At 36.1% G+C, this 57,671-nt stretch carries 39 protein-coding genes and 1 riboswitch (1 of these 40 running past the window's edge); of the genes, 17 read left to right on the top strand and 22 right to left on the bottom strand.

Going from position 1 to position 57,671, the window contains the following annotated elements:
- Together DWB61_RS06745 and DWB61_RS06740 are read left to right on the top strand one after the other, a co-directional pair.
- Positions 1-405: the 3' portion of a hypothetical protein gene (locus DWB61_RS06745; protein ID WP_125030141.1), read on the top strand. It extends 90 nt beyond the left edge of the window; 405 of the gene's 495 nt are visible here — the last part of the coding sequence; its start codon lies off the left edge, out of view; the stop codon is at positions 403-405.
- 101 nt (positions 406-506) lie between these two features.
- Positions 507-1,460 (top strand): 2-hydroxyacid dehydrogenase, encoded by a 954-nt coding sequence (locus DWB61_RS06740; protein ID WP_125030140.1) that lies wholly within the window; start codon positions 507-509, stop codon positions 1,458-1,460.
- Between the two features lie 246 nt (positions 1,461-1,706).
- On the opposite strand, the gene DWB61_RS06735 is transcribed toward DWB61_RS06740, so the two are convergent.
- The 7 genes from DWB61_RS06735 to DWB61_RS06705 all read right to left on the bottom strand — a co-directional run bounded on the left by DWB61_RS06735 (position 1,707) and on the right by DWB61_RS06705 (position 13,191).
- Positions 1,707-2,462, bottom strand: a complete 756-nt coding sequence (locus tag DWB61_RS06735) for a hypothetical protein (RefSeq protein ID WP_125030139.1) — start codon at positions 2,460-2,462, stop codon at positions 1,707-1,709.
- Positions 2,463-3,418: 956 nt separating this feature from the next.
- Positions 3,419-4,378, bottom strand: a complete 960-nt coding sequence (locus DWB61_RS06730) for a methylenetetrahydrofolate reductase (protein WP_125030138.1) — start codon at positions 4,376-4,378, stop codon at positions 3,419-3,421.
- 81 nt (positions 4,379-4,459) lie between these two features.
- Positions 4,460-8,113 carry a methionine synthase gene (gene metH, locus DWB61_RS06725; protein WP_125030137.1) on the bottom strand — a complete coding sequence of 1,218 codons (3,654 nt, stop codon included), beginning with the start codon at positions 8,111-8,113 and terminating at the stop codon, positions 4,460-4,462.
- A 1-nt stretch (position 8,114) separates the two neighbouring features.
- A complete protein-coding gene (locus DWB61_RS06720; protein WP_125030136.1) occupies positions 8,115-9,422 on the bottom strand; it encodes an aspartate kinase in 1,308 nt (435 codons plus the stop codon).
- Positions 9,423-9,540: 118 nt separating this feature from the next.
- Positions 9,541-10,731 (bottom strand): homoserine dehydrogenase, encoded by a 1,191-nt coding sequence (locus tag DWB61_RS06715; protein WP_125030135.1) that lies wholly within the window; start codon positions 10,729-10,731, stop codon positions 9,541-9,543.
- A 9-nt stretch (positions 10,732-10,740) separates the two neighbouring features.
- Complete coding sequence (locus tag DWB61_RS06710; protein ID WP_125030134.1) at positions 10,741-11,754, bottom strand: homoserine O-acetyltransferase family protein; 1,014 nt, start codon at positions 11,752-11,754, stop codon at positions 10,741-10,743.
- A gap of 120 nt (positions 11,755-11,874) precedes the next feature.
- Complete coding sequence (locus tag DWB61_RS06705; protein ID WP_125030133.1) at positions 11,875-13,191, bottom strand: O-acetylhomoserine aminocarboxypropyltransferase/cysteine synthase family protein; 1,317 nt, start codon at positions 13,189-13,191, stop codon at positions 11,875-11,877.
- A 434-nt stretch (positions 13,192-13,625) separates the two neighbouring features.
- Positions 13,626-13,732: riboswitch (SAM riboswitch) on the bottom strand.
- A gap of 305 nt (positions 13,733-14,037) precedes the next feature.
- On the opposite strand from DWB61_RS06705, the gene DWB61_RS06700 reads away from it, so the two are divergent.
- Entirely contained in the window at positions 14,038-14,556 is a 519-nt protein-coding gene (locus tag DWB61_RS06700; protein ID WP_125030132.1) for a GNAT family N-acetyltransferase, read from the top strand.
- Positions 14,557-14,835: 279 nt separating this feature from the next.
- Positions 14,836-18,105: a S41 family peptidase gene (locus tag DWB61_RS06695; protein ID WP_125030131.1), complete on the top strand. Its 3,270-nt coding sequence runs from the start codon at positions 14,836-14,838 to the stop codon at positions 18,103-18,105.
- Between the two features lie 132 nt (positions 18,106-18,237).
- Here DWB61_RS06695 and DWB61_RS06690 read toward each other — a convergent pair whose 3' ends face one another.
- The 3 genes from DWB61_RS06690 to DWB61_RS06680 all read right to left on the bottom strand — a co-directional run bounded on the left by DWB61_RS06690 (position 18,238) and on the right by DWB61_RS06680 (position 23,296).
- Positions 18,238-18,738 carry a shikimate kinase gene (locus DWB61_RS06690; protein WP_125030130.1) on the bottom strand — a complete coding sequence of 167 codons (501 nt, stop codon included), beginning with the start codon at positions 18,736-18,738 and terminating at the stop codon, positions 18,238-18,240.
- A gap of 31 nt (positions 18,739-18,769) precedes the next feature.
- Positions 18,770-21,370 (bottom strand): DNA gyrase/topoisomerase IV subunit A, encoded by a 2,601-nt coding sequence (locus DWB61_RS06685; RefSeq protein ID WP_125030129.1) that lies wholly within the window; start codon positions 21,368-21,370, stop codon positions 18,770-18,772.
- Positions 21,371-21,457: 87 nt separating this feature from the next.
- Entirely contained in the window at positions 21,458-23,296 is a 1,839-nt protein-coding gene (locus DWB61_RS06680; protein WP_125030128.1) for a DNA topoisomerase IV subunit B, read from the bottom strand.
- A 540-nt stretch (positions 23,297-23,836) separates the two neighbouring features.
- Here DWB61_RS06680 and DWB61_RS06675 point away from each other — a divergent pair.
- Positions 23,837-25,291, top strand: a complete 1,455-nt coding sequence (locus DWB61_RS06675) for a TrkH family potassium uptake protein (RefSeq protein ID WP_125030127.1) — start codon at positions 23,837-23,839, stop codon at positions 25,289-25,291.
- Between the two features lie 74 nt (positions 25,292-25,365).
- Here the strand turns inward: DWB61_RS06675 and DWB61_RS06670 are convergent, their stop codons facing one another.
- The gene (locus tag DWB61_RS06670; protein WP_125030126.1) at positions 25,366-25,572 is read right to left on the bottom strand and encodes a hypothetical protein; all 207 of its coding nucleotides are present in this window, start codon (positions 25,570-25,572) and stop codon (positions 25,366-25,368) included.
- Positions 25,573-25,667: 95 nt separating this feature from the next.
- Here DWB61_RS06670 and DWB61_RS06665 point away from each other — a divergent pair, with 95 nt between their 5' ends.
- Positions 25,668-26,381, top strand: a complete 714-nt coding sequence (locus tag DWB61_RS06665) for a DUF6629 family protein (protein ID WP_125030125.1) — start codon at positions 25,668-25,670, stop codon at positions 26,379-26,381.
- 276 nt (positions 26,382-26,657) lie between these two features.
- Here DWB61_RS06665 and DWB61_RS06660 read toward each other — a convergent pair whose 3' ends face one another.
- From DWB61_RS06660 to hpt, 4 genes are all read right to left on the bottom strand, one after another.
- A complete protein-coding gene (locus DWB61_RS06660) occupies positions 26,658-27,347 on the bottom strand; it encodes a phosphatase PAP2 family protein (RefSeq protein ID WP_125030124.1) in 690 nt (229 codons plus the stop codon).
- A 182-nt stretch (positions 27,348-27,529) separates the two neighbouring features.
- Positions 27,530-28,546 carry a GTPase ObgE gene (gene obgE, locus DWB61_RS06655; protein ID WP_125030123.1) on the bottom strand — a complete coding sequence of 339 codons (1,017 nt, stop codon included), beginning with the start codon at positions 28,544-28,546 and terminating at the stop codon, positions 27,530-27,532.
- Between the two features lie 102 nt (positions 28,547-28,648).
- On the bottom strand, positions 28,649-29,248 hold the full coding sequence (locus DWB61_RS06650; protein ID WP_125030122.1) for an adenylate kinase: 600 nt from the start codon (positions 29,246-29,248) through the stop codon (positions 28,649-28,651).
- A 124-nt stretch (positions 29,249-29,372) separates the two neighbouring features.
- Positions 29,373-29,912, bottom strand: coding sequence for a hypoxanthine phosphoribosyltransferase (gene hpt / locus DWB61_RS06645; RefSeq protein ID WP_125030121.1), 540 nt, complete (start codon positions 29,910-29,912; stop codon positions 29,373-29,375).
- 409 nt (positions 29,913-30,321) lie between these two features.
- Between hpt and purE the strand changes: the two genes are divergently transcribed.
- From purE to DWB61_RS06630, 3 genes are all read left to right on the top strand, one after another.
- Entirely contained in the window at positions 30,322-30,825 is a 504-nt protein-coding gene (gene purE, locus DWB61_RS06640) for a 5-(carboxyamino)imidazole ribonucleotide mutase (protein WP_125030120.1), read from the top strand.
- Between the two features lie 174 nt (positions 30,826-30,999).
- Complete coding sequence (locus DWB61_RS06635) at positions 31,000-31,815, top strand: PorV/PorQ family protein (protein ID WP_125030119.1); 816 nt, start codon at positions 31,000-31,002, stop codon at positions 31,813-31,815.
- Positions 31,816-31,824: 9 nt separating this feature from the next.
- Positions 31,825-33,888 (top strand): ComEA family DNA-binding protein, encoded by a 2,064-nt coding sequence (locus DWB61_RS06630; protein ID WP_125030118.1) that lies wholly within the window; start codon positions 31,825-31,827, stop codon positions 33,886-33,888.
- A gap of 41 nt (positions 33,889-33,929) precedes the next feature.
- Here DWB61_RS06630 and DWB61_RS06625 read toward each other — a convergent pair whose 3' ends face one another.
- The 3 genes from DWB61_RS06625 to DWB61_RS06615 form a co-directional block, all read right to left on the bottom strand.
- On the bottom strand, positions 33,930-39,632 hold the full coding sequence (locus tag DWB61_RS06625; protein WP_125030117.1) for an Ig-like domain-containing protein: 5,703 nt from the start codon (positions 39,630-39,632) through the stop codon (positions 33,930-33,932).
- Between the two features lie 177 nt (positions 39,633-39,809).
- The gene (locus tag DWB61_RS06620; RefSeq protein WP_125030116.1) at positions 39,810-41,996 is read right to left on the bottom strand and encodes an OmpA family protein; all 2,187 of its coding nucleotides are present in this window, start codon (positions 41,994-41,996) and stop codon (positions 39,810-39,812) included.
- 25 nt (positions 41,997-42,021) lie between these two features.
- Positions 42,022-42,942, bottom strand: a complete 921-nt coding sequence (locus DWB61_RS06615; RefSeq protein WP_125030115.1) for a PorP/SprF family type IX secretion system membrane protein — start codon at positions 42,940-42,942, stop codon at positions 42,022-42,024.
- 381 nt (positions 42,943-43,323) lie between these two features.
- Between DWB61_RS06615 and DWB61_RS06610 the strand changes: the two genes are divergently transcribed.
- From DWB61_RS06610 to DWB61_RS06595, 4 genes are all read left to right on the top strand, one after another.
- A complete protein-coding gene (locus tag DWB61_RS06610; RefSeq protein WP_125030114.1) occupies positions 43,324-43,803 on the top strand; it encodes a PaaI family thioesterase in 480 nt (159 codons plus the stop codon).
- A gap of 391 nt (positions 43,804-44,194) precedes the next feature.
- Positions 44,195-44,833 carry an HAD family hydrolase gene (locus DWB61_RS06605; RefSeq protein ID WP_125030113.1) on the top strand — a complete coding sequence of 213 codons (639 nt, stop codon included), beginning with the start codon at positions 44,195-44,197 and terminating at the stop codon, positions 44,831-44,833.
- A 50-nt stretch (positions 44,834-44,883) separates the two neighbouring features.
- Positions 44,884-45,543, top strand: coding sequence for a DUF5020 family protein (locus DWB61_RS06600; protein WP_125030112.1), 660 nt, complete (start codon positions 44,884-44,886; stop codon positions 45,541-45,543).
- Between the two features lie 77 nt (positions 45,544-45,620).
- The gene (locus tag DWB61_RS06595; protein ID WP_125030111.1) at positions 45,621-46,943 is read left to right on the top strand and encodes an NCS2 family permease; all 1,323 of its coding nucleotides are present in this window, start codon (positions 45,621-45,623) and stop codon (positions 46,941-46,943) included.
- 114 nt (positions 46,944-47,057) lie between these two features.
- Here DWB61_RS06595 and DWB61_RS06590 read toward each other — a convergent pair whose 3' ends face one another.
- Complete coding sequence (locus DWB61_RS06590; protein ID WP_125030110.1) at positions 47,058-47,849, bottom strand: alpha/beta fold hydrolase; 792 nt, start codon at positions 47,847-47,849, stop codon at positions 47,058-47,060.
- A 499-nt stretch (positions 47,850-48,348) separates the two neighbouring features.
- On the opposite strand from DWB61_RS06590, the gene DWB61_RS06585 reads away from it, so the two are divergent.
- From DWB61_RS06585 to DWB61_RS06575, 3 genes are read left to right on the top strand one after another with little or no spacing between them, the layout of a single operon-like run.
- Positions 48,349-49,005: a succinate dehydrogenase cytochrome b subunit gene (locus DWB61_RS06585; protein WP_125030109.1), complete on the top strand. Its 657-nt coding sequence runs from the start codon at positions 48,349-48,351 to the stop codon at positions 49,003-49,005.
- Between the two features lie 19 nt (positions 49,006-49,024).
- A complete protein-coding gene (locus DWB61_RS06580; RefSeq protein ID WP_125030108.1) occupies positions 49,025-50,965 on the top strand; it encodes a fumarate reductase/succinate dehydrogenase flavoprotein subunit in 1,941 nt (646 codons plus the stop codon).
- A gap of 3 nt (positions 50,966-50,968) precedes the next feature.
- Positions 50,969-51,730 carry a succinate dehydrogenase/fumarate reductase iron-sulfur subunit gene (locus DWB61_RS06575; protein ID WP_125030107.1) on the top strand — a complete coding sequence of 254 codons (762 nt, stop codon included), beginning with the start codon at positions 50,969-50,971 and terminating at the stop codon, positions 51,728-51,730.
- Here DWB61_RS06575 and DWB61_RS06570 read toward each other — a convergent pair.
- Positions 51,720-52,184 carry a septal ring lytic transglycosylase RlpA family protein gene (locus tag DWB61_RS06570; protein WP_125030106.1) on the bottom strand — a complete coding sequence of 155 codons (465 nt, stop codon included), beginning with the start codon at positions 52,182-52,184 and terminating at the stop codon, positions 51,720-51,722. The two genes, DWB61_RS06575 and DWB61_RS06570, sit on opposite strands and share 11 nt — an antisense overlap.
- A gap of 134 nt (positions 52,185-52,318) precedes the next feature.
- Entirely contained in the window at positions 52,319-53,425 is a 1,107-nt protein-coding gene (locus tag DWB61_RS06565) for a hypothetical protein (protein ID WP_125030105.1), read from the bottom strand.
- A 527-nt stretch (positions 53,426-53,952) separates the two neighbouring features.
- Between DWB61_RS06565 and DWB61_RS18015 the strand changes: the two genes are divergently transcribed.
- Entirely contained in the window at positions 53,953-56,211 is a 2,259-nt protein-coding gene (locus tag DWB61_RS18015) for an NADP-dependent malic enzyme (RefSeq protein ID WP_125030104.1), read from the top strand.
- A gap of 54 nt (positions 56,212-56,265) precedes the next feature.
- Here DWB61_RS18015 and DWB61_RS06555 read toward each other — a convergent pair.
- On the bottom strand, positions 56,266-57,671 hold a 1,406-nt coding region (locus DWB61_RS06555; RefSeq protein ID WP_191984769.1), incomplete at its 5' end, for a lamin tail domain-containing protein.

Genomic DNA, 57,671 nt, shown 5'->3' with positions numbered 1-57,671 from the left:
AACACATCTCCAATTCAAGGTCTAAATATTGCAAATCCTATTACTTACGAGGTTCTCATAAAAAACCCTGATGTTGAAGATGAATGGCAATCGAAATGTCTGGAAAACACAGACATCAAATTAATGTCAAGAGATGTTATCAACGCAGTTATGGGTGGACGACTAAAAGCCTATGATTATTTTGACGATCATCTTCTCTCAAAATCTGAAATAAAAGCGATCCTTAAAAAGAATGGTCAAGAGAACAATATTGGTAACATCCAATTTAAAGAGGAATGGTATTGGGATAAGGATCAATTGCAACTTCAGAAAAAAGTAAAATCCTTGATGTTTGGCTACGAAATATGTGGCGAGAACAAAAAAGTTAGAGGATATAGAGCTAGTTTTGTGGTGAATTTAGATTAAAAATTAAAGGGTGTTTTATTTTGAGGATATAATGATTCATCAAAGTGAACTCCCATTAAAACATCAACAAAAAAAATAACCACAGAAGAATTTAAGCTAAAATGAGCAAAGAACGACTAAGAGTTTTATTTATAGATTCGACACACCCACGATTATTTGAAATGTTGGAAGAGGCAGGTTTCGACTGCCAATATACACCCGAATTGAATAAAGACGAAATGCTTGCAATTTTCGATCAGTTCGATGGTTTTATTATCAGAAGTAAATTCAAATTGACCAAAGCCGAGCTTGACAAAGCGACTCGCCTGAAATTTATAGGTCGTGTGGGAGCTGGCCTTGAGAATATTGATGTACCCTATGCTGAAAGTAAAGGCATTAGCTGCTTTAATGCTCCTGAAGGAAATCGTGATGCCGTAGGAGAACATGCATTGGGTATGCTTCTTTGTTTGTTCAACAATCTTTGCCGATGCAATGCTGAGGTAGGAATAGGTATGTGGCGAAGAGAAGAGAATCGTGGTCTGGAAATTAAAGGCAAAACGGTTGGAATTATTGGTTATGGGAATATGGGGAATGCTTTTGCACAACGTCTTAAAGGTTTTGGTTGCAAAGTAATTGCCTACGACAAATACAAATTCGATTACTCAGACGAATTCTGTGAAGAAAAACAGCTTCAAGTTCTCTTCGATCAATGCGACATTCTAAGTCTACATATTCCTCAGACCGAAGAAACCATGTTTATGGTGAACGATGACTTCTTAAGCAAATTCAAAAGACCATTTTTCTTAATTAACACGGCCAGAGGGAAGATTGTAAAGATATCTGACTTGGTGAAACACCTTAAATCAGGACAGGTTCGTGGTGCATGTCTCGATGTTTTGGAGTATGAAAAAACATCTTTCGAAGATTTACATGCCAACGAATTACCTGATGATTTTAAATACTTAATTGATGCTGACAATGTACTATTAAGCCCACACGTTGGTGGTTGGACTCACGAATCAAACATCAAACTATCTGAAGTCACTGCACAGAAAATTATCGATAAATTCGCTTAATATACATTCTCGCTGATCTCACGGATTTGCACAGATAAAAAAACTCGAATTTATATCCCAGTTCTATTCTCTGGGATATATAGAGTTCACTGTCCTTTTTTTTGTTTAATCATGTCAGCGGAAATCGTTTTGATCTGCGAGAAAAATATTTCATCAGCAAGAAATACAAAACTTAGAAAAAAATAAAGCACCCTTAATTAAAGGGTGCTTAAGTGCTACAACTACACACTAAATATTAATTCCGAATCAAACTTCTTCAGACACAACAACCTGATTTGACTTTTCATTAATAAGCTCTTCTGAATTCGCTATATCTGCATTAGGTTTAGACTTTCGAACCTGCTTTATAATGTGGCTAAACTTATACCCATCACATTTCTGTTTATCTGATTTCATTAAGAGTTTTCCAGTCTCTGAAAGATCTTTTAGGAAACACCAAAGAAGTGTATATTCAGTCATATTATTAACAACCAATTGTTTCTTTGCTCTAATTTTCTCTTCCTGTAACAGGTTAAGCTTATATGCTTTTTGAGTCATGTCAATGAGCTCAGTACCTAAAGCCTCGGTATATCCTCTCTCTTTCAAAGCATCTAGATTATTCGTAATATTTTGCTCCACAACCTTGACTTTGGTGCAAACCCCTTCAATATTCCTTTTACGAATTTCTTTCTTAGCCTGTGCCACACCAAAATCTGTAGCTTTAACTGTAAGAGCAGCATTAGCTCTTTTAGCATAAGCTGCTATCAAGTCCAGAATGGGAATAATCTCATCTACACACTGGTATAAATCTGACGTCTTTCTCTTTATCTCTGCCCTCAATGTTGGCGCTTGGGTCATGTTTAAAACCTTTCGAATCTGGTTCACAACTATCTCCAAAAATTCACCCTTATACTCAGGAGAAAACTTCTCAAAAGCACCCCGGTCACGCTCAAACATTTGCAAGAGTAACTCTCCCACTACAGGAAGCTCTTCTTGTCTAAATTTATAAAATGAAACACCCATTTAAAATAATTGATTTGAATTATACTACTTTAAATAAAATCAATAATACCTGATAACCAACTACTCCCGTCAAACATCATCGTTTCCAAGATATTAAGATACGCTTAAAATCGAATTTTGTATTCACAAACAAGCCAAACACAAACTCCGACAATAGATTTAAATACTCCGATAAGCCTTAATTGGTATCAGATATACACTTTTGATGGTCGGACCTATAACTAAACTAGTCCGACTAATATTTAATTTCATATGGCCAAGACTTAATGGCCTCCGATGATAACTAAACAAGGTCCATCACTCAATCTTCGCCATCCGACCTAACTCTTTTATCCTCCACAAATCAGCTTGATAACTACATTTATCAAATACTATCTTCTCCTCTTGAAAAACAGTCTTACGACAAACATGTTTTCATCTCCGACAAGCAAAATAAAAATTCAGATTAAGACCTTATAATCTCCGCAAACTGATTTCTCAACAAGAATAACTAACATTTCACCTCCCTTAAAAAAGAATCAGGATAGGGTTATTCACATAAATACTTCCAAAACTCTTATTATCATAAGTAGTCGTGGAAGTACAACACAAACATAAGAAATCTATTTTAATAAGTCTAATTATTACTTTAATAAAAGCTTGGAAACACCACAATTACAAAGGATTCCAAATAGATCACAAACAAACACAATCCGAATCAACACAAAAAAAGCATACCACCAAACATCAGGATAATAGAATCCAATTACATATTTACAATAAATGATATGGCACGTGAAAAAAATGTCATATAGAAAATATATAAGGAAGAAATAAACTGTAAAAAAGAATATTTAAAAATAAGATCCATTAATATCAGAGATTGTATTCAATCAAAAAACCGTGAATTCTATTTTCACAATTGAAACAGAATTCACGGCCTTAGTCTTAAAAAAAAAATTTCTTTTATAGACAAATTAGAAGATTACCTTAGCAATATCTCTAACACAATTACTTGCCATAAAAGAATAAAAATGCAGTGACGGTACCCCGTGTTTTATAAGCTCCTTACTCTGATGAATACCCCATTCGGTACCAAGCGCTTTAACCTGTTCATTCGTTTTGCACTTTCTAACTTCGGCAGCTAATACTTCAGGAATATCAACTTTGAAAACCTGAGGTAATAAATTTAATTGACTAAGAGCAGAAATTGGCTTTATTCCAGGAATCAATGGTACGGTTATACCTGCCGCACGAATCTTTTTTTCAAACTCAAAGAACTTTTGATTATCAAAGAACATCTGCGTTACAATATAATCAGCTCCTGCGTCTACCTTTTTCTTTAGAAAATAAATATCTGAATCGAGATTAGGAGCCTCTTCATGCTTTTCTGGATAACCTGCCACTCCATATGAAAATGGAGTATCGAAAGCCTCAGTATGTGTTCCATCCAGGTATTCTCCTCTATTAATCTGATTAACTTGTTCGATAAGATCGATAGCATAATGATGTCCCGATTCCTTAGCCGCAAACTCATGACGTTTTGATGAGTCCCCTTTTAAAAGAAGAAGATCCTGAATATCCAGAAAATTTAAGTCAATTAGAGCATTCTCGGTCTCCTCTGGTGTAAAACCCTGACAGATAACATGAGGCACAACAGTAACTTTATATTTATTCTTTATCGCTGCAGCAACAGCAACCGTCCCAGGTCGTTTGTTGGTCAGTTTTTTTTGGAAAGTACCATTTGCTGATTCAGCAAAAATCACTTCGTCGCAATGTGATGTAATGTTAATATACTTCGGGTCGAATTCCTTAAGCTTATCTATGGTATCGAATACCTTATAAATACTATTCCCTTTGCGTGGAGGCAGCAGCTCGAAAGAAAAATGTGTGGTTCTATTTTCTATAGCTTGGTTGATATGGTCTATTACTTTCATTTCTTTTGTCAAAATATCAAGATGGTAGTTTTAGTTTGCGGTTCTACCATCTTGATGGGTTAATAGTTAATGTTCAAAATTTTATAATGATCTCAGATATTGTTGAGCTTGCTCTTCAGCCATATGACGTCTATTTGCATAATCTTTAATCTGGTCATCTTGAATTTTACCTATACTGAAATAAAGTGCATCGGGATGCGCAAAGTACAGACCACTTACCGTTGCGGTTGGATACATGGCAAAATTCTCAGTAAGAATTGCACCAATATTTTCCTCCACATTCAAGAAGTCCCAAAGCACTTGTTTTTCGGAATGTTCTGGTAAGGAAGGATAACCAAAAGCAGGTCGAATCCCCTGATACTTTTCTCGTAGTTTTTCTTCAATAGTTAGATCTTCATTGGGAGCATACCCCCAATCTTGCCTTCTGACTCTGTCGTGAAGCAATTCCGTATAAGCCTCAGCTAACCTGTCTGCAAGTATCTTAATCATGATACTCTTGTAATCATCCAAATCCGCAGCATATTTTGCCAAACTTTCTTCGATTCCCAATCCTGCAGTGGCAACAAATGCACCTACATAATCAATCCGATTCGATTCAACCGGAGCAACAAAGTCTGATAAACAAAGGTTACTCAATTCTTTAGGGAACTTTTCTTGCTGACGCAGATTGGTAAAGCGAGTCAGTTCCGCACTTCTCTTCTCATCGGAATAGATAATAATATCATCGCCAAGAGCATTGGCTGGGAACATACCGAAAACGGCAGCTGCTTCAATTAGATTCTTTTCTTCAATCTCATCCAACATCAAATTGGCATCGTCGAATAACTTTTTAGCCTCATCCTTATATTGAGGATCCTCCAGGATTTCAGGATACATGCACTTAAGCTCCCAAGCCACAAAAAAGAAAGTCCAATCGATATACTGACGTATTTCGCTTACTGGAAAATTGCGTTCGACCTGCAAGCCAAGTTTATTCGCCCTATAAATTGGAGACGTCTTCCAATCAATTTTCTCCTTATTAGCACGAGCTTGTTCTATCGTAAAGTATTCTGCCGATTTTTCTTTGGCATAAGCCTCACGAATATCTTCGTACTTATTGTGAATTTCTTTCAGATAAGCTTCTCGTTTATCTTTATTGCATAAGCTTTTGAATACGCCAACCGATTTTGAAGCATCGCTAACATATACCACGCCACCCGAATAGTTTTGTTCAATTTTAACAGCCGTATGCAACTCCGATGTAGTTGCACCTCCCACAACCAAAGGAATATTTAGGCCCAAACGTTCCATCTCTTTGGCTACAAAAACCATCTCTTCAAGGGAAGGTGTTATCAAACCACTTAAACCAATGGCATCGACATTTTCTGAAACAGCCACTTCTAATATTTTAGAACAGGTCACCATAACACCAAGGTCAATGACCTCGAAATTGTTGCAACCCAATACAACGCCTACAATATTTTTACCAATATCGTGAACATCACCTTTAACGGTAGCCATCAGAATTTTACCTGTATGACTAGCGGCTAATCCTTTTTTCTCCTCCTCGATAAAAGGTTGAAGGTAAGCCACTGCTTTTTTCATCACTCTGGCAGATTTAACCACTTGCGGCAAAAACATTTTTCCTTCTCCAAAGAGATCACCAACAATATTCATCCCGTCCATCAAAGGACCTTCAATCACTTCGAGAGCTCTCGGATAATTCTGACGAGCTTCTTCTGCATCGGCATCGATATAATCGGTAATTCCTTTTACCAATGAATAAGACAAACGCTCCTTGCAAGATTTCTCTCTCCAAGCATCAATCCTCACCTGGGTTTTGCTTTCCAACTTTACACTTTCGGCAAATTCTATCAACTGCTCAGTTGCTTCGGGATGACGATTGAGAACAACATCTTCGACTCGCTTTAATAGTTCAGGTTCAATCTCATCGTAAATCTGCAACATGCCTGGATTTACAATACCCATATCGAGACCTTCCTTTATGGCATAATAAAGAAAGACAGAATGCATGGCTTCTCGAACCATATTATTTCCTCGGAACGAGAACGATAGGTTACTAATACCACCACTTATTTTCGCATATGGCAAGTTGGCCTTAATCCATGTCACGGTTTTAATAAAGTCGACCGCATAATTATTATGCTCCTCGATTCCTGTTGCAATTGCCAACACATTGGGATCAAAAATGATATCTTCAGGAGGGAAATTGACAACTTCTGTTAATATTTTATAAGCTCTTCCGCAAATTTCAATGCGTCTTTCATAAGTATCAGCCTGTCCTCTTTCGTCGAATGCCATAATAACAGCCGCAGCACCATATTGCTTTATTTTACAAGCCTGTTTGATAAATTCAGCTTCACCCTCTTTCATCGAAATGGAGTTAACCACGCATTTACCTTGTACACATTTTAATCCCGTTTCAAGAACTGACCATTTTGATGAGTCAATCATGATAGGCACACGAGAAATTTCCGGTTCTGACACAAGAAGCTTCAAGAAAATTTCCATTTCGGCCTCAGCATCCAACATGGCATCATCCATGCTCACATCAATAATCTGAGCTCCATTCTCAACCTGATGACGAGCAATAGAGAGGGCTTCCTCATATTTCTTTTCACCAATTAAACGAGCAAATTTTCTTGATCCCGACACATTGGTTCTTTCACCAATGTTCACAAAATTGGACAGTGAATTGATTCTTAACAATTCAAGTCCACTCAAACGGGTTTCTGGTTCTATAACAGGTAACTGACGAGGCTTTTCATTCTTTACTGCTACAGCCAATGCGCGAATATGCTCGGGGCGCGTACCACAACATCCTCCAACGATATTAATCTTCTCACCCTTCAAGAGGACATGAAGATCAGAAGTCATTGTTTCTGCCGTTTCGTCGTACTCGCCTAATTCATTGGGTAAACCTGCATTCGGATACACACTCACATATACTGGAATCAATTTATCCAATTGTTCAATATAAGGCACCAGATCCTTTGCTCCAAAAGCACAATTCAAACCTAAACTTAATAGTCTATCCGATTTCATTGATGTTACAAAAGCCTCGAGTGTTTGACCAGAAAGTGTTCTTCCACTATTATCCGTAATGGTACCCGAAAGCATTATAGGTATATCAAGATCTCTTTCGGTTAGGATTTCATCTGCAGCAAAAACAGCAGCCTTCGCATTCAGCGTATCGAATATGGTTTCAATCAATAAAACATCAACACCACCATCAATCAACCCATTAATTTGCTCTGCATAAATCTGAACCAAATCATCAAAATTCACATCGCGATAACCCGGATCTTCGACCTTTGGCGACATAGATGCTGTTTTATTGGTAGGACCAATTGCACCTGCTATCCAACGAGGAGTCAAAGGATCTTTCTCCAGAATTTCTTTGACAACTTCTCGAGCATTCTTAGCTGCTTCAAAATTTAATTCGTAAGCCAAATCTTCCAATCCGTAATCGATAAGAGAAATCGCATTGGAATTAAATGTATTGGTTTCGACTATATGCGCTCCTGCTTTAAGAAAATCTCGATGAATCGATTTGATGATTTCTGGCTTCGTCAGTGTCAGCAAATCGTTATGCCCTTTCTGATCAAAGCTAGAATTGGCAAAACGCACTCCTCTAAAATCTGATTCAGATAATTCAAAAGCTTGAACCATGGTTCCCATAGCACCATCTAAAACCAATATTTGATCCTTTAGTCTGTCCTTAATCGATGTCATCTTATTGTCTTTTTTCTTGTAAACAGCAACAGTCCTCAAGAGGGATTTCCTGAGTTCCTTGACTTAAAAATATAGCAGTGTTCTTATTTTTTTGCTCAATTAATATCTGATGATTTTCAGTAATCTCAGCAAGCGTATCAGGTGAATAATGTCTAACTGTTATCAACTCCAAACCATCTTCACGCTCTACATCGTATTTCAGTTTCAAATCATCAATAAGTCCTTCTATAAATCGAAAAGAGTGATTGACACAGAAGACAAAACTAACCGCAGTATTCTGCGTAAAGTTCAGCTTCACACCATACTTATTGATTAGAGAAAATACGAAAAATAAATCGTTCTCCCCAATGAAAGAAAAGTTGTGAGATTTAATACTGATCAAAACCTGCTGCTTCTTTACTATAAAGTTAGGCAATAATGGTTGAGGTAAATCACCCTTTGTGATTAAAGTACCTTCTTCTTTAGGCTTGATAAAAGATTTCACCCATAAAGGAATTTCTTTTGCCTGAAGAGGCTTGATTGTTTTAGGATGGATCACACTCGCACCATAATAAGAAAGTTCAATCGCCTCGTGATAAGGAATCAAATCGAGCTTAGTTGTATTGCTAAAATAATCGGGATCAGCATTTAAAACACCCAATACATCTTTCCAAATAATCATCTTTTCAGCATCTAACAAATAAGCTAAAATGGCTGCCGTATAATCAGAGCCTTCACGTCCCAGAGAGCAAGCATTCCCTTTAGAATCAGAAGCAATAAAGCCTTGTGTGATGAACAGATGATTGGCATCTGGTTTAAATATATTCTTCGCCTTTTCCTCAGAGCTATCCCAAATAATGTTAGCATCGCGATATTTATCATCTGCATCCAAACAAGTCCTGATATCAACCCACATATTTTTTTGCCCGATATGGTTGAAATACGCAGACACAATGGTAGTTGACAAAAGTTCACCATAAGCAATCATCTGATCGTATTCATAATTAAAGGATTGACTAAAAGGCTTAACAACTCGAGCTTCCATTTCAGAAAACAGATTCTGAATCTTAGTCAGTAAATTCTTTGGGAATTTATCAAAAAGATCAAGAATCAGAGTCAGATGTTTCTGCTTTAGATCCTCCAATAACAGCTTCACATTTGCCTTCTCCGAATAATGTGCATCAATAATTTCTTCCAACAAATTGGTACTATTATCAATTGCAGAAACCACAACAGTGAGCGGTTCATTAACCTCTCCTATTATTTTACTGATATTTTTTATGGCCTCTGCATCTTTTACCGATACCCCACCAAACTTATATATGATCATGTTAATGTGATAATGTGTGAATATGTAAATGAGTAGAAAAGTAAATGTGCCATCTGAACTTATCAGATGAATTCACATCATAGCTAATTATTCATCTGATAATTATTAACAAAAAAAACTATTCGTCACCCAAATAAGCCAAGAAGATATCCTTATCAATCAATTGATTTTTAATCTTTATCAAATCTGATAGATTAATATTACCAATCACATAATTGAAATCTTTACCTGTTAAAGCCTCAGTAACCTCAGTGAAATTGAACAGAGCTAAATCTTCTTTTTTAGAGTATCTGAGATAAATTTGAACTGGCATATCATTGGTATATTCCAATCCGCCATAATATTTCAACTTCTTGTACTCGTACTTATAGTTATAAGCTAAAGCGGTAATATCTGAAAGAACTGCCGATCCTGTCGGATGCGAACCTGCTCCTTTTCCATACATAAACTGATTGTCGTAGAAATTACCTTGAATTAAAACACCGTTATAGTGATCTTCTACGGTATAAGCGTGCTCTTTTGGTTTCACAAACTTAGGTGCAACCAATAAATTCACATGATTTCCATTCACCTTAGTCACTTTACCAAGCAAGCGAATTTTGTATCCTTTTTGAGAAGCCAATTGAATATCCTTATCCGATAGTCTTGAGATTCCAATATTAAAGACCTGATCAGGGTGAACAAAAAGTCCAAATCCATGAACGGTGAGGATAATCAGCTTATAAAGCGTATCGAATCCTTCAACATCTGAAGTTGGATCACTCTCGGCAAATCCTAAATCCTGCGCTTGCTTTAAGGCAACTTGATAATCAAGATTCTCATTAAAAATCTTAGTCAAAATATAATTTGAAGAACCATTTAGAATACCACTTACCGATTGCAATAAGTCATTGTCGTAATATTCTTCCAGATTACGAATAATAGGAATACTACCACAAGCTGAGGCTTCGTACAGGAATGACACCTTGTTCTCCCATTGTAGTTGAATCAATTCTTCTATATGGTAAGCCAACATTTTTTTGTTAGCTGATACCACATGCTTCCCATTCTGAAGAGCTGTTTTAACAATACGATAGGCTTCATCAGCATCATCAATCAATTCAGCAACAACATTAATTTCAGGATCACTCAAAATATCATCTGGATTCAAAGTCAAAACCTCAGGAGATAACTCGCGTTCCTTAGACGGATCTTTCACACAAACCTTAACTATTGAGGCATCGAGCCCCTTAGAGTTTTTCAAAACATGAGCCAAACCAGAACCCACAACTCCAAAACCAAATACACCAATTTTTAATTTCTTACTCATTACAATGTTCTATTTATAAAATGATTGAATAACCTTTGTTAATTGTTTTTGCTCCAATAAAAATCCGTCGTGTCCATACAAAGAACGAATCTCAGCGTATTGAGCTCCAGGAATATTTTGAGCAATAAACTTTTGTTCTGCTATCGGAAAAAGTAAATCAGACTCTACACCAATAACCAGAGTCTTCACTTCAATCTGACTGAGTGCATTTTTTGATGAAATTCGCCCTCGTCCTATATTATGCCCATCCATTATTTTTGACAACTGCCAATAGGAATAAGCATTAAAACGATTTGCCAATTTTAGTCCTTGATAGTTCTGATAAGAACTGGCTTTAAAATCATCCTGCTTATCCGGTTCTGTTTCGCTTTGCGTATCCTGATAGGTCTGATAATTCCGATAACTCAATAAAGCAATCGATCTTGCCGTTTTCATTCCTTCCAAACCAGCATTTTTATTCGACTCTTTCCAAGTTGAATCAACTGAAATAGCCATTCTTTGCGATTCGTTAAAGGCAATTCCCCAAGCTGAATGTTGTGCATTACTGGCCAGAAAAACCAAATGTTCCAAGTGTTCATTCAAGTTGTAAGCCCATTCTAATGCTTGCATACCACCCAATGAACTCCCAATCAGTGTGTGGATTTTATCAATTCCCAACTCTATTCGTAATAATTCGTGAGCTGCAACCAAATCACGAACCGTCAATTGTGGAAACTCATGGTAAAATAGTTTTCCTGTATTTGGATTTTCACTTAAAGGACCTGTGCTGCCATAGCATGAACCCAAAATATTGGCACAAACAATAAAATGCTCCCTGGGATTAAAGAAATCTTCTTGGCCAAACAAACCTGCCCACCAATCAAAAACATCAGAATTGGCTGTGAGTGCATGGCAAACCCATATCACATTATTCTTCTGAGGATTATACTCCCCATAAGTATGATAAGCAATGGTAATATCTTCTAGTCGGTATCCAGACTCCAAGATTAAACCGTCTTTATATTTGAAATGTTTTGGATTCACGCTTTCTATGTTTGTTGTGTTTGTCTAATAGATTATTGATAATCGCTTAATCAGTAGGGCAAAAGATAATTCAGTTAGTCTGAGCTTAAGGAATACTCAGACGAACTAAAATTATTGTCACTAATCAGCTATCTCTAAAATGGCCTTCTCAACAGATTGCTGGATATCAGCTTTAATATCATCGATATGCTCGATACCTACTGAAATTCTTAATAGGCCTGGTTCAACTCCAGAATCTTTTTGTTCCTCTAAACTCAACTGTTCATGGGTTGTGGAACTTGGATGAATGATTAAGGTTTTGGCATCTCCCAAATTGGCTACATGCGAAAGTAACTCCACACCATCTACCAATTTGTCAGCAATATTTTTTCCTCCTTTTACTTTGAAAGTCAGAACGGATCCAGCTCCTTTTGTGAAGTATTTCTTTGCTCTCTCGTAGTATGGACTCGATGGTAAACCTGGGAAATTCACTTTTTCAACCCAATCTTGTTCCTCTAACCATTTTGCTAAAGCATATGCATTCTCAACATGACGATCAAGACGAAGTGATAATGTTTCTAATCCTTGTAACAGTAAAAAAGAATTGAATGGACTTTGTGAGCAACCATAATCTCTCAAACCTTCAACTCGAGCACGAATTGCAAAAGCTATATTACCGAATGGTCCATCTGATCCAAAAACATCCCAAAATACCAAACCATGATAGCCCTCAGATGGCTCTGAGAATTGGGGGAATTTTCCATTGCCCCAATTATAATTTCCACCATCAACAATCACTCCACCTACAGCGGTTCCATGTCCACAAATCCACTTGGTTGCAGATTGCACAACCACATTGGCTCCGTGATCAATCGGACGAAAAAGGTAACCTGCTGCTCCAAGTGTATTATCCACTATCAGTGGCAAATCATACTCTTTGGCAATAGCTGAAACCTTTTCAAAATCGGGAATTGAGAATTTTGGATTAGGCAAAGCCTCCACATAAATCGCTTTAGTATTCTCATCAATCAAAGGCACAATTGTTTCTGGCGCATCAATATCTACAAAGCGACACTCAATACCTAAACGCTTGAACTGAACTTTGAACTGATTATAAGTTCCTCCATAGATTTGGGCAGCACTCACAAAATTATCCCCACATTCAAGGATGTTGGTTAAAGCTAAAAACTGTGCTGCTTGACCTGAACCGGTCGCAACTGCTGCAACACCACCTTCAAGAGCTGCAATTCGCTTCTCAAAAACATCGTTAGTAGGATTCTGTAAACGAGTGTAAATATTCCCGAAAGCTTTCAAACCGAAAAGGTCTGCTGCATGCTTCGAATCGTTGAATGTATAGGCTGTTGTTTGATACAAGGGTACCGCTCTTGAATTTGTAGTTACATCAACTTCCTGACCTGCGTGCACTTGCAATGTTTCGTATCTTAAATTTTCAGACATAGCTATCTTAATTTTTGGATAGAGTATTCCTCTCTGGAAATATCACTTTCCGTGGTTTTTAATATGGATTTGAAAAAATAGTGTGAGTCTGGAACCATTGACTCAGCTTGGCACAAAACATTAATTTTCTGAGGTACAATACATCTAAGATGACTATCCTATTTCGAAATAGATTGTACAATTCCCTTGCTCTGAATAAAAATCAGATACAATAAATCACAAAAAATAATGGTTTTGAGTTCCCTTATCGGAGTTGTTTTATACGCACCGGCATCTAAAAAAGGGGAAATTTTATAGACAGAATGCGTTACAGCATACGCATCATCATTTGCATTCGCATTACCTTAGAAGATATGCTTTGAAATTGCAAATGTAAACTCAGCTCCTGTGGAGCTACCTGATGGATGTAATGATTTTCTGTCTTCATAGTTTCTAATTTATATTCACCAATCACTTGGTCAGGATTTGACACCTTTCGGTTGTGGTACCGCGGTTGTCAGAAGGTCATCGAGCCTGTTCTCTCACTTCTTCTGTATAAATTATGGCCTCTAAAACGAGGTTTCTTCTCTTATAACTGTGAGCAAATGTAGAGATGTTTTTTTAATATCCAAATTTCAACCTTATTATTTTTGTCTAAACAAGAATATAATCCAAACCAACAAGCCTTGAAAATCAACAAATTAAACTCTCACGTTATTTTTTCAACAAAATTATTAATCTAGCAACAATGGAATTTCTTATCTCAAAGCTTAAAATCGTAATGCTAAAATATAATAATCAAAGTCATATTTTTTCTATTCCTTCTTTCGTATATTTATCGCAATTCTGAACCTTAAATATCAAACGATGAATATTCAAATCCGCCCTGAACACAAAAATGACATATCTACCATATCAATGATAAACGACATGGCATTTGGACAAGAAGCCGAGGGGAATTTAATCGTAAAGCTACGCAAGAAGAAAAGCTTTATTAAGGATTTATCCTTAGTTGCTTGCATGGGAAATGAAATAATTGGTCACATTCTATTCAGTAAAATCACGATTAAAAATGACACTGAAGAATTTGAATCACTGGCTTTAGCGCCAATGTCTGTTATTCCTGAATTTCAAGGCCTTGGAATTGGCTCTCAATTGATAAAAAAAGGTTTAGAGAAAGCCGCAAAACTAGGTTACGAATCGGTCATCGTTTTAGGTCATGAAAATTACTACCCTCGATTTAATTTCACACCTGCAAGTCGATTTCAAATCTCTTGCCCATTCGAAGTTCCAGATGCCTCCTTTATGGCTCTTGAATTAAAAAAAGAGAGCCTTGGCAGCGTTTCTGGCTGTGTGATTTATCCCAATGAATTCAATAATTTATAATTTACAATAATTACTTATTAAAGTAAATAGTTTATCTAACAATACACTTTTGCTTTTAAGAATTAGGTCCAATATTAAATAAGCTTCCTCAAAGAGTACGAATCCGTACACTCCTTGTTCGTAGACGAACAAGAATAAACAAAACCCAAAAACTACTAACGCCTATAATTGTGTACGATACAATTTATGGCACAGTATGTGATAGTGAATCGAATCTGCAATCTATTTTTCTTTAAATAAATTGCTTTTGACTCTTTATTCAAACTAACAAACTGAGACATGATAAAAAAGTTATTTTTCATTACAACTTTCTTAGTTGCACTGGCAAAAAGTCTTTTAGGAGCAGAATCTCCAACCTGGCTTCGTTATCCTGCAATTTCACCAGATGGTACAACTATCGTTTTCCAATACCAAGGAGATATCTTCAAAGTAGACGCAAACGGAGGCATGGCAACTGCCATTACATCTAATTCTGCATACGATACACAACCAGTTTGGTCTCCAGATGGTAAGACTATTGCATTTGCATCAGATCGTTTTGGGAACTTTGATATCTTCACTATTTCTATTGAAGGAGGAAGCCCCAACAGAATTACCTATCATTCTGGTAATGAAAAGCCAAGTAGCTTTACTCCTGATGGGAAATACATCTTATTTTCAGGACTTATTAGTGATACACCTAAAAATGCTATGTTTCCATCGGGAGGCGTACCCGAATTGTATAGCATCTCAGTAAATGGTGGTCGAGAAAATCAGATACTGACTTCTCCTGCATTAAATGCTAGTTACAGCTCGGATCAAAATTTATTGCTTTATCAAGATCAAAAGGGTTACGAAAACCAGTGGAGAAAACATCACACCTCATCAGTAACTCGCGACATTTGGATTTACGATGTAAACAACAAAAAACATCAAAAATTCTCTTCATTTAAAGGTGAAGATTTAAATCCAATATTCAGCTCAGACAATAAAGACGTCTATTACCTTTCTGAAAAAGCAGGAAGTATGAATATTTGGAAAGCTCCTGTAAATAATGCCTCGGTATTAACTCAGGTTACCCATTTTGAAAAACACCCTGTTCGTTTTATAACGATTGCTAATAACAATACTTTAGCATTTTCATATAATGGTGATATTTATACTCAAGCCGCAAATGGACAATCAAATAAGGTAGAAATTAGAATCAACGCTGATATTAAAGAAAATCCAATTGTTTATAAGCAAATGAGAGGTGGAGCTGGTGAAATGTCAGTTTCTCCCGATGGAAAAGAAGTTGCATTTATTGTTCGTGGTGAAGTCTTTGTTACTTCTGTTGAATATGGAACAACTAAAAGAATTACCAATACGCCAGAACAAGAGCGTGGTGTCAGTTTCAGCCCTGATGGGAAAGCTTTATTATATGCTTCTGAAAGAAATGGAAGCTGGAACCTTTACCAAACTAAAGTGGTTCGTGAAGTCGAGACAAATTTTGCAAACTCAACACTACTAAAGGAAGAAGTTGTTTTAGAGTCGACACCTGAAACCTTCCAAGCTAAATTCTCTCCCGATGGAAAAGAAGTTGCTTTCCTTGAAGAGCGTGTTATTCTTAAAGTAATAAATCTAGAAAGTAAAAAGGTTCGCACGATCCTTGAAGGAAAATGGAACTACTCATACAGCGATGGCGATCAGTATTACGATTGGTCCCCTGATGGCAAATGGTTCTTAGTCAATTTTTACCCTCATACTTTATTCATGTCTGATGTCGCATTAATCGATGCTCAAGGCAATAAAACGTTAAAAAACATTACAGAAAGTGGTTACTCCGACAACTCTGCAAGATGGTCTTTAAAAGGTAAAGCAATGATTTGGTTCACTGACAAGCGTGGCTTTAGAAGTCACGGCAGTTGGGGTTCTCAAAGTGATGTATACGCGCAATTCTTTACGCAAGAAGCCTTCGACGATTTCAAATTATCGAAAGAAGAACGTGAGATAAAAGAAACCGTTGAGAAAGAAGCCAAAAAGAAAAAAGAGGAAGCTGAGAAAAAAGAAGACAATAAAAAGAAAGGTAAGAAGGATAAGAAAAAGAAATCTGAGGAAAAAGATGAGAAAACAGACGAAGCTTTAAAAATCGATTTCTCTGGTTTAGAAGATCGTCAAGTTTGCCTTACAATTAATCCTTCTAGGCTTTCAGATGCTATTCTTACTCCTGATGGAAAGAAATTATTTTACCTAAGCAAGTTCGAAGATGGATACGATCTTTGGGTTAATGATTTGGTTGAGAATGAAACTAAAAAAATTCTAGATCTTAAAGGTGGTGGTGGTGCTATGCAATTCGACAAAGATGCTAAAAACCTCTTCTTAATGTCTGGTAAAAGTATTATTAAAGTTGATGTTGCAAGTAATAAGCGTAAAAACATCAGCTATAATGCTGAAATGTATCTTGACAAAGCTGCAGAACGTGACTATATGTTTGAACACGTATGGCGTCAGATGAAGAAGAAATTCTATGATCCAAAACTACACGGTGTAGATTGGGATTTTTATAAAGAAGAGTACAAACAATTTCTACCACATATTACTAATAACTACGACTATGCAGAAATGCTAAGTGAGTTATTGGGTGAATTAAATGCATCTCATACAGGATCTGGTTACCGAGCAAGCTCACCTAACGGTGATAATACAGCGAATCTAGGTGCTTTCTTCGATTGGAACTATAAAGGTGACGGTCTTAAAATTGCTGAGGTTCTTGAAAAAGGGCCTCTTCATAAAGCAGATTCTAAAATTAAAGCTGGTGTTATCATTGAGAAAATTGATGGTGTTAGCTTAAATAAAGATAAGAGTCATTATCCTCTTCTGAATCACAAATCAGGTAAGCAGGTATTATTGAGTCTATACAATCCAGAAAGCAAAAAGCGTTGGGATGAAATTGTGAAACCGATTTCTTACACTGGTGATTTATTATACGAACGTTGGGTTAAGAACTGTCAGAAAGAATGTGACAAGTTATCTAATGGACGTATTGGATACGTTCATGTAAAGGGAATGAACTCGGCTAGTTTCCGTAAAGTTTATTCTGAGATGCTAGGGAAATACGGTACTCGTGATGCGATTATTGTTGATACTCGTTTCAACGGTGGTGGTTGGTTACACGATGATCTTATCACTTTATTGAACGGTAAAGAGTATGCTAAGTTTAGCCCTCGCGATCAGTTAATGGGATCAGATCCTATGTCTAAATGGAAAAAACCATCAGCTGTATTGATTAATGAAGGAAACTATTCTGATGCTTGTGCTTTCCCATATGCTTACCAATATTTAAAGATTGGTAAACTTATTGGTATGCCTGTTCCTGGTACAATGACTGCAGTTTGGTGGGAAACTCTTCAAGATGAAAGCCTATATTTCGGTATGCCTCAAGTGGGTATCAAAGATATGAAAGGTGATTATATCGAGAATCAACAAATTGAGCCAGATATTAGAGTTGAGAATAATTTTGAAATGGTAACTGAAGGTAAGGATCAACAACTACAAAAAGCTGTTGAGCACCTCCTACAGAATCTTAAGTAAGTATTAGTTTGTTTAAACAGCCATGTCTTCTCTTGAAAAAGAGGAACATGGTTGATTATAAATGAAAAACGGTTAATAAAAAAAATGGCTAGTCAGAAAGACTAGCCATTTTCATTTATTAAAATTTCAGTCTTATTCAAGCAACTGTCTTAAGTCCTCAAGCTTTAAACCATTCACATTAACACTTAACTGTGCCTGCTGATAAAAAGGTAATCTTTCACTAAGATGATTGGCAATATAGGCTTCAAGCTCATTTTCAGGAATAGCCTTTACGATAGGGCGTTCTCCATTAGATTTTAGAATGTTTTGCTTTAATATCAATGGGCTTGCTTCCAGAAAAAGAGTCTTACCCATAACATTCATTTTACCCATATTATTGTGAAAACAAGGAACTCCTCCTCCTGTTGAAATTACAGCGGACTGTTTCAAATTCTTAACTGAATCAAGAGCTGCTTGCTCACGAACACGAAAAGAAGATTCTCCAAACGCTTCAAAAATCTCGGGAATACTTAACCCCTCTCTCTGCTCAATCAATTCATCCAAATCGATAAAATCGTAATTCAATGAATCGGCCAAGAGTCTACCCCAGTAGGATTTTCCACAGCCCATATAACCAATTAGAAAAATGTGCATAATTGTCGTTTGATTTAATCCACTAAGCAATTTAGGCTTCAATATTTACCTCTATATCATCTGGCACATTAGTATCATCTACAAGCTCTGCATCTTCAAGTTCTTCACGAACTAGCGGCTCTATTTCTTTAATTTTAGCCACATCATAAGTGGTTAAACGCTTACCTCTAGCCTTGAATGATTTCACCGTAATAAACTCTTCTGCATCTATTATATCAAGTGGTCTATCGGCCTGAGAACCTCCATATTTAATTTGAAACTGTGGGTAAACTTCATCAGATAGACAAACAAGTTTACTGGCCTTATTATCGCCAATAAAACTTTGTGTTTTCGAATTACCATCCATCGTAAAACGCTTCAAGTAATAATACCCTTGATCTGCATCGAAGAAAACAGCAGTCCAGACCTTATTCATATCGAATTTCTCAATGATGCTAATCTGGTCAGAGTAATGATTGCTTAAATCGAAACTACTTAAATAGAACGTATTATTTCTAAGAACAACCAATATCTGATCTTCTCCTATAAACTCGCCTATAAAGTCACCACGCTTTTCAGTATTCAAGCGTAATACATCTGGATCGAACCAAACTTTTCTTCCTCCTAAGGTTGATATTCCTTCTTGTTTCAACGTGATTTTCTGAACAGGTGTACGGCTTAAAATATTCCCCATTGATGCACGTCCCTTAATTAAGAGGTCAGCAAAATTGTATTCAAAATTCAACTTTTTAATTCTGCCTTGAGGTTTCAAGAGGACGCGAATAATTTCAGCTTCACCATTGGGGTTAGAACTAAAATATATAATTCGAGAACCAAGTGTTTCCTTGGTTAGATTATATTCCTTATCGCGGGTTAAACCTGTAACATTAAATCGTTTTGCATAAGTAACACCCGCTTTTCCATCACGATAAACCACATTATAAATGGTTCGCTTATCGTTTTTACGGAATATGGATATATGCACTATATTTTGTCCAATAAATAATTTATCGGTAACCTTAGTAATGAAGTATGAACCATCCTTACGGAAAATAATCACATCATCAATATCTGAGCAATCGCATAAGTATTCGTCTTTCTTCAAGCTGGTTCCCAGGAATCCTTCAGCATAATTTACGTAAAGTTTTTCGTTAGCAACTACAACTTTACTGGCAACAATGCTATCGAAACTTCTAATTTCTGTCTTACGCTCTTTTCCTTTTCCATACTTTTTCTTAATCGATTGGAAATATCGAATAGTAAAAGGTATAATATTGGCGATATGAACTTTAATTTCTTCGATCTCATCCTCGATAGACTTAATAAAGTCAGTCGCTTTATTAATGTCAAACTTAGAAATACGCTTAATCTTGATCTCAGTCAATCGAACAATGTCCTCTTCATTTACCGCACGCATCAAATGCTTGGTATGGGGCTTTAATCCAATATCAATGGTTTCGATTACTGATTCCCAGGTCTCACACTCTTCAATATCCCTATAAATTCTATTCTCAATGAAAATACGTTCGAGTGATGCATAATGCCAGGCCTCTTCAAGCTCTGCTTTACGGATTTCAAGCTCTAATTTTAAAAGATCAACGGTTTTATCAGCTGAGCGTTTTAGAATCTCTTGAACACCAATAAATTTTGGCACATCATCTTCAACAACACAGGCATTCGGAGAAATAGAATACTCACAATCTGTAAAAGCATATAAAGCATCTATGGTTTTATCTGAAGAAATACCACTGGCCAAATGAATCAAAATTTCTACATCAGCAGCTGTATTATCATCAATTTTCTTAATCTTAATCTTCCCTTTATCATTGGCTTTAATAATCGATTCGATCAAAGTCGATGTTGTTTTACCAAATGGGATTTCAACTATCTTAAGGGTTTTATTATCAACTTTCTCAATACGTGCTCTCACCTTCACAGCGCCACCACGCAGTCCATCGTTATATCGACTCACATCAACCATACCTGCAGTTGGGAAGTCGGGATAAATCTCAAACTCTTCGTCTTTCAAGTATGCGATACAAGCCGCTATCAATTCATTAAAGTTGTGTGGCAATATTTTAGAAGCCAAACCTACAGCAATACCTTCGACACCCTGTGCCAAAAGTAGTGGAAACTTGACAGGTAAAGTTATCGGCTCCTTATTTCTTCCATCGTAAGATTGTTTCCAATTAGTTGTTTTGGCATTAAAAAGAACCTCTAAAGCAAACTTCGATAAACGAGCTTCTATATAACGAGGAGCAGCAGCAGAATCTCCGGTAAGAATATTCCCCCAGTTTCCTTGCATATCAATCAACAAATCCTTCTGTCCCAATTGCACCAAAGCATCACCAATTGAAGCATCACCATGGGGATGATACTGCATGGTATTACCGATAATATTAGCAACCTTATTGTATCTGCCATCATCGAGTTTTTTCATGGAATGCAGAATCCTACGTTGTACGGGTTTTAGACCATCGTTCACATAAGGTACGGCACGTTCAAGAATTACGTATGAGGCATAATCTAAAAACCAATTCTCATACATCCCCGAAAGATAGGTCACTTTTCGTAAGGCTTCAGAACCCTTCTCTTCATTGTGTCCATCTTTTTCTTCAGGAGTTTCCAAACCATTAGTCTCGTCGATACTCATTGATATTTAGTTTTATTTATGCTAGCCTAAAAAAACTAGATTTTTGTATTAATTATTTTATCTATTGACAAACCTACATTTCAATTATCATCCGTTGATCTCGTCACGCTCAACATGCAAATTCTCAATAATAAATTCTTGTCTGTCAGGTGTATTTTTACCCATGTAAAAGGATAGCATATCAGAAACAGAATCCTCTTTCTTCATCAAAACAGGATCTAATCGAATATCCTTCCCAATAAAATATTTAAATTCGTCAGGAGAAATCTCTCCTAAACCCTTAAATCGAGTAATCTCGGGATTAGCTCCCAACTGTTTCATTGCTCTTTCTTTTTCTTCGTCAGAATAACAATATTTTGTCGTCTTCTTATTTCGAACTCGGAACAAAGGGGTCTGTAAAATATACAAATGTCCACTTCTGACTATATCGGGGAAAAATTGCAGAAAGAAAGTAATCAACAACAAACGAATATGCATACCATCAACATCGGCATCCGTGGCAATAATCACATTATTGTAGCGTAAACCCTCAAGTCCATCCTCAATATTCAAGGCTGCTTGCAAGAGATTAAACTCCTCGTTTTCATAAACAATCTTCTTCGTCAGTCCATAAGTATTCAAAGGTTTCCCTTTCAAACTAAAAACGGCCTGCGTATTTACTGATCTGGATTTTGTAATCGATCCACTGGCCGAATCTCCCTCGGTAATAAAAATACTAGTCTCTGATTTATTTTCATGAGTCGAATTGAAATGAACTCGACAATCGCGTAGTTTTTTGTTATGTAAGTTCGCTTTTTTAGCGCGTTCCTTAGCAATTTTCTTAATCCCCGATATGGCCTTACGCTCCTTCTCCGACTCAAGAATTTTTCTGTAAATCGCATCAGATACTTCAGGGTTCTTATGCAAGTAGTTATCCAGATTGGAGGTCACAAAATCCATTATAAAATTTCGAACCGAAGGCCCATCGGGACCAATATCTTTAGATCCTAGCTTCGTTTTCGTTTGAGATTCGAAAACAGGCTCTTGTACCTTGATACTGATTGCTGCAATAATTGAGGTTCTGATATCTGAAATATCAAAATCCTTTTTGTAAAAATCGCGAACAGCCTTTACAACTGCCTCGCGAAATGCCGCTAAGTGTGTACCACCTTGTGTGGTATGCTGACCATTAACAAATGAGTAATATTCTTCGCCATATTGATGTCCATGAGTCATAGCCAGTTCGATATCCTCACCCTTAAGATGAATAACCTCGTAAAGACTTTTACCATTCATATTCTCATGTAACAAGTCAAGAAGTCCATTTTTAGATAAAAACTTCTTGCCATTAAAATATATTGAAAGACCTGCGTTCAAATAAACGTAGTTCTTAAGCATGGATTCAATATACTCGCTTATGAAACGATAATTCGAAAACATTTCAGGATCGGGATGGAAAGTGATTCTAACCCCATTATCTTCTTCGCTTGTCCTAATTTCTTCTTCACTAGTTAACTCACCTCTTGAGAAAACAGCTTTTTTCATCTCTCCCTCACGAAATGATTCTACGATAAATTCATTGGAAAGCGCATTTACAGCCTTAATACCGACACCATTAAGTCCTACTGACTTTTTAAATACAGAAGAATCATACTTGGCTCCCGTATTCATTTTCGATGTTACATCGATAACCTTACCCAAGGGAATTCCTCGTCCAAAATCTCGAATACAAACGGTTCGATCCGTAATATCAACATGAATTGATTTCCCAATCCCCATCGCAAATTCATCGATAGAGTTATCGATAACCTCTTTAATCAGGATATAAATACCATCATCATGAGAAGAACCATCGCCTAACTTTCCGATATACATACCAGGTCGTTTTCGAATATGCTCTTTCCAATCGAGAGTTCTAATTGAATCTTCTGAATATTTAGCTGTCATTTATTGAAGCGCTCAAAATGTTAACAAATAAAAGGTCTTTTATTATCGAGGACCTTAACCACGAAGAATAGGTTTGAAAAAGTGAATCAGCTTATATTAGTAACCTACACCCCTAATTGACCAATTACACTTGAATTATTATTATCTCTTCATGTGATTTCTGAGTTCAAAATAATCCTGAAAAATCAGCCACCCACAAATATAGCTAAAAGTATGACTTTTCCGAAAGTAGTTTATCAACAGCTCATAAATTGGAAACTTTATAAAGAGCTAAACACAACTTGAATAGGGAGCTACAGACTCATCCGCAAGCAACATACGTTGTTAAGAAATAGATTTCACAAAACCTAAAAGGTAAAACAAAAACACCTAAACAACGCTGGAATCTTTAGCATTGATCGACTCCGCATCTCAACTTATACCAAACATAAAACCCATTTACAGTCGCAAACCATTGCATAAAAAAACATCAATTACTTGCAACTCACACAACAAGCTCTTCATTATTTATATACATTTGCAATCTTAATGTAGAGCTTTATGAATTTAAAATTTGTCCTAAACATCATAGGACGTATACTCCTCATAATCGCTGCTTTCATGATGACAATCGTACCATGGGTCATCTACTTTCATGAAAACAGCATTTTATTTGCAATCGAAGAATCAATAGCAATCCCATTAATTACAGGGTTAGTATTGATTTTACTAACTAAAGGCTATAGCAAAGAAATTGGAGCCAAAGAGGCCTACATTTTAGCATCTTCAGCTTGGATAATCATGGGAGTTGCAGGAAGCTTACCCTTTTGGCTAAGCCATACAACAAATAGCTTTATCGATGCACTTTTCGAATCAATTTCTGGCTTTACAACAACTGGCTCCTCCATATTAACTGATATTGAAGCGGCACCAAAGGCCGTATTATATTGGCGAAGTCTAACCCACTGGATTGGAGGAATGGGTATTATCGTATTAACAGTGGCCATTTTCCCTTCACTTCGGGTTGCATCCTACCGATTATTCTCCAGTGAATCATCGGGTATTGACTCTAGTAAACTGATGCCCAAAACCTCATCGATGGCAAAACGCTTATGGGGCATATACATCAGCTTAACAGCCATCATGACCGTGATACTAATGCTAGGAGGCGTCAATTTTTATGAGAGTATCTGCCATGCCTTTGCTAGTATTGCAACAGGTGGCTTTTCTACTAAAAATGCCAGTGCTGGTTTTTACACGCCGTTTGTACAGTATGTCATGATGTTTTTTATGCTGATATCAGGTATCAACTTTGCTTTGCATTATGGCTTCATAAAAGGGCGATTTAAAGATCTAATCAACAATATTGAATTAAGAACTTATCTAAGTATTATTTTCTTAGTGGGAACTACAATAAGCTTGATGCTTTATTTTAAGATAGGCCTACCTTTTGAACAAGCTTTCCGCGATTCCTTTTTCCAAGTTATTTCTGTGATCACAGCTACTGGATTTGCATCTGCCGATTATTTAGAGTGGAATCAAGTATCGTGGCTGCTTATATTTTTATTGATGTTTGTGGGTGCTTGTGTCGGTTCTACTGGCGGCGGTATAAAAGTCATCAGACATGTCATCGCAGTAAAAGTAATTTTCAGATTATTTCTTCAACAAATACACCCATGCCGAGTTAAATTAATTCAAATCAACAAAAAATCGATTGATGAAAATAAGGTACATTCCATTGTTACTTTTATTTTCATCTATCTCTTTATTTTCTTTATAGGTGGAATGTGTTTATTGGCCACAGGACTCGATCCTGCTTCCGCTTTCAGTGCATCAATTACGTCCATGGGGGGAATAGGTCCTGGCTTAGGAACAGTAGGTCCAGCATCTAACTTTGCTCATCTATCTGATGTTGCAAAAATCATTCTGCCCATCCTCATGATTATTGGTCGACTAGAAGTATTAAGTTTTCTTGTTATATTCACTCCTAGTTTCTGGAAAGGGAATATTAAATAAAGAGGTCGTAATGTCTAAAGGTCGGACTAATAAAATGTATATCCCATAAATCAGTCTTCCGCAGATTATATGAACTAGTGCAGAAAGTAATACATCTCGCCAGGCACACCATAATAATTTCGCTCATGCAGATAGCATATCTGAAGATTTTGAGTTGGGGATATGCTATCACCTAAACTGCAAATCAACTCACATTTATTCCTCATTATTTTAACACCTACTGTGCATCCTCCAGCGCACACATATACATAAACATCTGTCATCAAGATTATTGACTTCATAAAGACAAATATCCATTTAATTGTTGCATCTTACCCATTAGTGTTTCTACTTACTATTTCAAATAGAAAGATCTGTTTAATAATTTACTATTTAAATGAGTTCTGATATGTGTTTTTCACCAGAAGCTAGTTTTGCAGGGGGTATTATCATTTCGACTATAGGAATTGCAACTGTTAATAAAATTCAGAAACCTTCTCAACTTGTATTTGCGAGTATTCCCCTATTTTTCGGGATTCAACAAATTGCTGAGGGATTTTTGTGGCTAACATTACCCTTTCCAGAATATATTGGTATTCAGAAAATTTGCACTTATATTTTCTTAGTAATGGCTCAGGTTCTCTGGCCCGCGATAATTCCTATATCAGTAATATTGATGGAGGAAAATAACAGAAAGAAAAAAACACTAAAGATTCTGCTGACACTGGGTATACTATTGTCATTGTATTATGCTTTTTGCTTGCTATCCTTCAATGTAAATCCACAAATTATGGATTATCATATCCATTATAATATCGATTTTCCTAAATCTTTAAGAATGTTGGCATTTACAACTTACTTAATAGTAACCATTGCCCCCCTCTTTGTCTCTACTGTAAAAAAAACACATTTATTGGGCGTATTGATGTTCCTTTCATGTGTAGTGACGGCAATATTCTTCAGGCAATACCTCACATCAGTATGGTGCTTCTTTGCTGCCTTGATAAGTGGGGTGATTTATTGGATTCTAAAAGATACGAAGAGAGATTTTATTAAAAAATACGTTCAAACCAACCATCTCATAAATGAAGAAGATGAAAATCTCTTATAGACTTATGATAAGGATGGCATACCTTTTATTAATAAAGCAATAAAAAGAGCAATTAGAACTACAAACCAACAACAACTGGATAATTTTGTACAGCCAGTATACTTGCTTGTTTGACTTGTCTTAAATCAAGGCAATTAAAACGTACCGAATTATCTCCCATTTCTTCAATAACTGATTGGTATATGGGCTGACAAAACAGTAATATTTTAAATAGGACACAACAGCCCGCTTATTTGTATCGTCTTATCATCCAGACCTACGAAGCTCTCATAGGAACTAAAAGAAACCTAATCTCAACAGTTTAAGGATCACAAACGAAATTGTTACCATTTCTAGAGCTACAACTGCAATCAAAATACCTGCACCGGAATTCTCCAACACCTGCTTATAACGTGCAAATTGTTTTTGTGGATATAAGCGCGACACCCACCAGCGTGTGATTCTATAAAAGAAATAACCCACTCCTAAACCTAAGACTATTCCTCCAAGAATATCACCTGGATAATGCAGACCTAAATACAAACGAGTATAAACAATCAACAAGGACCAAATCGAAATAAATAAGCTATAAATATTATTTTTAAAGAGCTTTGAGGTGTAGATGGCGAATGCAAAAACAGCCGTAGCATGTGAAGATACAAATCCAAATTTATCGCCTGTATAAGCTTTCACTAAATTAACGATACCGGACAAAGCTGGTTCATGGCTCGGACGCAATCTCTGAAGAATGTTCTTAAAAAGATAAGTTGAAATTAAATCCCCAAATAATATCAATAAGGAAAGTCCAATCAGCCACCACCACGCTTCTTTTCCTTTGTACTTAAATATTTGGTAGCCCACCAGAATATAGAAAGGGATCCAAAACTCAATTCGAGTCAAAAACATCATTATAGCATCCCAGAATGGGCTATGCGAAGAATTAAACCAAATTAAAAGTTCTGTATCGAGCTGAAGTAAAGTTTCCATAGTAGGTTGTAAGTGAGAATCTCAAATGATGAGTGTAAAAAGGACAATATGACAACGCAAGAAAACAAGCTTTTATTGCACCTATCTCAACATAGTTAGTATAATATTGTCAATTAATTTAGAGCAAAAAATAGGCTTGGTTTATCACCAAGCCTAAGTCAAAAAATAAATATTTGAAAGATTTACTCAGCCTTTTCAGCTATAGCATTATCTTCATTTATAGCAGCCCAAAGCATATCTTTCAGCTCAACAAGACCTTGCTGGGCCACCGAAGAAATAAAAGTACTTGGAATATTTGGTAAATCTTTACGAATCTCATCCTTCAATTCCTCATCAAGCATATCAGATTTTGTGATAGCAAGCAATCGCTTTTTATCTAGCAACTCGGGATTAAATTCTTTTAATTCATTCAAAAGAATTTTATATTCCTTATGAATATCATTACTATCAGCAGCTACCATAAATAGAAGAACTGAATTTCGTTCAATATGACGTAAGAAACGTAGACCTAATCCACGACCTTCGTGCGCTCCTTCAATAATTCCAGGGATATCGGCCATTACAAATGAACGATTATCACGATAACCAACAATACCTAAGTTAGGCACTAGGGTTGTAAATGGATAATCAGCAATTTTTGGTTTGGCAGCAGATACTACAGATAGTAAAGTTGATTTTCCAACACTTGGGAAACCTACCAAACCAACATCAGCTAAGACTTTAAGCTCCAAAATAACGGCACGCTCAACACGTTCTTCACCTTGCTGAGCATAACGAGGAGTCTGATTCGTTGACGATCGGAAATTCCAGTTTCCCAGACCTCCTCGACCACCTTTAACAAGAACTTTACTCTCACCATCCTCAGTCACATCAAAAATCACTTCACCTGTTTCAGCATCACGAGCTACGGTGCCTAATGGTACTTCGATAACCTCATCAGCACCTTCGTATCCTGTACTTCTACTCTGTCCTCCAGAACCTCCATCTTTAGCGAACACATGTCGGCTAAAACGCAGATGGATCAATGTCCAAAGTTGTTTATTAGCTTTGATAATAATGTGACCTCCACGACCACCATCACCCCCGTCAGGTCCACCTTTCATGGTTAACTTATCTCGGTGAAGGTGAGCCGATCCTTGCCCTCCTGCTCCAGAGCGACAAAATATTTTAACGTAATCTACAAAATTAGATCCTGCCATGTTGTATTGATTTTTAGCCTAAATAACAAGCTGCTATTTGCTATGAGTTAAATACAACAGATGCAAAATAACAAATGCTGTATCTTTAAAATTCGTAACTAGTTATACGATATTGAGTTTTTGATTGGAGAAAGTTTGCTCTACGAGAGCTACAATTCTTTCAAAAACCTCAGAGAGAGATCCCATGCCATCAAGAGCATAGTACAGGCCTTTCGTTTTATAATAATCGGCAATGGGAGCTGTTACGTCATCGTAAATTCTCAATCGCTTAAGAATAACATCTCTTCCACTATCATCAGGACGACCTGACGATTCGCCTCTTTTAAGTAATCTCTGAATTAAAATTTCTTCTTCAACTTTCAATTCAATTACCAAATCAACAACTCCTTTTCTTTCTGCCAACATTTCGGCAAAATGATCGGTTTGTCCGATATGACGAGGAATACCATCGTAAACTATTCCTCTAGCATCGGAATGCTGATCTAAAAATTTTTCAACAATTCGATAGGCTAATTTATCTGGAAAGAAATTACCTCCATCAATTAACCTTTTAGCTTCTAAACCTTCGGGTGTTGCAAATTTTATTTCTTCCCGACAAACATCACCAGTTGATAAGTGTATCAAGTTGAATTTATCTTGCAATAACTTAGACTGAGTACCTTTCCCAGAACCTGGAGGTCCAAACATGATGATATTCACCATAGAAACTGAATGCTATTATAAAATAAAACACTTCTTCTTAAAATCCAAGAATGAATTATAAAAAGAAGTTTAATTCATATATAAATCATCGGAGAAATCGAAAACCGATTGCTCACAAATAAATTTAGTCAATAACTGTATAAACATCAGGCAGATTTCTTCCAATACCATCGTAATCTAAACCTCGACCAACAATAAAATCGTTAGGAATATCAATACCTACATAGTCAATTTTCACATCACGCTTCAAAGCGTCAGGCTTAAATAACATGGTTGCAACTAAAATCTCTTTAGCCTTATATTCTTCAATTTGAGCCAAAGTGTTTTCCATTGTAATTCCTGTGTCAATAATATCTTCAAGAATAACAACTGTACGATCTTTAAGGTCCTCAGTGAAACCCATCAATTTTTTCACCTTACCTGTTGTTCCCATTCCTTTGTAAGAAGTTAAACGCATGAAAGTAATCTCAGCATTTTCAACAGTTATTAGCTTCATCAAATCGGATGCAAACATGAATGATCCATTTAGAATACAAATAAACATTGGATTCTTTCCTGCTAAATCCTTATTCATCTTCTCAGCCATTTCTGCAATAGCATTATCAATCTTCTCAGCCGGGATAGATACCCTAAACTCTCTATCAAGAAGTTTTACCGTTTTCATCTGTCTATAATTTTATTTGCCTTCCCTATTCTTTTGGAAAGAGTTCGCCTCATAAAATTCCAAATGGAATTAAATTAATGCTTCCGTTAGGTGATTATTCTTTTAATTTTATTCCCAAGTAAGCCATTTTATTTTCATTAAAGAAAATAAACGTCCAAGATTCATCACTCTGTAAACACCAAGTTGCATCCAAGCTACACAACAGCCGTAAGCATATCAAAACAAAGCATTTAAAGGATAAAAAAAAAGTTTTAAATCCATAATGTAACATCCATATATTTTTTCCATTTTTGCCTTAAGCAAAAGCAACCATATGTTTGTTGATCATATAGAACTAAAACAATTCTTACTTGGCGACAAAAGTACAATTTTTTGTTATTAATTTTATAAATCCACCAATTAAAACACGATGAAAGCGAAAGTTAGTATTATCATGGGAAGTACTTCGGATCTTCCAGTTATGGAAAAGGCCGCCCAAATTTTAAACGATTTTAAGATTCCATTCTCAATAAATGCCTTATCGGCACACCGTACACCAGAAGAAGTTGAAGTTTTTGCGAAAGGCGCAATGGATAATGGTATTAAAGTAATTATTGCAGGTGCAGGTATGGCAGCACATTTACCAGGTGTAATTGCAGCTATGACTCCACTTCCTGTGATTGGTGTACCCATTAAAGCGAGTCTGGATGGCATGGATGCCCTACTTGCTATTGCACAAATGCCTCCTGGAATTCCTGTTGCAACAGTTGCTATAAATGGTGCAATGAATGCTGGTATTTTAGCTGCTCAAATTATTGCATCGGGTGACGAGGCACTTCAAGCTGAAGTTATTAAATTCAAAGAAAGCCTAAAACAGAAGATCGTTAAAGCAAATGAAGAATTGGCTACCGTAAAATATGAGTATAGAGTTTGAGAATAAACATCTATCCGATTTATCAGTAAAAACACATTCAATATTAATCCGCAAAGTAAGTCTATTTACTTTGCGGATTTTTTTTTACTCAAAACCATAAGCTTAAAATAATTTAATATTTGACATATTAATAATTCTACACTAACTTCATGTTTGATCTTAAAATATTTAGCAATGAAATCGATCAAACTTTTCCTATTGTTACTACTTTTACCTTACTTCGGTCAGGCATCTTCTGAAAATCATTTAGGAGGTGCACGATCAAATGCCATGGCAAAGACATCAGTTTCTTCATTTGATATTTGGGCAAACTACAATAACCAAGCTGCCTTGGCCAAACTCAAAAAAATCCAATTAGGCGTATTTTACGAAAATCGATTTCAGATTGAGGATTTAAGCACCAAAGCCATTGCTTTATATCTCCCCACAAAATTGGGTGGTTTTAATCTTAATTACTCGCAATTTGGATCAGATTTATACAAAGAGAGTAAAATTGGGTTTGGTTATTCTAAAGCCTTAGGTCAACATTTCTGGGCTAGCGTTCAACTCAATCAAATGCGTGTTAGACTCAATCAAGTTTATGGAGAGCAGAGCAAGTATAACTTCGAAATTGGTTTATTAGCTGAAATATTTTCTGCCTTTTATGTAGGCTTCCATCTTTTTAATCCGACTCAGGAGAAATTTGAAACCCTATATTTTGATGAAGCCATTCCAACTGTTGCACGCTTAGGTTTTTCGTGGCATTTATCAAAGGAAACGATGCTTAACTCAGAAGTCGAGAAAGATTTCGACCATGATATACGGTTAAAAGTTGGCTTTGAGCATAAGCTTCTCGAGAACCTTTTTATTCGTCTTGGTGTTTCAAATCATCCCGACCAAATTAGCTTCGGTTTGGGATATCAATATAAAATGATGAAAATAAACTTAGCCTACTCAAAACATCAAAATCTAGGCTATACACCTTCTTTTGATCTCAATATCTCATTTTAAGATATAGCTATGCTTCCTTTTAAATCTATAATAAGTATTCTCACCATTATATTTCTTGTATGCACGAAGCTTATCGGACAAAATACAGCAAGTAGAAATGATATTATTGAGAAAATGATAGAGAATATTGCTGAAAACAGCGATGAAAATTTAGATTACACCAACTTACTAGAGAAATTCAATGAATTATACGACAATCCAATTAACTTAAATAATGCTGACAAAGATGATTTAGAACAATTGCTTCTTCTTTCAGACTATCAAATCCAAAATATCTTGGATTACCGAAAAGAAAATGGCCTTATTTATAGCTTTTACGAACTTAGATTACTGGATGGTTTCAGCTATTCTATACTTCAGAAAATAATTCCTTTCACAAGCTTAGGAATTGACTCTCAAAAAATTTCAATTCCAACAAAAAGTAGAGCCAAACATTTTATTCTAGCCAAAACTCAAAGAACATTAGAACAAGAAGAGGGCTATAAAACCTATTATTTCGAAGAAGATGAACCAATGGTTCCCAAAAACAATCCTCGATATCTTGGCAATGAATGGAAATATTATACGCGCTATAAATACAGCTCTCCTAAAAAGAATATTGAATTTGGTTTTACCGCCGAAAATGATGCTGGCGAACCATTTTTCAAGGGAATTAATACCAATGGATTCGACTTTTACTCCGCTTTTGTAGAATATAAGGGCAAGGGTACAATTCGCCAAATTAATATTGGAGATTACCATGTTAAATTTGGGCAAGGCTTAAGTCTTTGGTCAGGTTTAGGATCTGGCAAATCAACCTTTACCACTCAAAATGCCAAAAGACTTCAGGGTATAAAATCCTATCATTCAACTGACGAAAATCTATTTTTCAGAGGAGGCGCAATCCAAATCCAACTTCTAAAAAACATTAATTTAACGGCTTTTGCTTCATCAAAAAAAAGAGATGCAAGCATTGAAAATGGCTTCACAAAAAGTATTGTTAACACAGGACTTCATCGTTCATATAGTGAATCGGAGCAAAAGGATAAGCTCGATGAAAAAGTATGGGGTAGTACATTGCTTTTCAGCCTAAACAATGTCGAATTTGGAGCTTCATTTCTAAAATCTCAATTTTCACCAGAACTTGCTAATAATACAGATGATTTTTATAAGGTTTATGATTTTTCAGGAAAAGAAAACCATAACCTGAGTGCCTACTACGAAACTCGATATAAGAAAATACATTGGTATGGTGAAGTTGGACAAAGTAAATCAGGTGGTCATGCCATTCTACAGGGTATGCAGTTGCAGGCACATCCTCAATTATCCTTAGAAGTCATTTATCGAAATTACGATAAGGATTACCAAGCTCTTTATGGTAATGCCTTTGGAGAACAATCTGGCACTCAAAACGAAGAAGGAATCTATTTTGGAGCTGAATTTCATCCTTACCCTAAATGGACCGTTTTAGCCTATTATGACCTATACGAATTCCCTTGGCTCAAGTATCGCGTTAGTTCCCCAACAACTGGGCGTGATTATCTTTCTCAAATAGAATTTAATCCGAACAAAAGACTCTCAGTCTATTTTAGATATAAGCACGAAATTAAACCTGAGAACACAAATGATGAAAAGATAAAAACCCCAATAGATATCTCGAAAAAACAGTATCGTCTCCATTTATCGGCTAAACTTAATGAGAACTGGGAAATTAGGAATCGTTTAGAATTATCGGAATACAAAAAATCTAAGAAAGAAAATGGCTATCTCCTATATCAGGATCTTATCTATCATCATAGTCAACTACCATTTACAACAAGCATTCGTTATGCTCTATTCGACACCGACTCGTTCAACACCAGAATTTATGCCTACGAAAATGACATCCTATATGCATTTTCAATACCAGCTTATTTCAATAAGGGATCACGTTTTTACTTCAATTTCAGATACAAGTTCAATAGATCAGCCAGTCTGTATATTCGATATGCACGTACGCAATATAGCAACACCAAAAATATTGGTTCTGGCAAATCAGAAATTTCAGGAGACACAAAATCAGAAATTAAATTACAGCTTAAACTTAGTTTATAAAAAATGCCACATAAATAATTAAGTGGCATTTCTAGATTTTATTAGTAAGTCATATAAACGTAACCAGATAAGGGCTGTTTCTTTATTCCAAATTTGAAAATATAATAGTAAGTTCCTGGCGGAAGCCTGTCGTTAGAAATTTGTCCTTTAACATTTCCATAACCATCCCAACTATTATCGTAAAAACGTTTTTTATAGACAATATTTCCCCATCTATTAAAAATTTTTAAACTGTTTTCGGGGAATCTCTCCAGACCTACAATTTTAAATTTGTCATTTAAATTATCGTTATTGGGTGTAATCGCATTGGGAATAAACACATCAATGGGAACAACAATAATCTTAACTCTCCCTTGTGTAGATAAGCCACTTTCATCACTCACCACATAGAGCATTGTCAATTCTCCAATGTATCTTTCTCTAGTATTAAATTCCATACTAATAAGATCATCAACTGAGATAATATCATTATCATTAAGAATTCGACCATTTGCAAGAACGATTTCACCAAATTCAACCGTTGTAAGAATCTTTACAGAAAGCTCATCACCATCAGGATCATAAGGACTTTCCAAATCAATAGGATTATTCAATGAAGCTTCTTTCACCTCCATTTCATAGTCGAATACCCGTGGAGCATCATTCATTGGTAAAACTGAAATAGTCACTGTAGCTTGTCCGCAAGCAGTTAAAGTTTCATTATCACAAACCTCATAAGTAAACATATCTGTACCATTAAAATCGGCATCAGGAATATAAGTATAAGTTCCATTTGGATTTATAGTCAAACTACCATGCTCAACATCTTCAATTGGAGACGTGTTGATCTCAAAGATATCACTATCAACATCCGAATCATTATCTAAAACACTTGCGCCAGTCAATATTTCATCCTCATTCACCTGAGCTTTATCATTCATGGCTATAGGTCCATCGTTAACCGATATAATTGTAATATTAACTGTAGCCTGATCACATTGCTGAGGCGATCCATCATCACAAACACTGTAGGTAAATAAATCTGAACCACTATAATTCAATTTAGGCGTATAAGTGTATGTTCCATCATCATGAATGACTAAACTTCCATTAGTTACATCAACAACTGGGTTTGTATTAATTGTCAAATTAGTGCTTGGAACCCTATAATCATTAGTCAACAGGTTTTCACCATTCAGAACATCATCTTCATTTACTTGCGAATAATCATCATTAGCTTGTAAGATTTCATTAACATCTGTAATTGATATCGTAAAATTCTCTGCTATTGTCGATCCATCAGTACTGCGTGCCTCTATACGAATGATATGAGTTTTCTCTACTTCAAAGTCAATTAAACTTTCATCTGCAATCACAACAATACCTGATGAAGCATAAATCTTGAATCGTCCGCCAGCATCATCCAACAAATGATAACTAATTGCATCACCATCGGCATCAGTCGCCAAGGCAGTGATATGAACTGGAGAATCATTCACCTCCATTTCGCTAATAATATTATCAGCAGAATCATTGTCTATTAAGTTGGCAATTGCATGATCTGTATCACCTCCTGATTCATCAATATCAGTCACAAAAATTGGGAAATCACCAGCAATTTTAGAACCATCAGCACTTCGAGCTTCTATACGGATAGTGTGATTCGCATTTTTCTCAAAATCGATCTGACTTTCATCTTTTACAGTTACAACTCCTGAAACTTCTTCAATTTTGAATCGACCATTATCATCATTAATTAAATGGTAAGTAATCGCATCATCATCAAGATCGGTAGCATGCGCTGTAATATAAACAGGTGCATCGTTTAGAACATTCTCACTAATAACATTCTCTCGCTCTTCATTATCGATCAAATCACTAATAGGATGATCAGAATCGACATCCTCATTGATGATGATAATGATAAATACCTCAGAAACTTTAGAACCATCTGAACTACGAGCTTCAATTTCTATCATATGAGATTCATCAACTTCAAAATCTATTAAGCTAGCATCTGAAACAGTCACAACACCTGTCGAGAGATCAATCTTGAATCGACCTCCTGCATCATTTATTAAATGATAGGTAATCACATCGCCATCGGCATCTGTTGCTAAAGCTGTAATATGTGCCAAATCATCAGCCTTTGCATTTTCACTTATGGAATTATCTAAAGGATCATTGTCAATCAAATTTGTAATAGCATGATCCGTATCGCCGCCTGTTTCATCAACATCAGTGATCAAAATGGTAAATTCCTCAGAAACTTTTGAACCATCTGAACTACGAGCTTCAATTTCTATCATATGTGACTCATTCATCTCAAAGTCAATCAGACTCGCATCCGCTACAGTCACAACGCCTGTCGAAAGATCAATCTTGAATCGACCTCCTGCATTATCTATTAAATAATAGATAATCACATCGCCGTCAGCATCAGTTGCTAAAGCTGTAATATGTGCCAAATCATCTGCCTTTGCATTTTCACTGATAGAATTATCTAAAGGATCATTGTCAATCAAATTTGTAATAGCATGATCCGTATCGCCGCCTGTTTCATCAACATCAGTGATCAAAATGGTAAATTCCTCAGAAACTTTAGAACCATCTGAACTACGAGCTTCAATTTCTATCATATGTGACTCATTCATCTCAAAGTCAATCAGACTCGCATCCGCTACAGTCACAACGCCTGTCGAAAGATCAATCTTAAATCGACCTCCTGCATCATTTATTAAATAATAGGTAATCACATCGCCGTCAGCATCGGTTGCTAAAGCTGTAATATGCACCAAATCTTCAGCCTTTGCATTTTCACTTATGGAATTATTTAAAGGATCATTGTCAATCAAATTTGTAATAGCATGATCCGTATCGCCGTCTGTTTCATCAACATCAGTGATCAAAATGGTAAATTCCTCAGAAACTTTAGAACCATCTGAACTACGAGCTTCAATTTCTATGATATGTGACTCATTCATCTCAAAGTCAATCAGACTCGCATCCGCTACAGTCACAACGCCTGTCGAAAGATCAATCTTGAATCGACCTCCTGCATCATTTATTAAATGATACGTAATCACATCGCCATCGGCATCTGTTGCTAAAGCTGTAATATGCACCAAATCATCTGCCTTTGCATTTTCACTTATAGAATTATTTAAAGGATTATTGTCAATCAAATTTGTAATAGCATGATCCGTATCGCCGCCTGTTTCATCAACATCAGTGATCAAAATGGTAAATTCCTCAGAAACTTTAGAACCATCTGAACTACGAGCTTCAATTTCTATGATATGTGACTCATTCATCTCAAAGTCAATCAGACTCGCATCCGCTACAGTCACAACGCCTGTCGAAAGATCAATCTTGAATCGACCTCCTGCATCATTTATTAAATGATACGTAATCACATCGCCATCGGCATCTGTTGCTAAAGCTGTAATATGCACCAAATCATCTGCCTTCGCATTTTCACTAATGGAATTGGCATCAGAATCACTGTCTATTAAATCACTAATAGAACTACTTCCATCTAGAATCGTAATTATTTCACGCACTACGCCATCTTTAACAGCATTTACAATTGTGGAAACAGTAATCTCAACAATTTCATTATCCTCATCCAAAACATCATGAATTGAAGACAAAACAATTTCCCCTCTCAATTCCCCTACAGGAATTTCAATTGTACTCGAATTCTTAGCATTCAAACCAGGTGTTAAGCTATAATCACTTGCCTCAGCAGTTCCGCCATAAACTAGTGTTATTGTTACTGGCAACAATGATGGATAATCTAATTCTGCAGTTATGATCGAACTCTCATTATTCTCTTGAATTGTACTTTCAGAAACTGTTAAGCTTATTTTTGGTAAAGTTGCAACACCAAAATGTTGATCAAAGTACTCAAGTCCGGAAGAATAAATTGCATACGATCGAGGATTCTCACTTGTAATAATATTAGATCCATAGGTTACCTCAACAAGGTATTGTCTTCCAATTTGAGGTTTAAAAATATAATTCCCTAAGTCATTATTATAACCTAAAGCTTCTAATGATTGTGTTGTAAAAGTTTCTATCAGTTCATCATCTGCGTCAATCACTTTATTATAGGCCTTATCCCAATACAATCGAACCTCAGCACCCATCAATGCTAACTCGCCTGCATCTTTTAAACCATCGTGGTTCAAATCATTAAAGACTGTTCCGCTAATTGTTCCTGGTGTAAAAAGATCACAAGTATGTTCAGGCAACTCCAAAACACAGGTTTTAGTTGTCCCTGAACTATATGAATGCCAATAGGTATTAATCGAATTTTCATTACCGTACTCATATTCAACCCAATAATGACTTGGTGCTTTTTCACCTGTCAAATCAACTTTTAGTTGACCACCAGGTAAATCCTCTCTAATATTACTATCATCCCAATATAACTTTGGCACGTATGCTGTAGGTGTTTCTGGTCGAACTGTTCTTGGAACTATACCTTTAGTCAAATGCTCCACATCATACATGGGGAAATGAAAAGTTCCTTGAAAATAATCGAATACACAGGAAACTGATTCTATATCAGTAACCAGCTGCCCTAGTCCATCTAATCCATCCCAGGCAATATCTCGAATAAGAACACCGTCCTCATTTGGGAAAGGGTGAGATAGAGTTGTTATAATTCTGTCTCTGGTTCCAGGATCATATTTATTATTAGATCCATGAAAATCAAGAAGCAAATCGATTCGCCCTTTTTTCTCAACTGCAACCCGGAAAAAGTATTTCCCTGGACAACCAAACAAGCGTGGGTAATTATTTACTTCATCTACAATAAATTCCCCATATCCTTCAGCAGAAGGGAAAGCCGTTTCGTCTGGCTCATTTAAGAAAATTTTATATTCTGGAGAAAGTTTGTTTTTATTCTCAACTGATTTTCTATTTACTTCAAAATCGAGAGTATTATCAGTGCCTGTAGAATTAAAGGCTATATTAAAACGAGCACCTCTAAATCCTGAATTTTCAAAATCAACCTCAGTCACATAACCTCCTTCATACGATGTAGACTCCGCGTAACTGTATACCTTTCCGTTAAAATCTCTATCGTACCAATACGTTGAAATACGTGGAGAGACTAAAGCCCATTGCTTGGCATAAACTCGCCCATCAATGGCCTTTGCCCCAGCACCTTTACTCGCTACAGTTATATCCCACCACTCCGTATAAATAGCTCTTTTCTTATATGTTGCTTGCGCAGCACTAAATTCGATATAATAATCTCCAGCTCCACTATTTGGCTTAAAAACAAATGCATTATATCCACCTGCCCCACATAATTGATTAGGACCATTCTTTACCTGCTCCAATGATGTAACCATATTCTCAGGAACTTTCTCTCCATTATGCGAGCCATATTTAGGCCAAACAACAATCCCATTGGGATCCTTAATACGCATCCAGGTATTAACTTTATTCACTGAGCTCGAATGTGAATGCCCATTATTTACAAATTGAGAAAATCCAAAATAGATTAGCTCATTTGCTGGGTCCTTAATATGAATATATATACGCTCCGTATCCGTACTATTGTAGTTCCCAAAATTCCCATGCTTAGCATCATTAAAAGCCGTATAGACTCTATCACTAGCTTTAGGAGCTAATTGCTTCGTTCCTTCAGCATGGACATCATTAGCACCTATACAAAAGATAACAATTAAGGCAATTAAAACACCTTTAATCATTAGCTTGGTCTCTTTATGTGAGTACAAATTTTTCATGTTTTTTTTGTATTTTGGTAGTTTTCTATCTATAAACCTTCCCAACTCAAACCACCTATGTTCTGAAATTATAACTCGTTCTCAAGAACGAATCTAAGGATGCAAGGCACCCAACATTTAAACATCTAATAGGACCCCTCCTACTCAAAGAGAATTATGATTCAACGAAAAATCATATTAGTGATCACTTACTTCATCAACTTGTTCATCTATAAAAGTATTCAACTCAAAATCGACACATCGATTAATTCGATACCAATCCATTAATGTTTGTCCCTCAAGTCTATCAAAAGGCGAACTCTCTCCTAAAGCTAGAATGACGACTCTATTGATATCGATACCTCCTTTAATGAAAAACTCGCGCGTTGCAGCAGCTCGTCTAAAAGCCAATGCATCGTTATACTCTGATGTTCCACGAGCATCAGCCCTAGCCACAAGAGTTACCATCAGTTTATCATTTTTCTTTAATAGATCAACAACTTTATCTATATTATCAAAAGCCTCTTCTTTCACATTCGATTTATCGAAATCGAAATAGACAGTAGCCAACTCATCAGGTAAAAATTCGTTTTTAATATCCTTTTCAGACATTAATCTCATAGACAGTTCATGATTAATATCCATCACACTATCACTTGTTAGAAACCTAAAATCAAGGGCGTAGTAACCATTCTTTTTAGCAAAAACTCTATAATTTATATTATTCTCTAATTTCACGGCATAATTCCCAAGGCCTATGCCTGGGTGGAGATCAATAATTTCAGGTTCAATAATTTGAAGAATATCTGGAATCAATAATTCACCACTTAAAAAATCTTTCGTTGCAAAATTCACGTTTATACCAGATAAAGATTTACGTTTCTTCATTTTAAAATAATGTGTCATCTCAGGATCGAGTATATGACTATATAAGACTGTATCCACGGGATAATAGCCTATTTTCTCAACCAAAATTTGATAAACCTGTTCTCCTTTTATATCAAATGAATATTGTTTTTTCTCACCATCATATTTTACTCCCACTCCCTTAGGTTTAATCAGGCTAATTTGATCTGGAATAACAAAATTTTCACCCAGAGAATCTTTTATCACAAGATTAACTCTATTGTCTTTCTCTATTTCAAAACTGTAAATATCATCTTCACCCAATCCTCCAATTCTATTTGATGCAAAATGACCAACCCGACCATCAGGATGCATAACTAAAGAAAAATCATCTGCACTTGAATTCATTGGTGACCCAAGGTGTCCTGGTTTAAACTCCCGTCCATATGTATTAACAACATATAAATCTAATCCCCCCTTACCTGCATTCCCATTCGAAGAAAAAAACAAGGAATTATTTGAATTAAAATGGGGAAACATCTCATTTCCTTTTGTATTTACTCGCTCACCCAAATTTTCAGGCTTCGACCATTCACCATCAATCAAATAACTTCGATATAAATCGGTTCCACCAAACCCACCTGGCATATCAGACACAAAATATAAAACCTTCCCATCCTTTGAAAGGCTAGGATGACCTACAGAATACTCATCACTATTATATGGAAACTCAGCGCTGACCTTCCATCTACCTTTATTCTCTTCGGCTATAAATATTTTCAGATTATTAACTCCATTTTTATCTCGCTTCAGCTTCCCTTTAAAATAATTACTTCTAGTAAAGAACATTTTCTTGAAATCAGAAGAGAAACAAATAGCGCCTTCATGAAATTTTGATCCTATACCATTTCCAAAACGAACAATTTGATTTTGTGCCTCTTGAGTATCATCATAAACAAACAAGTCCAAAAAGAATTCACCATTCCAATCGTATTTGTCATTTCTATAATCCTTACTTTGGCGACCAGAACTAAAAATTATATTCTCCTTATAATAGACAGGCGAAAAATCAGTATAAATTGAATTAAAAGGAGAACTTTTCAGCTCACAAATCAGATCTTGAAGAGTCTCTTTCTCGAATTTCTTCACATTCTCAACTTCTTTCTGAATCCACTTATCATCGGGATGCTTATCCAGATATTGCTGATAAACGAGCTTAGCCTGTCCGTATCGCCCCCTTTCTTTCAAAAAGTCACCCAGCAGAATAAAATCTGAATCATCTTTATTTTCATTCTCAATCAACAACTCAAAATACTCAGTCGCTTTATCGTTATGATTCATTTTGTGATACGATTGAGCTAACCTTCTCAGAACATAGGCATTTTCAGAATCATGTTTCAATGCATATTCGTAATATTCTATTGCTTTCTTATAGTTGAAATCATCAAACTCACGATCACCCGAACGCACAGATAATTTCTGTGAGAAAGAAGCTGATGAAATAGCTAAAAGAATGAAGAATAATACAAACCTATTCATGATATATTGTCAATTTTATAAAGTTCTAGAAATAACGTGGAGATCTCAATCTCTTCGATTTAAATACTATATCATAGCTCATTGAGATTTCGTGAGAACCATGTGTTCTACTAGATAGTTTTGAAACCGCGATATCGTAAGAATACCCCAATCGGAGTTGATTGTTGATATTAACTTGAAAAATGGCTGCTACAGAATCTTCATTTCTTAATGAGGTTCCTAACCAAAATCGATCTAAGAATATGGCTGTTGCTGAAAGATCCCATGAAAGTCTTGATCCTTGAGTTGCTTTTAATAGCATGCTTGGTTTCAGCTTTATAAATGGATTAACTTTTACTAAATAGCCAGCCATTAAAAAATAATGCAATTTATTCTTGTCAAGTTTGGCATTTGAGATACCCCCACTTTTTATTTCTGTTTGTAGCAGCCTTGGTATAGAAAATCCAACAAAGAAATCATCTCCATAAACGTAACTACCAACCCCAAAATTTGGGAGCACATCGTTATTGAGTTCCTGCATCAAAGGATCGTATTGGTCTACAACTCTTGAATTTGTTAAATCCACTTTTTGATGAGTTAAACCAGCCTTTAAGCCAAAATTCATGAACACGGTTTCGGCTAACTTAATTTTGTAAGAAAAATCAACACCAACATCTGTACTTTTCTCAGGACCAATAACATCTGTTTCCAGAGTTAAACCTACTCCCATATTGAAAAATGAAATTGGAGAATTTATAGAAAGAACTGCACTTTTGGGCGCACCGTCTAAACCAACCCATTGCTTTCTTGCAATTCCAAGAATCTGAGTAGATCCTCTTGAACCAGCATAGGCAGGATTGATAGATGAAGGGTAATTCTGATATTGGGTAAACATTTTATCTTGTTGCCCAAAACTAGAAACCACAAGCTCCATCAAGAACAGTAATATAAGAAGTCGTTTTTTCATTAAATTACAGCATCACATCTCCTGTTTATATTATAAACCAGAGGTGTTTTTATAGCATGATATATAGTCAATTATAGTATGGCTGATATAAAAAGGTACACAAAAGTCTTATTTTTTTCCAATTTATCAATACTAATTACACGAACCCTCTTTATGTTTACATGAGACACATTTTTTATGAGTCTAAAACACAATCATTCTAAATTACTTACACTAAAAATCAGACTCGAACATAAACCTCCATTTTTGATAATAAACAACTCTCAAATACTTATAGATTTTATTTAAAAATTCAGGTTTCATTAAATCATCAATCGATACTCACTTTAGTAAGAAATGTTACATTTGCTTTTAGAATAAGTACATCTATATTTCAACCCTATGAAAAAAATAATCAACCCCTTTATAAATGGTGACAATGGCAACTGTTTCGGTTGTTCTCCTCATAACAGTAATGGTCTAAAAATGGATTTCTTCGAAGATGGGGAGTTTCTTATTGCAGAATGGGAGCCTCAATCACACCTCTCTGGTTTTAAGAATGTATTGCATGGAGGCATACAGGCTACCATTATGGACGAAATTGCAAGTTGGGTTGTTTTTGTAAAATGTCAAACAAGTGGCGTTACCACAGAATTGAATGCCAAGTACCGTGGATCTGTCCTTACAGATCATGGTAAAATTACTGTAAGAGCCAAGCTAATCTCTCAAGAAAAGAAATTTGCTAAAATCTATACCGAAATTCTCGATCATAAAGGCTTGCTTGGATCTCAAGCAGAAGTGACCTATATGATTTTCCCTCAGGAGATGGCAAAGAAAAAATTCGAATATCCAGGCATAGAGTCTTTCTACGAAAAAGAATAAAACCAAATATTTCAATTAACCTATATTCCAATCTAACAATGAATTACTAGTCATATCGAATCTAAATTCAATATCATTTTGCATTTAAACTAAAAAAGAACTTATTTTGCCGCTCAATTAAAAAGCATCATCTGGGAAACTGGTAACTCCGAATTTCTAATTCGGCCAAAAAACGAAAGGATGTACACAATTAACAAGCATAGCACACAAGTGCTTTTCATATTTAGTCAAAGATATCTCTCTTCTCAAAAGAGAGCGCTTAGCTTCCACCTGCTTTTTAATCTCATATCAAAAATTTATTGGCAAAATACACCCTTCAGCTTTAAGCTTGCACATCCTTCTCAAGATCAGGCGAGATTTTCAATTTCTCACCCCTCAAACAGAAACAATAATGCATAAATTTAAAGCCATAATCTGGGACTATAATGGAACACTCCTCAACGATATTGAAATCGGAATTGAGAGTATCAACCTCATGTTAAGCAAAAGAAATCTGCCATTACTCACTAGCGAGAGTTATCGTGAAGTGTTTACATTCCCTGTAAAAGATTATTACGAAAGAGTTGGTTTCGATTTTCAAAAAGAAGATTGGGATTTAACGGCTCACGAATTTATTGCCAATTATACAAAGCGATTACCCCATTCCGATATTTTTCCTGAAGCTCGAATCTTACTTGATCTATTTAAGAAGCAAGGTAAAAAACAATTCATTCTATCAGCAATGGAAATGAATATGCTAAAGGATTCAACACAAGAATTAAATATCCAACAATTTTTCAACGAGGTATCAGGCATTAATGACATATATGCCAGTTCGAAAATTGAGAATGGGAAAAACCTATTTCTAAAGCACAAATTAAAAGCTGAAGATGTTTGCCTTTTCGGTGATACGACTCACGATTACGAAGTGGCTCAATCTTTAGGCTGTCATTGCTATTTAATTGCATCCGGACATCAATCCATCGAAAAATTGAAAGCAACAGGTTGCCCAAACATTATTGAAAGCTTAAACGATATTATAACAGAATAAACAACCATTTTAAATATATCATTTTTTCAACCAATCATTTTATTAAACCGATGAAAAAACTTTTTACAATTTTCGCAATTCTTTCAGCTTTTGCTGTAAATGCTCAAAATTTCCAATTGCACCGTGATTTGGAACGTGGACATTACACATCGACTTTCGAGATGTTTAAGATGGATAAGTGGGGTAACACCTTTACCTTTGTTGACTTTGACTACGATGCAGAGAATGGAATTAACCAAGGTTACTTTGAAATTGCTCGTGTATTAAAAACTGAAAAAATGCCAATTGGACTTCATATTGAGTACAATGGTGGTGTTGGTAACGCTGAAGTTCCTGGTGTTGGTAGCTTTGGTTACACTATCAACGATGCTTGGATTTTTGGTGCTAACTATTCACAAGGATCTGCAAAGTGGGGATTCTCTACTTATGCGGGTTATAAAGCAATTAAAAATGCTGACAAAGCTAACTTCCAGGTAACTGGAACATGGTATGTCAACATGCTTGATGGAAAAATGACTTTTTCTGGATTCGCTGATCTTTGGACTGAAAAAGGGTTAAGTGACAACACAATCTTCTTGACAGAGCCACAACTTTGGTATAACGTAAACAAGAATTTCTCTTTTGGTGGTGAGGTTGAAATTTCAAACAACTTTGCTGGAATCGAAGAGTTCAAAGTACGTCCTACTTTAGCTGTTAAGTGGAACTTCTAATCAATTCCATTATCACAATATAAATGAACTGCAGCTTACCATCTTTTGTAGGCTGCAATTCACAATTCTAAACAAGCATGTTAGATAAATTTTTTAATATAACAGGACTTGGTTCAACCATGAAGACAGAAATTGTCGCTGGTTTAACCACCTTTGCCACCATGGCATACATTCTTGCTGTTAACCCATATTTCCTTTCAGTAGCGGGTATGGATTACGGTGCTGTAATGACTGCAACAGCGCTTTCTGCAGTTGTTGCGACTCTAGTTATGGCATTGGTTGCAAAACTACCTTTTGCTTTGGCTCCAGGAATGGGACTAAATGCATTTTTTGCATTCACAGTATGTGGTGTAATGGGATGTAGCTGGCAATTGGCTCTTACAGCAGTATTTGCCGAAGGTATCATCTTCCTTTTACTAACCTTCTTTAACGTTCGTGAAGCGATTATTAATTCCATTCCAACCAACATCAAGCATGCAATTTCTGTAGGTATTGGTTTGTTCATTGCCTTTATTGGTCTAGCTCACAAAGATGTTGCTATTATTGTCCCTGGACAAGGAATTCCAGTTCATTTAGGTGATCTTCATTCTCCAGGAGCATTGCTTTGTATCTTAGGTATTATCATTATTGGTGTACTATTAATTCGCAACGTAAAAGGAGCAATTCTTATTGGTCTTCTTGCTGTAACTGTTGTAGGACTTATCCCAGGGCTAGGCATTACAAGTCTTCCTAAGGATGGAGCTCTTGTTAGTCTTCCTCCATCATTAGAGCCTATCTTCTTTAAGTTTATTGGATTGGATGAAATACTTTCTTGGAAATTTGTATCTATCCTATTCGTTTTTCTTTTTGTCGATATGTTCGATACTGTAGGAACTCTTGTAGGTGTCGCTTCAAAAGCTGATCTTTTGGATAAAGACGGAAGAGTACCTCGCGTGAAACAAGCTCTTTTTGCCGATGCTGTTGGTACTACTGTAGGTGCTGTAATGGGGACATCAACAGTAACAACCTATGTTGAAAGTGCTGCTGGGGTTGCTGAAGGAGGAAAAACGGGCATGACTTCGTTAGTTGTAGCCTTCATGTTCTTCTTAGCCTTATTTTTCACCCCTTTATTCACTATGATTCCTGCTGCTGCAAGTTCTTCTGTTCTTGTAATCATCGGTATTTTCATGATGAGTCCTATCACCAAAATCAACTTTGATGATTACTCAGAATTCATTCCAGCTTTCCTTACTATGATTATGATGCCACTTACATATAGCATCGCAGAAGGTATTGCATTCGGTATGCTTTCGTACGTAATTCTTAAAGTTCTTACTGGTCGTTATAAAGAGCTTAACATACCAATGATTTGTATCGCACTAATATTTGTATTAAAATACATTTACAATATTGGCGAATAAATTTATTATATAGATCAATTTGAACATCAGTCCTTGACTCTTGTTCAATTTTTTATCTCGAAATCTGATCTAAATGCAAGCTCCACGACCCCAATCGTGGAGCTTATTTTTTTTTTATAAATCTGCCAAAATAGATTGGACTGCTGCAATGCATTTTTCTTTTTCTTCAATAAAGCTCATATGACCAGAATGCTCAAAAACAAATGGCTTCATTCCATTATTATGAGCCCAATCAACTCCTTTCTCAAAAGGAATAAAATTATCTTCCTTACCTATAAAACTATATTTAGGGACTGATAATTCTCTTAATATTTTATTTCTATCCTGACGAATCATCATCGCATTTAAAGCAGCAATTATCCCCTCGTCCTTGGTGCGTGATGCAATATCTATTAAAGCGTCAATCACATCAGAGAAAGCCTCTTGGTTTTTAGTCGAAAATGTATTAGGAATTGCAGTACTACAGATCAATTCCTTTTTGCCTTTTCTGATGAATTCAATTTCTCGAGCTCTGTTAGCCCTTTTATCTTCGGTATCGGCATTGGCCGATGAATGCATAAAAGTGAAACTCGCCAAATTATGGGCATATTTATCGGCGAAAGCCAAAGCTACATAGCCTCCCATAGAGTGTCCAATCAGATGAATCGGATGAGTATTCAGATGTTGAATGACGGCATAAACCGCATCAGCCATATCCTCAACCGAAACATGATCTTGCTTTAAGTCCGACTCTCCATGTCCTGGTAAATCAATGCAAATTATCCTAGCCGATTTCGACAGGTCACAAGCTATGGCATCAAAAGTCTCAATTGACTCAAGATAACCATGCAGAATAACTATAACAGCACCATCTCCCTGATCACTGAATCTAATTTTATATTTTATAGTATCAATCCATTTTATCATCTCTTCCCTTTTTATAGTTTATGTAAAAATACCGAAATAAAGAATTTAAAAAATTCAAAACAAGTCGGTGCAAAGCTGTTCTCATAAAAGATTCATAATTATACAATATAATTGTAAGTTCGAGAGTGTTAACTATGGTCAGTAATCTATTTCACCTTCATATAGTATAATTCTCCACTCGTCAGCCTAGTAATTCATTATACCTTTCTAAATAAGAATAATACGACTAAGCTTGTTTTAAAACATATGAAAAATTAATAACTTGCAGATATTTACTGAGAATATTAAAGAATAAATTCAGTAATTGATTTAAGCTTAATCACATAGGTTTTCACTAAGAAATAACCACTTAGGATATTGCTAAACAGGTTATTGTTAGAATCAATCTAAATAAATTACATGTGTTAAGTAATATTGTTTTCTCACACATGAGCATCTACATTTGCAATTGAATTAGTTAAACCTTAGAATAAAAACAATCTAATTAATTTTTAGTCCTATGAGCAGTTTCTTAAGTTCATCAATTGGGAAAAAGCTGATAATGAGTTTATCAGGCCTTTTTCTTATTGTTTTTGTGTTGGTTCACCTTATATTAAACTCATTTTTGATGTTTGACAGTACTGGTGAATTATTCAACGCTGGAGCTCACTTTATGTCTTTACCAATTATCCGTTTCGGATTACAGCCGGTATTGTTTGGTGGTTTCATTATCCACATCATTTATGCTATTACTTTAACTCTACAGAACCAAAAGGCTCGTCCTCAAAAGTATGCTGTACAGAACTTAAGTAACAGTAGTACTTGGTCGTCACGTAATATGTTTGTTTTAGGTGGGCTAGTATTGGTTTTCATCGCTATGCACTTGATGCATTTCTTTGTACCAATTCAAATCGAAGGTAATGTACATGATGATGCTCAATTGGTAAAAGCTCTTTTCACCAATGGTTCAATGGGATTAGTTTACACTGGTCTTTATGTATTAGGCGCTATCCTTCTTGGATTACACCTTGCTCACGGATTTTGGTCAGCTTTCCAATCAATTGGATTTAGCAATAAAATCTGGAAGAAACGTTTAGAAAAGGTATCTTACTTCTACGCAATTTTCGTTGCTGCAGGATTTATAATCATTCCTTTGTACTTACACTTTTTTGCTTAATTGCTAAAATTTAACGGTTATGACAGTATTAAATTCAAAAATTCCAGCCGGGCCTTTAACTGAGAAGTGGTCGAAGCATAAAGCTGCCATTAAGGTAGTTAGCCCTGCTAACAAGAGAAAATTAGATATTATCGTTGTGGGAACTGGCCTTGCTGGTGGATCTGCTGCTGCTTCATTGGCAGAGATGGGATACAACGTAAAAGCATTTTGCTACCAGGATTCAGGTCGTAGAGCTCACTCTATTGCTGCACAGGGTGGTATTAACGCTGCAAAAAACTATCAGAACGATAACGACTCCGTTTTTCGTTTATTCTATGATACAATTAAAGGTGGTGACTATCGTGCTCGCGAAGGTAACGTTTATCGTTTAGCTGAAGTTAGTGGCGAAATCATCGACCAATGTGTTGCTCAAGGTGTACCTTTTGCACGTGAGTATGGTGGAACTTTATCTAACCGTTCATTTGGTGGTGTATTGGTAAGTCGTACTTTCTATGCTCGTGGTCAAACCGGACAGCAGCTATTGTTAGGTTGTTACGCTTCTATGAACCGTATGATCGGACAAGGTAAGATTGAAATGCATGAGCGTAACGAAATGTTAGACATCGTAACTATAGATGGAAAAGCTCGTGGTATTATCACTCGTAACCTAGTTACAGGTGAAATCGAGCGACATGGTGCTCACGCTGTAGTTATCGCTTCAGGTGGATACGGTAACGTATTCTTCCTATCAACCAATGCAATGGGTTGTAACGGTGGTGCTGCATGGCAAGCTTACAAGAATGGTGCTTATTTCGGAAACCCGTGTTTCGTGCAAATTCACCCAACTTGTATTCCTGTTCACGGTGAACAACAGTCTAAGTTGACTTTGATGTCTGAATCACTTCGTAATGACGGACGTGTTTGGACACCAAAGAAAAAAGAAGATGCAATTAAATTGCAAAAAGGACAGATGAGTCCTAACGATATCTCTGACGAGGATCGTGATTTCTATCTAGAAAGAAGATACCCATCATACGGTAACTTGGTACCTCGTGACGTTGCTTCACGTGCTGCTAAAGAGCGTTGCGATGAAGGTTTCGGTGTTAACGAAACTGGAAAAGCAGTATATCTTGACTTCAAATACTCAATTGAGCGTTTAGGTCGTGATGTAATTGAAGCTCGTTATGGAAACTTGTTCCAAATGTACGAGAAGATTACTGATGCGAATCCTTATAATGAGCCAATGCAGATTTATCCTGCAATTCACTACTCAATGGGTGGCGTATGGGTTGATTACAACTTGATGACTAATATCCCAGGTCTTTATGCTATTGGTGAGGCTAACTTCTCGGATCATGGTGGTAACCGTTTAGGTGCTTCTGCTTTGATGCAAGGTTTAGCTGATGGATACTTTATCCTTCCTTATACAATTGGTGATTACTTAGCTGATGAAATTCAGACTCCTCGTGTTGACATGAATCATCCAGAGTTTGTAAAGAAAGAGAAAGCTGCTACAACTCGTATGGAACGTTTGTTCAACATTAAGGGTTCTAAATCGGTAGATTCTTTCCACAGACGTTTAGGTAATATCATGTGGGATTACGTTGGTATGGCTCGTAACGAGAAAGGTTTGAAATATGCTATAGAAGAGATTGCTAAAATCCGTGAGGATTTCTACAAAGATCTTCGTATTCCTGGTGAATTCAATTCAATGAACATCGAGCTTGAAAAAGCTGGTCGTGTTGAAGACTTCCTTGAATTAGGTGACTTGATGGCACGTGATGCACTGAACCGTAACGAATCTTGTGGTGGTCACTACCGCGAAGAATCGACTACAGAAGAAGGTGAAGCTAAGCGTGATGACGAGAACTTTACTTTTGTATCAGCTTGGGAGTACAAAGGCGAAGGTCAAGAACCTATTTTACACAAAGAAGATTTAGTATTCGAAACTGTTGAATTAACACAACGTTCATACAAGTAAGCCATGGCAGATAAAATATTAAAAGAACTAACAATAAGGGTTTGGCGTCAAAAGGATGCTAAATCTAAAGGGAAATTAGAATCCTATAAAATCAATAACATCTCAGGTGGAACTTCTTTCCTTGAAATGCTTGACATCTTAAATGAAGAGCTAATCAATAAAGGAACTGAGCCTATTGCATTCGATCACGACTGTAGAGAAGGTATCTGTGGAATGTGTAGCTTATTCGTAAACGGACGTGCTCATGGACCAGATAACGATATCACGACTTGTCAGTTGCATATGCGTAAATTCTCTGAAGGTGAAACAATCACAATTGAGCCTTGGAGAGCTGGTGCTTTTCCAGTAATCAAAGACTTAATCGTTGACCGTATGGCTTTCGAGAAAGTACTTCAGTCAGGCGGTTACATTTCAGTAAATACAGGTGGTGTACCTGATGGAAATGCGATTCCTATCTCTTATGATGATGCAGAAGAAGCTATGGATGCTGCGGCTTGTATTGGTTGTGGTGCTTGTGTAGCTACTTGTAAAAACTCATCGGCTATGTTGTTCGTTTCTGCTAAGGTATCTCACCTTGCAAAACTTCCACAAGGTCGTGTTGAGGCTACTCGTCGTGCTAAAAACATGGTGGCTAAAATGGATGAGTTAGGTTTTGGTAACTGTACCAATACTGGTGCTTGCGAGGTAGAATGTCCTAAGGGAATTTCTATTGCAAACATTGCTCGTTTGAACCGCGAATTTTTAAGCGCTACTATTAAGGAGTAATTAGACTAAAATCTAGATATGAAGAGCGTTGCCTTAGGGGAACGCTCTTTTTCTTTATCAGAAATTCTAAAGGCAGAATCATTAAATCTCTACCATTAACAGGTCTTATCTGAACATTGAAAATACCTTGATTGAGGTCACCTATAGCTTTAGCTGCTGCTTTGGATAAATCAATAACCCTTCCTTTGACGTAGGGCCCTCTATCATTTATTCTTAAGTAAACTGATTTTTTATTATCCAGATTTGTCACTTCTAACCAAGTTCCAAATGGCAAAGTCATGTGTGCAGCAGTAAATTCTTCCTGTGAGAAATATTCTCCATTAGCCGTTAATCTTCCATCAAACCAATCAGAATAGAAAGAAGCCTTCCCTTTTACAAATGGAGTTTGAGATTTCTGGGCAAACAAATTTGAACCCAGAAGTATAAAAAAGAAAATAAAGATAGATAACTTCATGTTTTAAATATAGTTAAAGCTTCCAGAATCCCTAACAACTGTCGATAAATTGTTACACTTTGAAATCTATTGAAGTTTTTTAGCAAAAAAATCCGACTTAATAAGCCGGATTTTTAAGAATATAAAAATCAGAATTAGTTCATATTACTACTAGCAAGATTAGTGTAATAAACCTCTCGTGCAACTTTATCAACAATATGCTTAACAAATTTCATATCGTGCATCGAAGAGAAAATCTTATTCATTAACTCAAGGGTATTAGCAGTTAATAATTCAGACAGCTGAATACTTGTACCATCTTCAAAAGTAATTTTAATATCACGTCCTTTTCTACAGAAAGCCACATGTGCTTCATCAGATTCATACTTATGTGTTACCTGTATCTTAGCACCTTCCTGAAGTTCACCATTTCTATATACCACATAGCTCTCAGATTCCGAATTCCAGATAATTTTTATATTCCCTAATTCAAGAGAATACTTCAATTCTCTCTTATCTGTATCATCTGATTTAGAAATTTCAACTTCTTCTCTAAAAAGAATATCATCACCCTTCATAAGATTAAATGCATAACTATACATTTCATTCAATCCAAACTCAACTCCAACTGAGAAATCATCTGCAAAAGTAAACTTCGATTGATAATCGAAATTCATATTTTCAGAGATTGACCAATCAACAAACAACTCTCCGGCCTTTTCGTCTTCAATCTCAATTTCCGAATTCAATAAATAATCAAATTGCATACCACCTAAATATGAATAATTATATTCATTTGTCGTAATAACAAAATCATTAACATATTCAACATCTTCATCTACATAAAGTTTCCAAGGACGCATTGCTTTTTCCTTTGGCAAACGTAGAATGAAAGATTCAGAATCGGCCACTTTATCAAATACCTTTAGGTAACCATACTTGGTAATACCTTGCTGTTCAGTAAGCCCTTTTTTATAATCGTAAATACCCTTAATATCATTAAGAGTTATAGTCATAACATATCTGGAGTCATCACTTTGGCCACCACCCATTTTCATACTTGCATCATCAATCGTGATTATTTCAAATCCTTTAGATTCAGAGATATCAACAACTGCATCTGCTAGAGCATTAGCTTTAACTTCCATAAGTTGTACAAGAGAAAGATCTTCTTCTAAATTATTATCAGAGTCGTCTGAACAACTCCATAATGCTGCTGAAAACAAAAGCAGCGTTCCAATACAAAAAATACTTTTTTTCATACACATAGAATTAAGTTATTATCATCTAATAAGGTCATATGAACAAAACCTATAGATCATGGTTAATACTATTTTTCACGATATTCACACAATGTGACTTTGAACAATGACAAAGAGTATACCAGTTTTTAACATTTACGTTAAATATTACATTTACATCCGCTCTAAACGTTTAAAATTCAGCTTTCGAAACGATAAGTTACGAAAAAAGGCTAATAAAACTCAATTAAGATTTAAAGCACCTTTTGTGGAAATATATTCTATCGTGTGGAATAATTCTACAAATTACAAGTCTTGATCGTAATAAAAGCAAAAAACATCTCATCTGGATATCCTATTTAGATTTCTTCTAAAAGAATTAATTCGGAATTTAATAAAACGAAATGTATAGTCTGGAAGTCAGTGAAGTTGGGAAATTGCAAGCTGTTCAACAAAGGCAATTGTCTTTTAGTTCTCTTTTAAGATCGTAACACAAATTATTACGACTTATAAAAGCAAGTCAACTAACCCATTCTAAAGAATTAGCCATGGCTAAATTTACCAAAGAAGATGCACTTCGATACCACGAAGGCAACCGACCAGGAAAAATTGAAGTTATCCCAACCAAACCCCATTCTACACAATTAGACTTATCCTTAGCCTACTCGCCAGGAGTTGCTGAACCTTGTTTAAAAATACAGAAAAACCCTGACGATGTTTATAAATATACGGCAAAAGGGAACCTCGTCGCCGTTATATCAAACGGAACAGCGGTTTTGGGTTTGGGTGACATAGGTGCTGAAGCAGGCAAACCCGTTATGGAAGGGAAAGGCCTTTTGTTTAAAATCTTTGCTGATATCGATGTATTCGATATTGAAGTCGACACTAAAGATGTAGATGAATTTGTGAAAATAGTGAAAGGCATAGCCCCAACTTTTGGAGGGATTAATTTGGAGGACATAAAAGCTCCCGAGTGTTTTGCGATTGAAGATAGGCTCAAAACTGAACTCAATATCCCCATAATGCACGACGATCAGCATGGCACCGCTATTATCTCGTCTGCAGGCATGCTAAATGCTATCGAAATCCAAAAGAAAAAAATAAGTGATATTAAATTGGTTGTAAATGGTGCAGGCGCTTCCGCAGTAGCATGTACACGCCTTTACATCTCACTGGGGATGAAAAAAAAGAATATCATAATGCTGGATAGTAAAGGAGTGATACACAAATCAAGAACAGATTTGAGTGATATCAAGCGGGAATTTGCCACCTCCCAAAATCGTCATACGCTCGAAGAAGCCATAAATGGTGCTGATATGTTCCTTGGCCTTTCGGTTGCGAATGTGCTCTCGCCTGAGATGGTTAAAAGCATGGCTGACCGTCCTATTGTGTTTGCCTTAGCGAATCCCAACCCTGAAATCGCCTACGATCTTGCGATAAAAGTAAGAAATGATTTAATCATGGCCACTGGTCGATCAGATCATCCCAATCAGGTAAACAATGTCCTTGGCTTTCCATTTATCTTTAGAGGAGCTTTAGACGTAAAGGCAACTGGCATAAATGAAGAAATGAAAATTGCCGCTGTAAAAGCTCTCGCCAATTTGGCCAAAGAAGATGTTCCAGATATGGTAAATACTGCTTATAAGGAAATGAATCTGAACTACGGGACTGATTATATTATACCGAAACCTCTTGATCCAAGATTGCTAACCATAGTGGCACCTGCTGTTGCAAAGGCAGCTATGGAGTCGGGTATTGCCCGTGCCCCTATTACAGATTGGGAAGCTTATGAAATGGAATTGGAGCAACGTATGGGTCGAGACAACAAATTGCTTAGATTATTAACCAATAAAGCCAAACAAGATCCTAAACGAATTGTATTTGCCGAGGGAGAAAATTTCAAGGTTCTAAAAGCAGCCCAAACAGTATTAAACGAAGGTATTGCTCAGCCTATATTACTGGGAAATAAAAAAGAAATAAAACAAATAATTCATGACAATGAACTTGATATCGAAGATATTCCAATAATCGATTGGAGATCCGAAGAAGAGCAGAAACGACGCGAAAACTTTGCGAACATCTTATTTAAGAAAAGAAATAGAAAAGGCTTGACTTGTGCTGAAGCACTAGAACACATGACAAATCGAAATTATTTCGGCGCCATGATGGTAGAAACGGGAGAAGCTGATGCTCTCATCAGTGGATCAACATCCAAATATGCCGATACCATAAAACCAGCGATTCATACTGTGGGTATAAAACCTAAAATTAACCATATTGCAGGCATGTACCTTTTAATGACAAAGCAAGGGCCCATCTTTTTCTCAGACACAACCGTCAACCCGCGTCCAGATGCACAAACGATAGTTGATACAACTTTATTGACTGCAGAAGCCGTTCGTAAATTTAATATTGAACCCGTCATCGCACTTGTATCCTATTCAAATTTTGGATCGATACGAACAGGGAGCCCTGTTCGTGTTCAGCAGGCCGCAGCAATATTACACCGCGATCACCCAGATCTGATTGTTGATGGAGATATACAGATGAACTTTGCTTTAAATTGTGAATTACGAGACCAAATGTTCCCTTTTTCAAAACTTGGCAAGCGAAAAGTTAACACCATTATATTTCCAAACCTAAGCAGTGGAAATATTGCTTACAAAATGATGCAAGAGTTGGCTCAAGTTGAAGCCATAGGTCCTATTCTACTGGGAATGAACAAATCAATTCATGTAATAGCTCTCGAAAGTTCTGTTCGTGAAATAGTGAATATGGTGACCATTGCAGTAGTCGATGCGCAATAAGTTCAAAAAAGGCAGAAAGCTTTAGTTGAGTTAATTTCAACTAAAGCTTTTTTATCACTTCAACTTCCCTCCCAACACACAAGTTTTTTTATAGGTTTTTACATCTCCATCGGGATGAAATAATTCAAAATAGAAAACATATATCCCAATTGGAGCCCGCTCCTTACTTGCGAGTAAACCATCCCAAAATAATTCATCATGTGTTGATAAAGTCAGATTACTTGCCAATCGTCTAACCTCATTCCCAAAACTATTATAGATTCTAATGTTCGCCACATAACCACTTTTCCCCAAATCAAAATTAATGATCAACCTATCATCAAGACCATCATTATCAGGAGAAAAAACTTTAGATTTAAACCCAACAACATTAACTACCCTTTCGTCAATATCGTAGGATGAGTTTTTCAAGCCTGGTGTTCCAAAGCCGACACTTTGAGCTGCCGATATCCAATTTGATGTCAAATTCGTTTCGTTATTTGGATTTATTCTCTCCAAGGAGACTCCTTCAGTGGAAATCAGTCCCTGGAAATGCATATTTTCATTGTAAGCAAAATCATCTAACTGCTCATTATTGCTATTCAGGATGACAACTCTCCCCTCATCATCATTATATGAAGGCAAATTCTTCAATTGCAGAAAAGTTTTTTCTTCATAATGGCTGTAATTCGACTTAATATTCGACGTATCCGTGCTCAATAAAAGATAAGCCCCTGATTCCAACATTTGAGATTTATCACTCAAAGGATAAACAGCATCGAGCTGATAATTTTTATCCCGATTGGCAATATACAAATCCCGAATATCAATCATCCCATCGGAAATATTAAGCAATTCAATATAGTCGGCCCCACCGGGATAAGGATTAAATAAAACTTCATTTATAACCAAATCACCTGCTTCTGGAAGATCTGCTAGTAAAAATTCTAATTCTCGCTCTTGAATCGGGTTACCTGCTAAATCGACAAGTAAATCAGATAGCGTTAGCTGAAAGAGAATATTGTGTTCAAAATCTGATGTGAAATTCAATCGCAAAGCGAATCTATCATTTTCAATTTCGTCTATTTGCGTTGGATGACCAATATCATGATTAAGCAAATAGTTTTGAATCTCAAAAGCCTGACTAAATTGGATCGTCTCACTAAAAAAGAGATCAATAGAGTTGGAGGCACTCACGTCAAATTTCAATAAGCTTGGTGGAATAACATCAGCATTCTGACCTTTAATTGAATTATCCTTCCCTGGAGTCCCACCACTTTCATCCAAAGAGGCTCGCCAATTATCAGCTTGCCAGGAATGATTGTTACAATCAATTCTTTCCAAACTCCAACCACCATCCTTCTTTTCTTCATCAGCATACCAATCCGATGAATAGGTGACTTGATCAAGCAACACGCCTGATAGAGATTCTAAGGAAATACGGACACCTGAATTGGTCAAACTTGGGAAACTACTAAGAC

It is taken from the genome of Ancylomarina euxina (assembly GCF_003863355.1).
GTDB classification, from domain to species: domain Bacteria; phylum Bacteroidota; class Bacteroidia; order Bacteroidales; family Marinifilaceae; genus Ancylomarina; species Ancylomarina euxinus.
This window is presented reverse-complemented; position numbering and strand designations above follow the sequence as displayed.

Coding starts and splice junctions, on each gene's coding strand:
- DWB61_RS06740 (WP_125030140.1), top strand. CDS start 507: ATGAGCAAAGAACGACTAAGAGTTTTATTTATAGATTCGACACACCCA.
- DWB61_RS06735 (WP_125030139.1), bottom strand. CDS start 2,462: ATGGGTGTTTCATTTTATAAATTTAGACAAGAAGAGCTTCCTGTAGTG.
- DWB61_RS06730 (WP_125030138.1), bottom strand. CDS start 4,378: ATGAAAGTAATAGACCATATCAACCAAGCTATAGAAAATAGAACCACA.
- metH (WP_125030137.1), bottom strand. CDS start 8,113: ATGACATCGATTAAGGACAGACTAAAGGATCAAATATTGGTTTTAGAT.
- DWB61_RS06720 (WP_125030136.1), bottom strand. CDS start 9,422: ATGATCATATATAAGTTTGGTGGGGTATCGGTAAAAGATGCAGAGGCC.
- DWB61_RS06715 (WP_125030135.1), bottom strand. CDS start 10,731: ATGAGTAAGAAATTAAAAATTGGTGTATTTGGTTTTGGAGTTGTGGGT.
- DWB61_RS06705 (WP_125030133.1), bottom strand. CDS start 13,191: ATGTCTGAAAATTTAAGATACGAAACATTGCAAGTGCACGCAGGTCAG.
- DWB61_RS06700 (WP_125030132.1), top strand. CDS start 14,038: ATGAATATTCAAATCCGCCCTGAACACAAAAATGACATATCTACCATA.
- DWB61_RS06695 (WP_125030131.1), top strand. CDS start 14,836: ATGATAAAAAAGTTATTTTTCATTACAACTTTCTTAGTTGCACTGGCA.
- DWB61_RS06690 (WP_125030130.1), bottom strand. CDS start 18,738: ATGCACATTTTTCTAATTGGTTATATGGGCTGTGGAAAATCCTACTGG.
- DWB61_RS06685 (WP_125030129.1), bottom strand. CDS start 21,370: ATGAGTATCGACGAGACTAATGGTTTGGAAACTCCTGAAGAAAAAGAT.
- DWB61_RS06680 (WP_125030128.1), bottom strand. CDS start 23,296: ATGACAGCTAAATATTCAGAAGATTCAATTAGAACTCTCGATTGGAAA.
- DWB61_RS06675 (WP_125030127.1), top strand. CDS start 23,837: ATGAATTTAAAATTTGTCCTAAACATCATAGGACGTATACTCCTCATA.
- DWB61_RS06670 (WP_125030126.1), bottom strand. CDS start 25,572: ATGAAGTCAATAATCTTGATGACAGATGTTTATGTATATGTGTGCGCT.
- DWB61_RS06665 (WP_125030125.1), top strand. CDS start 25,668: ATGAGTTCTGATATGTGTTTTTCACCAGAAGCTAGTTTTGCAGGGGGT.
- DWB61_RS06660 (WP_125030124.1), bottom strand. CDS start 27,347: ATGGAAACTTTACTTCAGCTCGATACAGAACTTTTAATTTGGTTTAAT.
- obgE (WP_125030123.1), bottom strand. CDS start 28,546: ATGGCAGGATCTAATTTTGTAGATTACGTTAAAATATTTTGTCGCTCT.
- DWB61_RS06650 (WP_125030122.1), bottom strand. CDS start 29,248: ATGGTGAATATCATCATGTTTGGACCTCCAGGTTCTGGGAAAGGTACT.
- hpt (WP_125030121.1), bottom strand. CDS start 29,912: ATGAAAACGGTAAAACTTCTTGATAGAGAGTTTAGGGTATCTATCCCG.
- purE (WP_125030120.1), top strand. CDS start 30,322: ATGAAAGCGAAAGTTAGTATTATCATGGGAAGTACTTCGGATCTTCCA.
- DWB61_RS06635 (WP_125030119.1), top strand. CDS start 31,000: ATGAAATCGATCAAACTTTTCCTATTGTTACTACTTTTACCTTACTTC.
- DWB61_RS06630 (WP_125030118.1), top strand. CDS start 31,825: ATGCTTCCTTTTAAATCTATAATAAGTATTCTCACCATTATATTTCTT.
- DWB61_RS06625 (WP_125030117.1), bottom strand. CDS start 39,632: ATGAAAAATTTGTACTCACATAAAGAGACCAAGCTAATGATTAAAGGT.
- DWB61_RS06620 (WP_125030116.1), bottom strand. CDS start 41,996: ATGAATAGGTTTGTATTATTCTTCATTCTTTTAGCTATTTCATCAGCT.
- DWB61_RS06615 (WP_125030115.1), bottom strand. CDS start 42,942: ATGAAAAAACGACTTCTTATATTACTGTTCTTGATGGAGCTTGTGGTT.
- DWB61_RS06610 (WP_125030114.1), top strand. CDS start 43,324: ATGAAAAAAATAATCAACCCCTTTATAAATGGTGACAATGGCAACTGT.
- DWB61_RS06605 (WP_125030113.1), top strand. CDS start 44,195: ATGCATAAATTTAAAGCCATAATCTGGGACTATAATGGAACACTCCTC.
- DWB61_RS06600 (WP_125030112.1), top strand. CDS start 44,884: ATGAAAAAACTTTTTACAATTTTCGCAATTCTTTCAGCTTTTGCTGTA.
- DWB61_RS06595 (WP_125030111.1), top strand. CDS start 45,621: ATGTTAGATAAATTTTTTAATATAACAGGACTTGGTTCAACCATGAAG.
- DWB61_RS06590 (WP_125030110.1), bottom strand. CDS start 47,849: ATGATAAAATGGATTGATACTATAAAATATAAAATTAGATTCAGTGAT.
- DWB61_RS06585 (WP_125030109.1), top strand. CDS start 48,349: ATGAGCAGTTTCTTAAGTTCATCAATTGGGAAAAAGCTGATAATGAGT.
- DWB61_RS06580 (WP_125030108.1), top strand. CDS start 49,025: ATGACAGTATTAAATTCAAAAATTCCAGCCGGGCCTTTAACTGAGAAG.
- DWB61_RS06575 (WP_125030107.1), top strand. CDS start 50,969: ATGGCAGATAAAATATTAAAAGAACTAACAATAAGGGTTTGGCGTCAA.
- DWB61_RS06570 (WP_125030106.1), bottom strand. CDS start 52,184: ATGAAGTTATCTATCTTTATTTTCTTTTTTATACTTCTGGGTTCAAAT.
- DWB61_RS06565 (WP_125030105.1), bottom strand. CDS start 53,425: ATGAAAAAAAGTATTTTTTGTATTGGAACGCTGCTTTTGTTTTCAGCA.
- DWB61_RS18015 (WP_125030104.1), top strand. CDS start 53,953: ATGGCTAAATTTACCAAAGAAGATGCACTTCGATACCACGAAGGCAAC.